This is a genomic window from Dorea sp. AF24-7LB, assembly GCF_003478575.1.
GTDB classification, from domain to species: Bacteria; Bacillota; Clostridia; order Lachnospirales; family Lachnospiraceae; genus Dorea_D; species Dorea_D hominis.
In genome coordinates this window covers 1-57,671 of the sequence record NZ_QUFR01000009.1, presented here as the reverse complement: position 1 = coordinate 57,671, position 57,671 = coordinate 1, and the positions used below count along the sequence as shown (strand labels likewise).

Annotated in this window: 45 protein-coding genes, 1 pseudogene and 1 riboswitch (1 of these 47 running past the window's edge); of the genes and pseudogenes, 41 read left to right on the top strand and 5 right to left on the bottom strand. The window is 39.2% G+C overall.

Annotated features, from left to right (window positions below; translation table 11 throughout):
- The 7 genes from DWY31_RS09860 to DWY31_RS09820 all read left to right on the top strand — a co-directional run.
- Positions 1-1,539 carry the 3' portion of a fibronectin type III domain-containing protein gene (locus DWY31_RS09860; RefSeq protein ID WP_118520339.1) on the top strand. The gene continues 204 nt to the left of window position 1, outside the view, so 1,539 of the gene's 1,743 nt are visible here — the last part of the coding sequence; its start codon lies off the left edge, out of view; its stop codon occupies positions 1,537-1,539.
- A gap of 279 nt (positions 1,540-1,818) precedes the next feature.
- Entirely contained in the window at positions 1,819-3,609 is a 1,791-nt protein-coding gene (locus tag DWY31_RS09855; protein ID WP_117538041.1) for a hypothetical protein, read from the top strand.
- A gap of 991 nt (positions 3,610-4,600) precedes the next feature.
- Positions 4,601-6,202 carry a response regulator gene (locus DWY31_RS09840; RefSeq protein ID WP_118520335.1) on the top strand — a complete coding sequence of 534 codons (1,602 nt, stop codon included), beginning with the start codon at positions 4,601-4,603 and terminating at the stop codon, positions 6,200-6,202.
- An 87-nt stretch (positions 6,203-6,289) separates the two neighbouring features.
- Positions 6,290-8,065: a cache domain-containing sensor histidine kinase gene (locus DWY31_RS09835; protein WP_117538087.1), complete on the top strand. Its 1,776-nt coding sequence runs from the start codon at positions 6,290-6,292 to the stop codon at positions 8,063-8,065.
- Positions 8,052-9,065 (top strand): sugar ABC transporter substrate-binding protein, encoded by a 1,014-nt coding sequence (locus tag DWY31_RS09830; RefSeq protein ID WP_021860340.1) that lies wholly within the window; start codon positions 8,052-8,054, stop codon positions 9,063-9,065. Before DWY31_RS09835 ends, DWY31_RS09830 begins: the two co-directional genes overlap by 14 nt.
- Positions 9,058-10,107 carry a galactose ABC transporter substrate-binding protein gene (locus DWY31_RS09825; RefSeq protein WP_021860341.1) on the top strand — a complete coding sequence of 350 codons (1,050 nt, stop codon included), beginning with the start codon at positions 9,058-9,060 and terminating at the stop codon, positions 10,105-10,107. The genes DWY31_RS09830 and DWY31_RS09825 overlap by 8 nt, the downstream gene beginning before the upstream one ends.
- A gap of 74 nt (positions 10,108-10,181) precedes the next feature.
- Positions 10,182-10,772, top strand: a complete 591-nt coding sequence (locus DWY31_RS09820) for a DUF6553 family protein (RefSeq protein ID WP_118520333.1) — start codon at positions 10,182-10,184, stop codon at positions 10,770-10,772.
- 202 nt (positions 10,773-10,974) lie between these two features.
- On the opposite strand, the gene DWY31_RS09815 is transcribed toward DWY31_RS09820, so the two are convergent.
- From DWY31_RS09815 to DWY31_RS09805, 3 genes are all read right to left on the bottom strand, one after another.
- Entirely contained in the window at positions 10,975-12,627 is a 1,653-nt protein-coding gene (locus DWY31_RS09815) for a galactose/methyl galactoside ABC transporter permease MglC (RefSeq protein ID WP_117538046.1), read from the bottom strand.
- A gap of 18 nt (positions 12,628-12,645) precedes the next feature.
- Positions 12,646-14,154, bottom strand: a complete 1,509-nt coding sequence (locus DWY31_RS09810) for a sugar ABC transporter ATP-binding protein (protein ID WP_117538047.1) — start codon at positions 14,152-14,154, stop codon at positions 12,646-12,648.
- An 88-nt stretch (positions 14,155-14,242) separates the two neighbouring features.
- Positions 14,243-15,514, bottom strand: coding sequence for a substrate-binding domain-containing protein (locus DWY31_RS09805; protein WP_117538048.1), 1,272 nt, complete (start codon positions 15,512-15,514; stop codon positions 14,243-14,245).
- A gap of 223 nt (positions 15,515-15,737) precedes the next feature.
- Between DWY31_RS09805 and DWY31_RS09800 the strand changes: the two genes are divergently transcribed.
- The 32 genes and pseudogenes from DWY31_RS09800 to DWY31_RS09645 all read left to right on the top strand — a co-directional run bounded on the left by DWY31_RS09800 (position 15,738) and on the right by DWY31_RS09645 (position 53,072).
- A complete protein-coding gene (locus DWY31_RS09800) occupies positions 15,738-16,175 on the top strand; it encodes a hypothetical protein (RefSeq protein WP_118520331.1) in 438 nt (145 codons plus the stop codon).
- Positions 16,176-16,231: 56 nt separating this feature from the next.
- Positions 16,232-16,714 carry an ATP-binding protein gene (locus DWY31_RS09795; protein WP_117538050.1) on the top strand — a complete coding sequence of 161 codons (483 nt, stop codon included), beginning with the start codon at positions 16,232-16,234 and terminating at the stop codon, positions 16,712-16,714.
- Between the two features lie 367 nt (positions 16,715-17,081).
- Complete coding sequence (locus tag DWY31_RS09785) at positions 17,082-18,143, top strand: LacI family DNA-binding transcriptional regulator (protein WP_118520326.1); 1,062 nt, start codon at positions 17,082-17,084, stop codon at positions 18,141-18,143.
- 344 nt (positions 18,144-18,487) lie between these two features.
- Complete coding sequence (locus tag DWY31_RS09780; RefSeq protein WP_118520324.1) at positions 18,488-20,443, top strand: beta-galactosidase; 1,956 nt, start codon at positions 18,488-18,490, stop codon at positions 20,441-20,443.
- Between the two features lie 472 nt (positions 20,444-20,915).
- Complete coding sequence (locus DWY31_RS13945) at positions 20,916-21,086, top strand: hypothetical protein (protein WP_158575508.1); 171 nt, start codon at positions 20,916-20,918, stop codon at positions 21,084-21,086.
- A complete protein-coding gene (locus DWY31_RS14280; RefSeq protein WP_264291361.1) occupies positions 21,083-21,211 on the top strand; it encodes a hypothetical protein in 129 nt (42 codons plus the stop codon). The genes DWY31_RS13945 and DWY31_RS14280 overlap by 4 nt, the downstream gene beginning before the upstream one ends.
- Before the next feature lie 18 nt (positions 21,212-21,229).
- Positions 21,230-21,760, top strand: a complete 531-nt coding sequence (locus DWY31_RS09775) for an AAA family ATPase (protein ID WP_118520323.1) — start codon at positions 21,230-21,232, stop codon at positions 21,758-21,760.
- A 264-nt stretch (positions 21,761-22,024) separates the two neighbouring features.
- Positions 22,025-23,560: an ATP-grasp domain-containing protein gene (locus DWY31_RS09770; protein WP_243060530.1), complete on the top strand. Its 1,536-nt coding sequence runs from the start codon at positions 22,025-22,027 to the stop codon at positions 23,558-23,560.
- Between the two features lie 449 nt (positions 23,561-24,009).
- Positions 24,010-24,891 (top strand): LysR family transcriptional regulator, encoded by an 882-nt coding sequence (locus DWY31_RS09765; protein ID WP_118520321.1) that lies wholly within the window; start codon positions 24,010-24,012, stop codon positions 24,889-24,891.
- 125 nt (positions 24,892-25,016) lie between these two features.
- Complete coding sequence (locus DWY31_RS09760; protein ID WP_118520319.1) at positions 25,017-25,487, top strand: flavodoxin; 471 nt, start codon at positions 25,017-25,019, stop codon at positions 25,485-25,487.
- A 28-nt stretch (positions 25,488-25,515) separates the two neighbouring features.
- The gene (locus DWY31_RS09755; protein ID WP_118520317.1) at positions 25,516-26,283 is read left to right on the top strand and encodes a carboxymuconolactone decarboxylase family protein; all 768 of its coding nucleotides are present in this window, start codon (positions 25,516-25,518) and stop codon (positions 26,281-26,283) included.
- Positions 26,284-26,347: 64 nt separating this feature from the next.
- On the top strand, positions 26,348-27,346 hold the full coding sequence (locus DWY31_RS09750) for an alpha/beta hydrolase (protein WP_118520315.1): 999 nt from the start codon (positions 26,348-26,350) through the stop codon (positions 27,344-27,346).
- A gap of 2 nt (positions 27,347-27,348) precedes the next feature.
- Positions 27,349-27,891, top strand: a complete 543-nt coding sequence (locus DWY31_RS09745; RefSeq protein ID WP_117538063.1) for a flavodoxin family protein — start codon at positions 27,349-27,351, stop codon at positions 27,889-27,891.
- 171 nt (positions 27,892-28,062) lie between these two features.
- Entirely contained in the window at positions 28,063-28,449 is a 387-nt protein-coding gene (locus DWY31_RS09740; RefSeq protein ID WP_279220077.1) for an LPD25 domain-containing protein, read from the top strand.
- 42 nt (positions 28,450-28,491) lie between these two features.
- Positions 28,492-28,582, top strand: a riboswitch (cyclic di-GMP riboswitch).
- A 227-nt stretch (positions 28,583-28,809) separates the two neighbouring features.
- Positions 28,810-32,016 carry a hybrid sensor histidine kinase/response regulator gene (locus tag DWY31_RS09735; RefSeq protein ID WP_118520313.1) on the top strand — a complete coding sequence of 1,069 codons (3,207 nt, stop codon included), beginning with the start codon at positions 28,810-28,812 and terminating at the stop codon, positions 32,014-32,016.
- Positions 31,991-32,218 carry a hypothetical protein gene (locus DWY31_RS09730; RefSeq protein WP_118520311.1) on the top strand — a complete coding sequence of 76 codons (228 nt, stop codon included), beginning with the start codon at positions 31,991-31,993 and terminating at the stop codon, positions 32,216-32,218. The genes DWY31_RS09735 and DWY31_RS09730 overlap by 26 nt, the downstream gene beginning before the upstream one ends.
- Positions 32,219-32,418: 200 nt before the next feature.
- On the top strand, positions 32,419-33,594 hold the full coding sequence (locus tag DWY31_RS09725; RefSeq protein WP_279220076.1) for an ATP-binding protein: 1,176 nt from the start codon (positions 32,419-32,421) through the stop codon (positions 33,592-33,594).
- A 317-nt stretch (positions 33,595-33,911) separates the two neighbouring features.
- Complete coding sequence (gene glsA, locus DWY31_RS09720; RefSeq protein WP_028087161.1) at positions 33,912-34,862, top strand: glutaminase A; 951 nt, start codon at positions 33,912-33,914, stop codon at positions 34,860-34,862.
- 318 nt (positions 34,863-35,180) lie between these two features.
- A complete protein-coding gene (locus tag DWY31_RS09715; RefSeq protein WP_118520309.1) occupies positions 35,181-36,866 on the top strand; it encodes an ATP-dependent nuclease in 1,686 nt (561 codons plus the stop codon).
- Positions 36,866-38,398, top strand: a complete 1,533-nt coding sequence (locus DWY31_RS09710) for an ATP-dependent helicase (RefSeq protein WP_118520307.1) — start codon at positions 36,866-36,868, stop codon at positions 38,396-38,398. Before DWY31_RS09715 ends, DWY31_RS09710 begins: the two co-directional genes overlap by 1 nt.
- 269 nt (positions 38,399-38,667) lie before the next feature.
- Positions 38,668-39,558: a Fic family protein gene (locus DWY31_RS09705; protein WP_118520305.1), complete on the top strand. Its 891-nt coding sequence runs from the start codon at positions 38,668-38,670 to the stop codon at positions 39,556-39,558.
- Between the two features lie 20 nt (positions 39,559-39,578).
- Positions 39,579-40,661: a Fic family protein gene (locus tag DWY31_RS09700; RefSeq protein WP_118520303.1), complete on the top strand. Its 1,083-nt coding sequence runs from the start codon at positions 39,579-39,581 to the stop codon at positions 40,659-40,661.
- Positions 40,662-40,686: 25 nt separating this feature from the next.
- Entirely contained in the window at positions 40,687-42,441 is a 1,755-nt protein-coding gene (locus tag DWY31_RS09695) for a type I restriction-modification system subunit M (protein ID WP_118520301.1), read from the top strand.
- Positions 42,438-43,661, top strand: coding sequence for a restriction endonuclease subunit S (locus DWY31_RS09690; RefSeq protein ID WP_118520299.1), 1,224 nt, complete (start codon positions 42,438-42,440; stop codon positions 43,659-43,661). The genes DWY31_RS09695 and DWY31_RS09690 overlap by 4 nt, the downstream gene beginning before the upstream one ends.
- Before the next feature lie 2 nt (positions 43,662-43,663).
- A complete protein-coding gene (locus DWY31_RS09685; protein WP_118520297.1) occupies positions 43,664-45,286 on the top strand; it encodes a DUF4435 domain-containing protein in 1,623 nt (540 codons plus the stop codon).
- Positions 45,287-45,304: 18 nt separating this feature from the next.
- Positions 45,305-48,487, top strand: coding sequence for a type I restriction endonuclease subunit R (locus DWY31_RS09680; RefSeq protein WP_118520295.1), 3,183 nt, complete (start codon positions 45,305-45,307; stop codon positions 48,485-48,487).
- Between the two features lie 153 nt (positions 48,488-48,640).
- Positions 48,641-48,802, top strand: a pseudogene (locus DWY31_RS14605) (helix-turn-helix domain-containing protein); the annotation flags it as partial.
- A 748-nt stretch (positions 48,803-49,550) separates the two neighbouring features.
- Positions 49,551-50,078, top strand: coding sequence for a replication initiator protein A (locus DWY31_RS09665; RefSeq protein ID WP_118520291.1), 528 nt, complete (start codon positions 49,551-49,553; stop codon positions 50,076-50,078).
- A complete protein-coding gene (locus DWY31_RS09660; RefSeq protein ID WP_118520289.1) occupies positions 50,078-50,893 on the top strand; it encodes an ATP-binding protein in 816 nt (271 codons plus the stop codon). Before DWY31_RS09665 ends, DWY31_RS09660 begins: the two co-directional genes overlap by 1 nt.
- A complete protein-coding gene (locus DWY31_RS09655) occupies positions 50,890-51,099 on the top strand; it encodes a MerR family transcriptional regulator (protein WP_004844954.1) in 210 nt (69 codons plus the stop codon). Before DWY31_RS09660 ends, DWY31_RS09655 begins: the two co-directional genes overlap by 4 nt.
- 135 nt (positions 51,100-51,234) lie before the next feature.
- Positions 51,235-52,434: a tyrosine-type recombinase/integrase gene (locus tag DWY31_RS09650; protein WP_118520287.1), complete on the top strand. Its 1,200-nt coding sequence runs from the start codon at positions 51,235-51,237 to the stop codon at positions 52,432-52,434.
- A 179-nt stretch (positions 52,435-52,613) separates the two neighbouring features.
- A complete protein-coding gene (locus DWY31_RS09645) occupies positions 52,614-53,072 on the top strand; it encodes a low molecular weight protein-tyrosine-phosphatase (RefSeq protein ID WP_118520419.1) in 459 nt (152 codons plus the stop codon).
- Positions 53,073-53,206: 134 nt separating this feature from the next.
- On the opposite strand, the gene DWY31_RS09640 is transcribed toward DWY31_RS09645, so the two are convergent.
- Positions 53,207-53,551, bottom strand: coding sequence for a hypothetical protein (locus tag DWY31_RS09640; protein WP_117538076.1), 345 nt, complete (start codon positions 53,549-53,551; stop codon positions 53,207-53,209).
- A 183-nt stretch (positions 53,552-53,734) separates the two neighbouring features.
- On the opposite strand from DWY31_RS09640, the gene DWY31_RS09635 reads away from it, so the two are divergent.
- Both DWY31_RS09635 and dtd read left to right on the top strand, forming a co-directional pair.
- The gene (locus tag DWY31_RS09635) at positions 53,735-54,631 is read left to right on the top strand and encodes a DMT family transporter (RefSeq protein ID WP_118520285.1); all 897 of its coding nucleotides are present in this window, start codon (positions 53,735-53,737) and stop codon (positions 54,629-54,631) included.
- Between the two features lie 63 nt (positions 54,632-54,694).
- Positions 54,695-55,141, top strand: coding sequence for a D-aminoacyl-tRNA deacylase (gene dtd / locus DWY31_RS09630; RefSeq protein WP_117538078.1), 447 nt, complete (start codon positions 54,695-54,697; stop codon positions 55,139-55,141).
- 179 nt (positions 55,142-55,320) lie between these two features.
- Here dtd and DWY31_RS09625 read toward each other — a convergent pair whose 3' ends face one another.
- The gene (locus tag DWY31_RS09625) at positions 55,321-57,450 is read right to left on the bottom strand and encodes a SulP family inorganic anion transporter (protein ID WP_118520283.1); all 2,130 of its coding nucleotides are present in this window, start codon (positions 57,448-57,450) and stop codon (positions 55,321-55,323) included.
- Positions 57,451-57,671: the final 221 nt, after the last annotated feature.

Sequence of the window (57,671 nt, the reverse complement as noted above, 5' to 3'; positions counted from 1 at the left end):
AATAATACACAGAGGCCGATGAAAGTAACATTTTCGCACAATGTTCCTATACGGAATTACCATACGGAATTAAGGATAGGCGGTCATGAAGTTGCCAGCCGTATGGCTACAGCAGTAAAGGATGCAAATGTACTATATTTATATCCGTGCCAGTGGGTAGAAAAGGCCTGTGAAGTGAAATTTACAACATCTGCACCAGCTTATACGGATATTACTATCAGCGCAGAATACATTGATCAAAAAATCGGATTCAAAGAAGACGAGATTGGTCTTACAAAAGATACAGCATATGAGATCCCGTTATCCGGACATCCGTACAGTCTTTATGAAGGTCTGACAGGAACGGGAACAGATGAACGCTGGTACAAGTTTAATGTTGCAGACAGGGCAGTAATTGATCCAAGCTTCCATCTTGTTAACAAAGAAAGAGCAACTTATTTTGGACAGAATCGTACTTTCATTCGTGTCTATGACTCTAATAATAATCAAATCTATAGCGAAGGATCCTCACAATACAATGGCAAAGAGGCGTGGGAGCCTGGAGCAAAGGTGTTAACGCGTGGAACATATTATGTATGTATATCAACAAGTAATGGTGCTTATTACCCGGCAATTTTTGATTTTAATCTGAATGGACATGACTATATTTCGGCTGAGAAGATTAAATGCTCTCATAAAGAAGTGAAAAAATCACAGTTAGGAAATATAAAGATTGTTGCTGAGACGGTACCTGCAAATTCCGATGACAAGATTGTAGAAGTATATGATCATATTTCCGGAAAGTCATGGAAGCACAACAGCAATAAAGTTACGCATAGTGAAGTTCCGGTATACAATATTAAAGCTGGTAGACAGAGCTGGCTTACATTCAAGACAAAGAATGGAAAAACCTATACAACGAATCTCTACGTACCGGCAGAGAAATTTAAAAAACCGAAAGTAATAGCTTACCATAATTATGCAAAAGTAACTGTAGGATCAGCAAAGATGATGGGTACAAATGCCAGAATTCAGATTTATAAAGGTGGCAAATGGACAACAGTAAAAACGGTAAACTATATGTACTGCCCAGATGCGATGAAAATAAAGAATTTGAAGCCGTTGACAACCTATAAGTTCCGCACACAGGCTTATGCGAATGGAACAACCGGTACACCGTCTGATGTAGTGACAGTAAAGACTGGATCTGCTGTGAAACCAGCTGTGAAGTCTATTAAGATCGTACAGAAGAAAAAGATAAAAGTAAATGGCTGGACATCTCCGGGACACTGGAGTGGAGGTTACTGGTATCCGCCGATTTATCACAAACCGTACACATGGACAAAATACAAAGTAAAAGTTACTTTGAAGAAGAAAGTTCCGAAAATCGGTGGTATGTGGATTGGTGATACATGGACAAAAGGCAATAAGACAAGCTACACTGTATGGCTGCCAAAGGGAGCACAGACAGGTAAGAAGCTGAACATTTATATGAATACAGGATTAAGCAAGAGCAATGGTCAGGGACCGCAGATTAAAAAAGTGATCAAAGCGAAGTAACGCTTCCTAAAAACACCTGAAAAACAACAAAACCGCAAGTGGCGTAAGCTGCTTGCGGTTTTGTTGTTTTGTGACTTTTGGCTCCATTGCTACAATGAATAATTTCCTGCGAAATTGATTATATACTGTCCTTTAGGACGGGGTGAAAAAGAAATATATATGTTATACTTTATTTACAAATAATATATTGTGCTTGAATTATCAGACAAAATGGATGATTGTCTTCTGATGAGTGGAAAATCATCCTGAAAAGTATTATGCAAAGGAGGCGTAGATGATATGAAAACAAAAAGACAAGGACAGAGTAAATTATTTGTAGTGCTTGCAACACTTCTGGCGATTGTATTTTTTTCATTTGCCGGGGAGACAAATGTAAAAGCTGCTGAGACGTACACACAAAATTATACACCGACGAGAAAGTCTCCGTTGAAAAAGATTGAATATATCAATCGTGGGGATAATACATTTGATATTAATGTAACGGTAGATTTGTCGGTATATTATCCAAATGATGTTTTGGGTATTCAAGAGTATGATTTAACTGCGTGGACGAATGGTACAAGCGGGAAAGAGTATGTTGCTTCACAATGTGGCAATATAGACGTAGGAAAATATGTGCATACTCATCAGATTAGGGGCGAACATCGGAAACATGTAAAACCAGGAGAAAAATTCTGGATTAAATATGAACTTTGCAAGGATGTTCAACTTGAGGAGTATGGTCCATATCGTGATTTTGAAGCAAGGGAATTGACAGCACCGACTATTAAAGAGCCGGAACAGGCTGAGAATTTATTTAGCAAAGTAAACAGGTACACATGGAATGTCAAGTCTTCAAATGGAAAAGAATATTCAGAAATCAATGCAGAGATGGAAGCAACAAAAGCACCTGGTCAGGGTGAATCCTTATGGGCATATAATAAGGATGACGGCATGATATATGGTAGGTCTTTTACCAACAAGATTAAAGCACTTGTATATCGTGATTTGGAGTCAAAAGAAATTGATATAACTGGTGATAAGACAGGAATGGTTCTTGTAATTGCAAAAGATGCGGCATCAGCAAAAAAAGCAGGAGATGCAATTACATTAAAGGATAGTGATAAGGTTATATTTGATCAGGCTGCATATACTAAATCAGTAGCGGCGAAGGACTACAAGGTTCAAATGAGTTCTGATCGATATGATCAGCTTATCGGTTACATTGATGCGTCAAGTTATAGTTATGCTACGGCACATATCGTAGAAGTCTATAATTACTCAACAAAAAATGGAGAAGGATCACTTTTTAAAAGATATGTGATTAAAGGAAGTAATAATTATCGGAGAAGTTTTAAACTTACAGGATTAAAACCTGGCACGGCCAAGCATTATACAGTGCATCTTATACGAACAGATTCAAGTGGAACTGAATATGAATATATAGATAACCAATATTGGACATTGAAATCAGCAAGCTTTAAAACACCATCTGTTTCAGGTGTTAAATTTGCACCTAAAAAAGCAAAACTTATAATAAATGTACCGTCTACACAGGCGGGTAAAGGTCTTTCCACTATGCATGTATACAAAGGAAATAAGAAGATTAAAACAATTAAGAGTAATGGAAAAACAAGAATTACCTTTGTATATAGTGGAAGTAAAGCAAGTACTTCTTCTTATAAAGTAAAAGCGGTTTGCGCAAAGAATACAAAGATTACAAAGACCAGTAAGGCAAAGAAACCGGTTGCTAGTAAGTATAAGAGGCAAGGATGGATCAATCCGAATATAAATGCGATTACGCCATATGCAACAGCAACGTTTGTACCGTGGGAAATGAGTTATTACAATGGCAAGGTAACAGTTACAGGATATGTTGTAAACAATCGTATTTTTAAGCTTAAAACTTATAAAGTGAAGGTTGGAGTTGGAGTCGATAATAAGATTTACGCATCAACAACAAAGACTTATAAGAATGTAAAAGACAGTACAATTAAAAAGGTTAAATTTTCATTTAAGTCAAAGAAAGCACTTGATTTCGTTAATAACTCCCCAACATGGAGTGTGAGAACACTGAAATCGGTATGGTAATGCATTTAGAAACACGATCAATAATAATCGTATGATAAGGGGCTAGAGAAGGCATTAAAGTCAATTGGATTTTATCGTTTGAGGCTTTCGGCGGAGTGTTACGATAAGCACTTCGCCATTTTTATTTTGATTAAGAACAGTCACCTTTTTACATATAATCGCACAGCATCTTTATGTGAAAAACGTGATATCAGTAAATACAGATTATATTCTAGTACCAAAGTATTCACATTATTTTATTCGTTATGCTTTTTCTTGTCGGTGGTTTTATAGATATTTCAACAATCCATGCAGAAGCAGGAAGCAGAACAGGAAGCATTCAAATTATTTACAAGGAGAGAAATAGTTCGGATAAAGAAGTGACTCTTTCCGGAGCAAAGTTCTCGATATTTCCAATTCAATACATGAAAAATGATGAGCTGGTCTGGGAAAATGGTTTTAAAGATTCATAGTAGCATGGTTTTTAATAGCGATTGTTAGTCTTGGTTTGATTGTAGGATTATATAAAAAGAGAAAAATGAAGTAGCCATTATTTAAAGAGAACTGATCCATGCGGTGGAATCAGTTTTCTTTCTTATCATGCACAAAAACATACAGAACAAGGCTTGTGGACAGATTATATTTTTTCACCAGAGCATTGTAGATTTTATTCAAAACATTACGCTCGCCCAGACTGCCGACATCCTGGTCACGGGTATCTTCCAAAAGGCAATGCGACTACAAAGAAATCAATACTGCAGAATTGCAAAAACAGAGCCGACAGTTGACCTCGGAAAAGATGAAACTCTATGATGATTGAGTGTAACCGTATGGTTGGTTCAGGTAGTGCAGCTTCCTTTTTTGTGTGTGCGTAGAGGGCTGATTGGTGTTGTCTTGGGGGCCAGCGCCTCCCCCGGGCAAAATTATCATTAACTATAAAAACTATGTTGCACGAGGGCATATTCTGCTATAATAAAAGGCAGAATGACCAAAGGAAGTAAAGGGGATTAGTATGGAGCGTTATAAAGTACTTCTGGTAGATGATGAAGTGGAAGTTATTGATATTATGGAGCAAAAGATTCATTGGAATGATCTTGGATTCAAGGTTGTGGGCAGTGCAACGAACGGCGTGAAAGCATTAGAGCTTGTGGAGAAGCTCCAGCCGGACGTTGTGCTTACGGACATTAAGATGCCTTACATGAACGGGTTGCAGCTTGCGAGAAGACTGAACGAGGATTATCCGAATATTTACATTATGATTTGTACCGGTTTCGATGAATTTGAGTATGCAAAGGAAGCGGTGCATTTAGAAATCAAAGAATATATGTTGAAGCCGATCAACTCGACAGAACTGTCTGCAAGTCTTAAGGACTTGAAAGAGACACTGGATCGAGAGCGAGAAGAAAAATTGAATGTAAAGAAATTAAATAATTACTTTCAGGAGGCACTGCCGAAGCTGCAGTCGAATTTTCTTATTTCGCTTATCGAAGGAAGAGTTGGTGAAGAGGATTATGACCGGTTTTTACAGGCGTATCAGCTTGATATGAAAGGACCGCATTTTTGCTGTGTGATCTTTCATACTTCTGCAAATCATGTGCCGGATGGAATGGATCCGTTGCTTCTTTCCATGTCCGTAGAGCGCGAGATCAAAGACCGGCTCGTAGAAGAGTGGGAATGCAAGGAATTTATTTACATGGGCAATACGCTTCTTATTTTGGAACTTGATTCAAAGGAGAAGATGGCACAGGTGACAGATGCCTGCGACAGATTCTGCCGTTGGGCTTATCGAATTATGGGAGCAGTCGTTACGGCAGGAATCGGAACGGTGTGTGACAGCCTTCGTGACATCAGCATTTCTTATGAAGGGGCGAGAGATGCCATTTCTTATCGTGTGCTGTATGGTACAAAGCGCGCCATCAACATCGGAGAGATTGTCCCAAAAGAGCAGAAGCAGACAGCGCAGCCGGAAGAGATCAGCATGCAGGAGCTTCTTCGCGCGATCCGTATCGGTGATCCGGAAGAGATTAAGGAGATGGCACACAAGGAAATTGAGAAAATTTATAAAAATACAGAGACAATCAGCCAGCATAATCTGGCAACATTAGAGATTGTCAGCAGATTTGTTCGCTTCTGTACAAATAACTCGCTTGATTTCAATGAGATTTCCGGATATTCGCAAAATATTTACGAAAAAGTATCACAGATGGATGAAAGCTTGCTTACAAACTGGACGGTCAATATGTCTATGGCAATCAGCGACTGTCTTATGAATGCCAGAAATAATACATCGAAAAGACTGATCGTAGACGCCCAGAACATTGTGAAAGACCGATATATGGAGGCCGACATTTCGCTCGATGAAGTGTGTGCACAGCTTGGTGTGTCGAACTCTTACTTTTCATCTATTTTCAAAAAAGAAGTAGGAAAGTCTTTTATTTCTTATCTGACAGATTACCGAATGGATATCGCAGAGGACCTGGTTCTTAACACAGATGAGAAGAGTTACACGATCGCAGAGAAGGTAGGGTATCTGGATGCGAACTATTTCAGTTACGTATTTAAGAAGAAATTTGGTGTTTCACCTTCCAAATACCGGGCATCTGCGAAAAAATAATGCACGTGAAGGGAATAGAATAGCGTGAAAAACAGATTGAGAAAATTTTCAAAAGAAAATATAACATTCAACATCCAGTCGATCATCATGTCGGTGCTTATGGCGATCACTGTTGTGACAATCGTTGTTATGGGATTTTTGCTCTATCACCGTTTCAAGCTCGCCATTGATCGAATGGCGGTTGCGAATACAGAATCGAACGTAGAGAGTATGGTGGACCGTGTAAATGCGGATCTTTTGGATATGCGTCAGATTTTCAATGCGGCGAACTACAATATCGTTCAGGAATTTGACATTTCCAGCCGTGAATTTACCGAGCAGTTCAGTCTTCTGTACGAAACGAATTCGGACAAGGTGCAGAGCGTGGCGCTGTATGGAAGTGATGGGAAACTTATCAGTTCTGAGCCGGTATCGGTGGAGAAGAAAATAGACGTAACAAGGCAGGACTGGTACCGGAATGCGGAGGACGCAATTGAAAATATCCATTTCTCCGTTCCGCATATCCAAAATCTTTTTGCGGATGGTTCTTACCGTTTCCATCGAGTTGTTTCGCTGAGCCGCTATGTGGATGTCAACGACGGCGATAAGCCGCGAAGTGGTGTCCTCTTAGTGGATATGAAATATTCGGTTATTGAGGATGTGTTAAAACAGATCAATGACTCTTCGGAAGGCATTTACTATTATCTTATCAGCCGCGATGGAGAAATTATTTACCATCCGAGAAGAGCAGAGATGGACCGAGGGCTTTTTAACGAAAAGAGTGTCGGAACAGCCAAATACGAAGATGGAACGTATTCCATCAATGCGGATGGCCATAGGGAAAGCATTGTTGTCGGAAGTATTGCATATACCGGATGGAAACTTGTCGGTGTTGTGCCGGAGAGTGTGCAGACTGCAAGCATCAATCGATTCCGTTACTATGTATTTACGACGATCACAATTCTTCTGATGATGCTCCTTTATGGAAATAGATTAGTTTCCCGAAAGATTTCCAAACCGATCCGCCAGCTAGAAGAGTCCGTAAAAGACCATGAGGCCGGTGGAAAACCGGACATTTACATTGGAGGTTCTACGGAGATCCGACATTTGGGATATTCCGTTCAGAAGTCTTACGAGCAGATTGAGACTTTGATGGAAGAGATCATCCGCCAGCAGAATGAGCGAAGAAAGAGCGAGCTGGATGCATTGCAGAGCCAGATCAATCCACATTTTCTTTATAATACGCTGGAGTCGATCACGTGGATGATCGAGGCATACAAAAATGAAGGTGCTGTCGTTATGATTTCAGAGCTTGCGAAACTTTTGCGTGTCAGTTTGTCCCGGGGAAAGACAATTATTTCTATCAAGGATGAATTGCAGCACAGCCGAAGTTATATGAATATACAGCTTGTGCGCTATAAAGAGCGTTTTAAGATGGAATTTCAGATTGATGAAGAGATTGAAAAATATTGCATTGTAAAATTAGTCATTCAGCCGATCTTGGAAAATGCAATTTACTATGGCGTTGGAAATATGGATGAGGACGATGACGGCAAGATCATCGTGCGCGGTGAGAAGAAAGGCGATGACATTTACATTTCCATTGAGGATAATGGAATGGGCATGCGCGAAGAAGTGTTGGAAAATATTTTGACAAATAATAATAAAGTTCCAAAGCACGGTTCCGGCGTAGGTGTTATTAACGTACATTCGAGAATCAAGCTTATGTTCGGTGAGCAGTATGGACTGGAAGTGTACAGCGAACCGGATGAGGGAACGAAAGTTGTAATCCACATTCCGGCGATTTTGCATACGCCTGAGAATGCGGAAATGCTGGAAATGCAAAAATACACGCAGGGGAGGAATTTAGATGAAAAAAAATAAAATAACCTTCCTCGTGCTGGAGACGATTTTGCTTGTGCTGGCATTGTTTTTCGTGTTGAAGATTTTCGATAAAAATGTGCCGGAGAAGCGAGTGGCAGTCATTCTCTCCGAATCGGGTGACAACCGCTGGGATTCGCTTATAAAAGGCCTGAAGCAGGCGGCGGATATCAATGGTCTTCATATGATCATCTGCAATACGGATAAGATTGACAGTACGGAGACGGAAAAAGAAATCATAAATGAACAGAAAAATAATGATATCGATGCATTTATCATTTGCCCGGCGCCGGGTGCGGACACCGAAAAAATGATCAAAAAGCAGTGCTCCGGCATCCCGTATATTCTTATTATGGATGAATTTTATAACGGAACGCAGTTGATTAATGGGCAATCTTCAGACAGGGCGTCTCAGAATAAAGCGACTTCGGAATCGGCGAAAAAATCGCTTGGTGCAGTGATCGGGCCGGATTATTATAAAATCGGTACAACATTAGGAAAGCAGATTGGCAAAAAGAAGAAGACGGTAGGAATTGTAGCCGACTGGCGAGAGTCTGCGGCAAATCGTCAGATGATCAAAGGTTTGAAAGACGTGCTTAAAGATACCGAAAATGAAATCAGCTGGTGCTATTACCGTCAAAAAGGACAGGACATCTGTGAAAGTGTAGCCCAGAAAAGTGATGTGGACGCCCTAGTCGTGCTGGATTCGAAAGCGTTGGAAGAGCTTGGCGAGAAATCGGAGCAAGGCACATACAGCAAGGCAGAAATATATGGAATTGGCAGCAGTGAAAAGGCAATCGTCTTGCTTGATGACGGAGTGCTCAACGGCCTTATCGTTCCGGATACCTATTCCGTCGGCTACAAGAGCGTAGAAGAGATTGCGCAGAAACTGAACCGCAGATTTTATCGAATCAAAGGTCATGAGACAGATATAAAGATATTTAGCAAACCAATATTTTCTTTAGATGACAATATGGAAAGGTTCATGTATTCCTATGAGTAAAAGAAATGAAAGAAACAGAAAGTATAAACGTGTGATCGCAGTTACATTAATGCTCACCCTTCTCGCATCTGGATGTGGAAAGGAAAAGCCGAAGTCCAATAATATTCTTCGAGTTGGTGTCGTAACGTACACCCAGGATGATCCATTTATCAATGCTATGACAGATAAATTGAAAGAGAATTTCAAGGAAATGGAATCCGAAGATTTTAAGATTATCGTGTCTGTGAAAAATGGAGATGATAACCAGCAGGATCAAAATGAGATCGTAGAAGAAATGATCGACGCTGGATGTGACGTGCTTTGTGTAAATCTCGTTGACAGAACAGCGCCATCCCGCATTATAAGGATGGCGAAACAAGAAAGTATACCGATCATTTTCTTTAACCGTGAGCCGGTAAAAGAAGACATTATGCAGTGGGAGAAACTATATTATGTCGGATGTGACGCAGAGCAGTCTGGCGTAATGCAAGGTGAAATTGTTGCAAACTACCTTAAAAATCATCCGGAGGTGGATGTGAACAAAGATGGCAAGATACAGTATGTTCTTTTAGAAGGTGAGGCCGGTCACCAGGATGCCATTAGCCGAACGGACTATGCAGTAAAGACACTGATCGAACACGATGTGAAATTAGAAAAATTAAGCTATCAGTTTGCAGACTGGAACCGTGGGCAGGCGGAAAATCGAATGACCCGTCTCATCCAGCAATATGGCAAAGAAATCGAACTTGTTATTTCAAATAACGACGAGATGGCATTGGGCGCTGTGGAGGCTTGCAGAAAGGCCGGATACAGAGGAAATGATTGGCCGGTGATTTTCGGAATTGACGGGCTGGAGGATGCTCTGAATGCGATCAAGAACGGCCAGATGCAAGGAACTGTCTACAACGACAACGAAGACCAGGCAAGTGAGCTTGCGAAGTTGTCTGTGGAAGTATTTCGCGGGGACAACAAGTATCGAAGCCAGCTGACGGACGGCAGATATTATGTCTCTGAATACCGTCAGGTAGATGAGGAGAATGTAGATGAGTTCTTGGAAAAATAGTCCGGAGAAGTTATTAGGAAAAATAAGTATAGATAGCGTGAGATAGCGTGAGAAGAGAGCGAAAGGATAGAAAAATGGACAATACATGGGTAGCACAGTTTTATGAGGAAACCGATCCGGTGAAGCGAATGGAAATGCTGGAGGCGCATGGAGAAGATGCAGCCGGTGAGGAGGCGAGTGAGGAAGCGAAAAGAAATGCATGCAGGAAAGAATTGTGGGTTGTGCGCTATGGAAAACGCAGACCAAGAAAAGATGAATTTGTCGGAGGCTTTGTGGAATTAAAAGGCATGGCAGAGGCAACGACAATCGATATCGGTGGCATGCGCAGAAAGCAGGCTGCAAAAATCCTTTCCACATTGGGGTTATCCGCAGTAAGACTACAGGATGAACTGTACAAAGAAGTACTTCTGGCGGAACTTCAGAATGCATTCAAGCGTTACTTTGAAGTGAGCCGCGGAGGCAGAGGATTTACTTCTCTCGTATTTGGAATGGGACAGCTTTCAGACGAAGGCGTTGCAAAGAAGCTTGCAGAGCAGGTCAGTATTATTGCTTTTAAGGCACCGCGGATGCTTCGTATGGAGAAAGAATTCGCACTGCTTAAGGAAGCGGCACTTCTTGCTTTTAGAGAGGAATATCCGAATAGAGAGCATTTTTTGAATAAGTAGAATATATTTCGGGCAAGAAAAACCCCGGCCGGTGCGGTCGGGGTTTTTGGATGTGTGATTGTGGGTTGTTACTGGTGTCCGCAAGACAACACCAATCAGCCCTCTACGCACACAAAAAAAAGGAAGCTGCCGCCCCGCGATTAAGAAATCGCGGGGCGGCAGCTTCCTTTATGTACATCCACTTAATGGAAGGACAATTTAATTATTTCTTCTGGACATATTTCAGACAGTCAAGTGTTACGGCTGCGAGGATGATAATACCTTCGAAGATGAACTGAAGGTTTGTATCAATACCAAGGATTGTCAGAGAGTATGTAAGAGATGTGAAGATAAGTACACCAGTTACAACTCCGGAAATCTTACCGATACCACCAGTAAATGATACACCACCAACTACGCAGGCTGCAATGGCATCCATATCCCATCCTTGTCCGTAAGCTGCACTACCTGAACCAACCATACGGTTACACTCAAGCCATGAACCAAATCCATAAAGGATACCAGCAAGGATAAATGCTCCCATTGTTACTTTGAATACGGAAATACCAGAAACTGCTGCTGCTTCCGGGTTTCCACCTACAGCGTAGAGGTTTTTACCAAATGTTGTTTTGTTCCAGATGAACCATACGATTGCAACTGCAGCTACAGCCCAAAGTACGATTGTCGGGAATCTTCCAGCCTGTGGAATGAACATTTTCGGAATCTCTGAATCAATCGCACCGAAGGAAACACCTTTTGTTGCGTATGTTACAAGACCGAAGATGATAAGCATGTTCGCCATTGTAGAAATGAACGGATGCATCTTAAATCTTGCCATGAAGAATCCAGCGATCATAGAGAATACAGTTGTCAGGATTACACAAACGCCTAATGCTAATAAAGCTTTCGGTACCGGAGCCATCTTTGAGAAGTCAAATACATGTCCGAATACTGTACCTGTGTTGATTCCGTTATGCATGATGATTGTAGATGTTACCATACCCATACCAACCATACGTCCTACGGAAAGGTCTGTACCTGTTAAGAGGATCAGTCCTGCAACACCAAGTGCTAAGAACATACGAGGTGAAGCCTGCTGTAAAATATTCAAAATGTTAGTTGCTGTAAATAACTGTGTATTCTTTACGATTGGTGTAATGATACACAGAGCGATGAAGATTAAAATGATTACAATGTAAAGACCATTCTTGTATAAGAACTGTGCTACATTGAAAGAATATTTATAGTTTTCAATCTTCTGTGCATACTGCTGAGAAAGTGTAAATTCAGACATTCTCAGAAGGTCGATCAAATGGAATTTGTGCATATATGCATCATGTTTTCTGTCTTTGATTTCCTGTACTCTTGACTCGTGAGTCATTTCCGCATCAAAGAGGTGATTCTTTAATACATATTTCTCAGCTTTAATCTCTTCAGAGTCTTTCAGAGCTGCAACTTTTTTCTTGTGCTCTTCCTGAAGTTTCATTTTAACCTTAGCGTATCTGCTCTCTTCGTCCTTCATCTCAGTTTCGCAGCTCTTAGCTACGATATTATAATAGTCGTTATTATAATGTTTAGCGAGATATCCTTCAGCGTCAGCAATCAGCTTGTTGATCGTTGCTTTGTTTTTATTTTCAACAGCAACTGCTTTTTCAAGCTCTTTCTTGCTGTTAGCAATAATCTTAGAACTCTCTTCTTTGCTTAAGTTTTTATCTTCTTTTGCGATTGCGATCTGGTTCTTTAAAGTATTCACTTTATCTGTACCTTCGATACGCAATTCGTCAATCTGTTTCTGAATCTTACCTACATATTCATCAATCGGTTGGAGAAGTTTCGCTTCTTCTTCAGCCGAGATAATAAAGCTCTTTTCTGCCATTTCTAATACTCCTCTCTGTTACAAATACTTCGCACTGAGTCTCAATAATTCTTCCTGATCTGTTTCCTTTGTATTAACAATACCTGCGAGACGTCCGTTGGACATAACTCCGATACGGTTTGTAATACCAAGGATCTCCGGCATCTCTGAGGAAACAACGATAATCGTCTTTCCCTGTTTTGCCATGTTAATGATCAGTTCGTAAATTTCATATTTTGCACCAACGTCGATACCTCTGGTCGGGTCATCCATCATGAATACCTGTGGTGAACGTTCTAGCCATTTTCCGAAGATCGCTTTCTGCTGGTTTCCTCCGGAAAGGTTTGAGATCATATCATCCGGTCCCATACATTTTGTATGCATAACCTTGATTTCCTCAGCAGTTGCACGTACCATTCTGTCATGTGATAATGCAATACCTTTTTTGTAATGATTCATGTTCGCGATCGTAGTGTTAAATGTAATATCGCCTTTCAGGAACAATCCGTTGGCCTTTCTTTCCTCTGTGATCAGAGCAAATCCGTGGTCCATTGCATCCTTAGGTGATGTAAAGTTCATAACTTTACCGTTGTATAATACATTTCCTTCTGCTCTTGTACGTATTCCGAAAATAGTTTCCAGAAGTTCTGTACGTCCGGCTCCAACCAGACCATAGAATCCAAAGATTTCTCCTTTTTTGATATCAAAGGAAATATTCTGAAGTTTTGGTGCATACTTTGTTGAAAGATTTTGTACAGAGAAAATGGTTTCTCCCGGTTCATTGTCAACAGGCGGGAATCTGTTATCCAGAGAACGACCAACCATGGCTGCAATCAATTCGTTCATATCTGTGTCCTTACTCTCTTTTGTCATAACAAGGCTACCATCTCGCAGTACGGAGATCTCATCACAGATATTGAAAATTTCGTCCATCTTATGTGAAATATAGATCAGGGAAATTCCCTGTGCTTTCAGCTGACGCATCATTTTGAAAAGTTTTTCAACCTCTGGTGCTGTCAGGGATGATGTAGGCTCATCCAAAACGATTACCTTAGAATTATAAGAAATTGCTTTTGCAATCTCACACATCTGTCTCTGAGATACAGACATCTTCTTCATAGGCTGTGTCAGGTTTGCTGTGATTCCAAGCTTTCTGAACAACTGTGCTGTTTCTTTTTTCATTCTTCCCTCGTCGATAACTCCAAGTGAATTCTTTGGATATCGACCAAGGAACATATTGTCAATAACGCTTCTTTCAAGACACTGGTTCAACTCCTGATGTACCATCGCTACACCGTTCTCCAGTGCATCCTTCGGTCCTGAGAAGTTTACTTCTTTGCCATCTAATATTATTGTCCCCTCATCTTTCTGATAAGTTCCAAAGAGACATTTCATCATCGTCGATTTTCCGGCACCGTTTTCACCCATAAGTCCCATAATGGTTCCAGGTTTCACATTCATGTTGATACCCTTCAGTACTTTATTTCTACCGAATGATTTACTCATGCCATTAATCGATAAGATGTATTTATTCTTATCTTCTGTCATAGCTCTGCTTCCTTTTCTTATTGAAAGAGAGGTATCATCACTGACACCCCTCTATTGTTTCATTCATTTACCAGTTTACGAACTTTAATTATTTGAGAAGTTCTGTGTATGAAGATGCATTGTCTGTTTTAACCATGTTAATTGCAAATGCGTCATACTCGTCTGGGTTTCCAAGACGGTTTGTGATGTTAGACTCTGTCTGTCCATCTCCACCGATGTAGTCAACTTTCAGATTGAGAAGGTCATCGTAGTTCTCAAGAAGCGGCTGATATGTTGAGCTTAAGAAGTTATCTGAAGCATTGTAGATGTTAAGCCATACTTTCTTTTCTGGGCTCTTCTTAGCATCAAGCTGGTTAGCAACTTTTTTGTATACTACTGTTGAATCTGTAAAGTCTTTATAGTTATCAGCTGTTACAGCAATGTTTAATGCGTAGTAAGATCTCTCTTCTTCGCTATATCTGTAATCTTCGCCTTCTTTCAGACAGTTACCAGCATCATCTTTTGTTCCGATACCTGTGTTAATGTCTACTCCGTCAAGAGCGTTACGAAGAACTCTCAGTGTCAGGTACGCCTGAACGTCTGCATGCTGAGAAATTGTTCCGCCGTATCCTTCTGCGATAGCTGCTACAGCGTCACTGTTTGCATCGTATCCGAATGTAGGTACTTTGTTTTTCTTAGCCCATGCGTTGAACATTGACATTCCCATACCATCGTTGTTAGAAACAACTACGTCGATCTTATCTCCGAAAGAAGCTTTCCATGTTCCGATAGCGTTACCTGCTGTAGCGGCATCCCATGTAGCTCCTGCTGCATTCTTCATTTCCTGAGAAGCAAGCTCACGAACTGTGTATTTCTTTCCATTAACTTCAAGTGTTGCGTCTTTAACAATTTTAGATTTTCCATCTACGTTTGTTCCAGCTGGTTTAGAGTTGATTTCTTTCTTCTCTTCAATACCTGTTCCGAGTGCTTTACGAACTCCACGTGTACGAGCGATTGAATCGTTGTGTCCGATATCACCGATTGCAAGAACATATCCGATAACTCCGTCACCGTTTCTATCGATCTTGTCGATGTTAGCTTTGATGTAATCAAGAACCATCTGTCCCTGAAGTTCAGCTCCCTGGTTAGCATCGAAACCTACATAGTAAGTATTTTTGTTGAAGCTAAGAGCATCTTTGTCAAGCTCTCCTGTTGAGCTGTTAGATGGCTGACGGTTAAACCAGCAAAGTGGTTTGTCCTTGTTCGCTACCTTAGTGTCAGATGAGTCTGAAGATCCTGAAGATCCTGAAGATCCACATCCTGCCAATGATAATGCGAGTATTACTGCCATCATTGATGCAACTACTTTTCTTTTTTTCATTGTTGTTTTCCTCCCGTTTTGTGAAATTTGTTTTAAAACATGTCTTTCTTAATGACTGACCTTAGTATAATCACCAAAGGAGGAAAATAAAATAGAATATTTTTGGATTAAGTATTAATTTTCTCTGATTTTCAATAAAAAATTTATGCATGTTGTTTATTCGTTTTTTTCATTTATTATAGAAAGTTTACGTCTACAGCTCGCTGTATATCGTAGCGCAAAAGTGGAAGAACAGTATCCGAATATTTTGTTCGCAAAAGATGGAGAAATATATAATTTTCATGGAAAGAAAGTGATGCCAATCGGTGGTGCATACAGCGTTGACAAATATTATAGGATACGAAACGGATTACCATGGTTTGAATCAGAACAGCCGGATGAAGTGATAAAAGAATATGTGGAACAGCAGTTAGATAAAGCCAAGTGGAATGTGGATATCGTACTCTCGCATACAGTACCGATTGAAGCGGAACCAGTGTGGGCGTTTATTCCAGGGCTTGATCAATCAGCAGTGGACAAGACAACGGAAAAATGGCTACAGAAGATTTATGACAGGTTAGATTTTACAGAGTGGTATGCGGGACATTACCATGTAGAAAGTGAGGAGTGTGGAATACGAATTATGTATGAAGATTATGATGAAATTTGTGCTGAAGGGTAAAAGAATGGTTTGCTGATTTGAAAAATATAAGTTTATAGATGAAGGGGGATTTTTTAATGATATATCTCAGCAGTTTTAAATTAAGTGACAGAAGCATTAAAAATCCTAATATATATCCATATAATGTGTTTCATCGAAAAGACATAGATCCGTTCATATTTGCACCAATCACCGTGTTATATGGGAATAATGGTTCTGGAAAATCTATTATTTTGAATATCATAGCAAATAAACTCATGCTAACAGGGAAAGAGTATGCGATCAGTAATTCTTTTGGAATTGTGGACTATTGCGGAAAATTTTCATCAGAGTGCCAGTTTAGTTATGGAGAGGATGAATTTGGCAATGCATTTAGGAGATTCCCTGAAAACAGCAGATTTATCAAGAGTGAGGATATCCTGTATGAAATTAAAAAAATACAGCAAAGACAGATTCTTTCTGATGGTATGGAATATGATTATATAAAAAATGGACATTCACAAAAAAGAAGCCGCTTTCTTGTTGCTTTTCAGTCAACTGATATGCTCCCTTCTAAGTAGACAAGAGAAAAAATAAAATCTTGTTTATTTAGAAGGGAGCATATCAATTTATGGAGCAATAGCTCCATTTAGTACTATATAAGTGTAAGCCGTCTTTTAGATCAGATCGGTACCGGTTTACAGTTGTGATGCCAAATTTGAATTACAATGTCTCTCAGGATGTCCCTCGGAATGTCCCTCAGAATGTCCCTCAGAAAAAAGAGAGAAATCCGTCGGAAATTCAAATATTGAATATGATAAAAAGGATAATAAAATATGATCACAAACAGCAACATCGGTGTAGCAGGCAGTTTGTAAAAATATCTTTTGGAAACCCTGAAAGTGTGATATTATTTAAGTAAATATTTTAGTCAAAGGGGTAAATGATGTGGCTACATTAAAAGATATCGCTGAAAAGGTAAAGGTTTCTCAAAGCACGGTTTCGAGAGTTCTGAATGGTGATCCGAACTTAAATGTGTCAGATGAGACCAGAGAAAATATAGTTACCGTGGCATGTGAGCTTGGATATAAGACGGTAAGTCAGAGATACAGTAAGCGTCAGAGAGATACAGGAAAAAAGGCATCAGTAGAAGCGATGACAGAAAGCCAGAACCTTCCGGAGCGCAGAATCGGGATTGCGCAGATGTTCGAGATGCAGGAGCAGATGGAAGATATCTATTATATTATGCTGAAGAACCGTTTGGATGAAGCATGTTTTGAAAAGAAATGGACGACTGTCATGCTTTACCGGGATGAGAAGAAAAGATTTACCAAGAATGATGACCGTCCGATTGACGGACTGATTGCAATCGGAAGATTCAGTCCGGAGGAGATTCAGGATTTCCATCAATATACGGACAACATCGTATTTTTGGATTCTTCACCGGATGATATGAAGTATTACAGTATTGTGCCGAATTATCACCTGGCAATCCGTGAAGTACTGCAATGCTTTGAGGCAAAAGGCAAAGAGCGGATTGCATATCTTGGAAGTGTGGATACCCTTGGCGACGACAAGAAGCTGACGATGGACCCACGTTATTACTATTATAAAAATACACTGAATAATCAGAATCGGTTTGATGAGAGTCTGGTCATAGACTGCGAGATGAATTCGAGAAGCAGCTGCCAGAAAGTGCTGGAGTATCTGGACAGCCACACGCCGGAGGAGTATCCGGACGCGATTTTTGCATCGAGTGATGCGGTAGCGCCGGGACTTGTAAAGGCGTTGCATGAAAGGGAGATTCTGCTTCCAGGACAAATAGGTGTCATTACATTTAACAACACCAGCTTCTCGGAGTTTTCCAATCCGCCGCTTTCTTCGGTCGAAGTATATATGAGAGAAAGCGTGGAGTCGACAGTGATGTGTATGGAACTTCTGTGGAAGAAGAATTCACTTCCGAAGAAGATTATTGTTCCGTGCAGTTTGGTGGACAGAGGAAGCGTATAAAATGGATAGAGATGTCGCTGGTATTCCACAATGCACTTGAAGTGAGAATGTGTCAGGCTACATTTTCTATGCGGCAATTTCCACAAAAACGACAAGCCAATTTAGTAAACATTTCATGAAAATAGTTTTCTTTAAGTAAAAGTTTGCGTAAAAATATTGACTAAATATTTTTACAATGATATATTCATTTCACAAGATACGAAAAATAAACGCAATAAAACAAAAGAAAATGCATAAAAACGTATGGAAAAGCGAAAGCAAAACTTTACTAAATAAGGAGTAGAGGGATGGAGAAACTTATAAAATGATTTGTGACGAACTTCGTAAGAGAAAGGAACAGTAATATGTGGCGTGGAGTTGATTATTATCCGGAACAGTGGGAAGAGGTTTTTTTAGAAGAAGATCTGGAAAATATCTGTGAGCTTGGATGCAATGTGATCCGTATCGCAGAGTTCGCATGGCATCTGATGGAAAAAACAGAAGGAAATTATGATTTTTCCTTTTTTGACCGTGTAATTGAAAAGGCAAAAGAAAAAGGTCTGAAGGTGATCATGGGAACTCCGACAGCGACCATTCCGGCATGGCTTGTGAAAAAGCATCCGGATATCCTGTCAGAGTTTGAAGACGGAACCGTCCGCACTTTTGGTGGACGCCATGTATATTGCTTTAACAGCGATGTGATGTATGAGTACTCAGAGAAGATCATCCGAGCACAGGCTGAGCATTATAAAAATGAAGATGCGATCGTGGCATGGCAGATTGACAATGAGCTGGGACATGAAGACAGTGACATCTGCTACTGTCCGAAATGCCGCTGCGCATTTCAGGGATTCCTTGAGCAGAAATTCGAGGGAAATATTGATAAGTTGAACGAAATTTACGGAACCACATTCTGGTCACAGGAATACAATGGATTTGATGAGATTCCACTTCCATCCAAGACCATTACCACACACAATCCGGCACTTCGTCTGGACTGGGAAAGATTCCGCAGCGAAAGCATTGTAAAATTTGCAAACTTCCAGACAGCGCTTCTTAAGGGAATCATTCCAGATGCGGTTGTGATGCATGACTTCCCGGGCGGAGGACTTGGAAAGCACGTAGATTATTCAGAAGTTGCAAAGAATCTGGATGTGGTAGCTTACAACAATTACCCGGTATGGGGCGGGCAGAAAGAGCCGCTTCCTGCAAATGAAATTGCATTTGGACTGGATTATATCCGTGGGCTCAAACGGGAAAATTTCTGGATCACAGAAGCGATCATGGGAGCACAGGGACATGATGTAACTGGATTTGCTCCACGCCCGAATCAGGCAAAGCTCTGGTCTTATCAGAGTATGGCGAGAGGTTGCGAATCGCTGATGTATTTCCGATACAGAGGTGCAACAAAAGGGGCAGAGCAGTTCTGTTATGGAATCTTGGATGCAGATAATGTTAAACGTAGAAAGTTTCACGAAGTACAGGGATTCTTTAATGAGATTAAGAATTACGAAAAAGAACTGAGCGCACCGGTTAAAAGTGAAGTTGCAATCGTATATGATTATGATTCGCTTGCAGCATTCCGTATCCAGAGACAAAGTTTCCTTCTCGACTGCGAAGCAGAGATGAAGAAGTTCCATAAAGTATTCTTTGATGCAAATGTTCCGGTGGATGTGATTTCGGCGGGAAGTACTCTTTCTGGTTATAAGATCGTGATTCTTCCACAGATGATCATTGCGAAACCGGATTTCCAGAAGCAGGTGAAAGAATTTACCGAGAACGGCGGAACGCTGGTTCTGACTTTCCGTGATTTTGTAAAAGATGAAAATAACAATCTGTTGTTTAAAAAGGTACTTCCAGTTGACTTTGATGAGTTTGCAGGAATCTATGTGACAGAGACTGAAAGTCTTCAGGAAGGACAGGAATTCCCGCTTGCAGGCGAAGAAGATTTCAGTTGTACACAGGGAGAGGGAGGAATTTTCCGTGACCTGCTCAGTGTGACAGATGCAGAAGTGCTGTTCCACTACAATGATGTATTCTTCAAGGACTACGCAGCAGTGACAAAGAAGAAGCAGAAAGATGGATATGTATATTACCTTGGATGTGGATTGGATGAAACTATTTTAAAACAGCTTCTCAAGAAAATGGCAGACGAACAGGGAATCGTATCTGAGCATTCAACTGATGGCGTTGAGATCGTATACCGAGAGAGCGAAGACAGAAAGATTAAGATCACCATGAACCACAATGCATGCGAGGTACAAAATGCAGGTGTGACACTGGCGCCGTTTGAATGCAAGGTGGAAGAAGTTCGGAAATAAGTAGGATTTTTTGACAGAGAACAGTGGATTTGGTATTGTTTAAAAGATGAAAAATCTGACAGACGAGAAAATGAATCGGTAATATAGAAATAAAATAATGAGAAGTGGGTTGTGTCTGGTAATCCGCTTCTTTTCCCACGCATATTTGCGTAAGTAACGACAGCATACATCATGATTAAGGGATGGGAAAAAAGCCTTGATTTTAATGGGTTTCTTGGATGAAAACGTAAAATTTACACCTTATTTACACCTTTGGAAGATCGGATCGGTAGTCAAGACATGTGGAGACTGAAAGAGATATGTTCTGAAAATTTGGAATTGATGAATGCTGGCATAATTTTAAGGAACAATGGGAAGTTGCCGATTTTTTACAAAAGAAATCTTGACAGTAATATTGAATGCTGTACAATAATGTTAACAGAACCCACCACGCCTCTGATTTTTATGCGCAACCCGGTGGGACTTTTTATTTGTGGATTATTTTATGTATCAGTATCCAAAACAATCATTAACAATAGAACAACAAATGCAACCAATTTTTGATAAAATATTATCATTATCAAAAGAAATACTTATATCTGAACAAGCTCGTGACCGTATACTGTCTAAATTGATGAGTGGAGAATTGGAGGTTTTAGAATGAAGAAAGATTTAACTAATTCAAGGCTAGATAGACAAAATATTCTAAATAATGAAATGGCAATTGAAGAGATACAAAATAAATCTGGTGTAGAAGGTATAGTATCAATAGAAGGCTGTATTGATTAGTAAAACAAGGAGATTTTTATGATTAAAGTTATTATGATGTGTGGAATATGCGGTTCCGGGAAAACAACTTATGCAAAGCAGAAAGAAAAAGAAGGCTATGTTCGCTTGTCCATTGATGAGGAAATGTGGAAAACTTACGGGAGAAAGGGGATTGATTATCCAAACGAACAGTATGAGAAACTTTCAGAAATAGTGGAAATGGCACTCCAGAAGGAACTCCTGTCTCTCATTCAACAAGGAAAACATGTAGTCCTTGATTTCAGCTTTTGGAATAAGGCAAACAGAGCGTATTATAAAAGGCTTATAGAAAAAGCTGGCGGTACACCAGAACTTGTTTATATGAAGGCTAGTAAAGGAACCTTACAAAAAAGATTGTATAAAAGGAATCAGTCTTTGAATGCTAATTCTCCATTCATAATAACAAATGAGATACTAGAGCATCATTATAACGATTTTCAAGAACCATGTGGCGAAGGAGAAAAAGTAATTTTACAGGAAGAAGATTGTGTTAGGACAGCCATTGATAGCCCCGACCACCTTTGGTGGTAGGCAATACGAGGGGGAACCGCAAGGAATGTTGCTACCCCGTACTGTTATTCCGAGAGGGGGAATTTCCGTTACCGAAGATGAAGACTAAACTTAGAAATGATGATGAAATAGCAGCGACATTGTTTAGACTTCATGGAGCTGATTCATGGGCATGGCATCATATGAGCAAGCGTCTAAAGAAAAAATACAAGATAGAAGAAATGTAGAGGTGTGGTAAATGTGAAAGATTAGCTTTATGCTAATCGGATAAGCATTTTATATATTATGGGTGATGTATTAAGAATAATAGATCGATTTAAAATAACAGGCCATGGCGTTATTTATACAGTAAAAATCAGTAAAGGTGCAAATGTTCGCATGGGAGATCTTCTGTCTGATCTTAGGGGAAATAGATTTGAAGTTAGTGGAATCGAAATGTTTAGAAGAAAGATACCGGAAGGAAAGACTTTTGAAGATATGCCTCTTGGATTAATGCTTAAGCAAATAGACGGCGTGGATCCCTTTGGAAATATACTTGTTAAAAATCTGAAGGAGATTAATTTCATTTTTTGTAATCATCCGCTGTATCAAAGAAAAGTTGATGAAGACTATGAAGATGAGTATCAAGAGGCTGGGTTACATCACTCTTGTGCATTATTCAGCTATGAAGACATGGAAAGCGGTAAGCTGTCATTGTTTGGAGAAGAGATATCTGGTCTTACAATTTATCGTGGTTGGATGATGAAGCCGGAAATGTATTCGGATTTCTATAAGTTACTGGAACAGAAAGGAATTTATCTGATTAATACTCCAGAGGAATATGAGAGGTATCACACGTTACCTGGATGGCATGATGACTTTGTAGAAGAAACTGCGCAGTCAGTATGGGAGACTGAGGGAAATATTGAAAATATATTGTTGAAGGCTAAACAATTAAATGGTCCTTATATTGTAAAAGACTATGTTAAGAGCAGAAAACATGAATGGTATGATGCATGTTTTATAAAAAATATTTCGGATATTGCGAATACAACAAGAGTAATAAGAAATTTTGTAGAACGTCAAGGTGATTCATTGGTAGGCGGAATCGTTCTACGAAAATTTATGGGCTTACATCAAATTGGATTTCATGAAAGAAGTGGAATGCCTATATCAGAAGAATATAGAATATTCGTTTACGCTGGAAAAATTCTGATAATGGATAACTACTGGACGGAAAAAGAGGATGTAAGATTATCCGACGTTGAAATTAGTTGGATAGAATGCATCGCAAAAAAAGTTAGAAGCAACTTTGTAACAATTGATATAGCACGGAAAGATGACGGAGAGCTGATGATCATGGAATTTGGTGATGGTCAAGTTTCTGGATTGCAGCAAATCGAAGCAAAAGATTTTTATCAATCATTTGAACAAGAAGAACGTATTTCGGCTAAAGAGTTTTTTACAGACGGAACTGCAATATTGATTGAAGATCCAATGCCAGATAAGTCAGTTGAGCAAATGCAATTAGATATTGCAAGTATCAGTAGTACTCAAGAACTGGTTGATGTTTATGTACAGGTACACAATAAGTTCTGGTATATTGAAGATGCTCTGTATGATTATGAAGAAGAATCCGAAGAGTATATCAGAGTAAAAGAAATTGTGGAAGCTTGGGGTGAAATGATGGATTTGCTCGACAAAAAGATTATGGTTGCAGCAAAGGAAGAGGGACTTCTTGCAGAACGTCAGCCCAATTCTGGAACTGTCAAACAGCTTGAAAGCTTTATGAAGAAGTATGGCTATAAAGATGGAGGCGGATGGTGGATTAAGTTAGAATAAATAATGTGGCTGTAAGATAGTGCTTTTGTATGTGTTAGAACAGAGATAAAGTGTCCAAGTATTAGCAAATCAGAATCTACACAGCCTTCTATAAAACCAATTTTCCGATAAAAACATACACTTTATTTTACACCTTTTGCGGACGATATTATGCAAAAATAAACCAGGTTACACTAGAAAGTAAACATTTACAAAGGTTTACAAAGCCCGAAAAACCAAGAAAAACTAAGAAATGCGAGGTTATGCAACAATGATAAAAGTACTTTTCATCTGCCACGGCACTCTTTGAAAGCTTCGCCAAAAAGCCAGTAAAATCACGGTCCGGAAGGCATAGGCGGTTAGAAAATAACCCACGGTATTTTGTGCAGATATTACATGTAAATATAGATGATATTGGGGATGCAATATGATAGAATGGTTACAAGAAAAATTTGTAGGAATATAAAGATATGGAATTAAGATTATTACGCTATTTTTTGACAGTAGCAAAAGAACAGAACTTTACAAAAGCAGCAGAACAATTGCATATTACCCAGCCAACGCTATCCAGACAAATGGCGGCATTTGAAGAGGACCTTGGAATAACATTATTTATTCGAAACGGGAAGAAAATATCGCTCACCGATGAAGGAATTTTATTAAAAAGGCGTGCCTTGGAGATTCTTAATCTTGAGGAAAGGACGCTTGAGGAACTGAAAGGAAAAGAAGAGGTTGTAGAGGGCACGATAACCATTGGATGCGGTGAATTTGCAGCAGTGGAGACATTGGCGAAGATATGTAAAACATATAAAGAAAAATATCCGCTGGTTCAGATTGTATTGCATACTGCAACAGCAGATGCAGTGTATGAGATGATGAACAAAGGACTTGTAGATATTGCATTATTCATGGAGCCGGTGGACACCGAAGGGCTGGATTATATCCGGATCACAGATTGCGATCACTGGTGTGTCGGAATGCGGCCGGATGATCCGCTGGCAGAAAAAGAGTTTATAAAAAAAGAAGATCTTATTGGAAAGCCCTTGATCCTGCCGGAAAGAATGAACGTTCAAAGTGAACTTGCCAACTGGTTTGGGAAAGACTTTTCAAAATTACAGATTGCTTTTACGAGTAATCTCGGAACGAATGCCGGAATTATGGCGGCAAATGGACTTGGGTATCCAATTTCAATTGAGGGTGCTGCAACAAAGTATTGGCGAGAGGATATTCTTGTACAGCGAAGAATTTCTCCTGAAATCACGACCAGTACGGTGATTGCCTGGCGACGGAATATCCCATATTCTTTGGCAGTCCGTAAAATGATCGAGGAGATTAATGCTTTTCAGGCATAAAACAAAATTCAATATAAGCATTAGACATAATGAAGCGATAGAGCTTAAAATAGATGTGTAAGATGAATGTAAATCTTATACATCTATTTTTTGTGAAAAATACGTATAGAAAGGGGCTTTTTATTATGAGTAAAAAATTAGTGGCATTTTTCAGTGCAAGCGGAACAACAAAAAAAGTAGCACAGATGGTCGCAGAGGAAGTAAAAGCGGATTTGTTTGAGATTGAGCCGAAAGTTCCATATACAAAGCCTGATCTTGACTGGATGAATAAAAAATCCAGAAGCAGTGTGGAAATGAGTGATAAAAAATATAGACCGGCGATTATGAAAAAAGAGATGGATATGAGTTCTTATGACGAGATCCTTCTGGGATTCCCAATCTGGTGGTATGTGGCTCCGACAATCATCAATACATTTTTAGAAGCTTACGATTTCAGTGGTAAAAAGATTGTGCTTTTTGCAACATCCGGAGGAAGTGGATTCGGGAACACTGTGAAAGAATTGCAGACATCTGCACCGGACGCAGTTATTACAGAAGGCAGACTGTTAAATCGTGGAACGAAACAGGAAATCAGTGAATGGGTAAACTCTTTATAAATAACAGCGTTATGGAGGGATACAGAATATGGGAAAAATAGAACAGACAGCAGGAAGAAATACACTTGGTGAATTCGCACCGGAATTTGCACATTTTAACGATGATGTACTTTTCGGCGAAAACTGGAATAACCAGGACATCGACGTAAAAACAAGAAGCATTATCACAGTGGTTGCTCTGATGGCTTCCGGAATTACGGATTCTTCTTTAAAATATCATCTTCAAAATGCAAAAAATCATGGTGTGACACAAAAAGAGATTGCGGCAGTGATCACACATGCCGCATTCTATGCAGGTTGGCCAAAAGCATGGGCTGTTTTCAATCTTGCAAAGGAAGTGTGGAAAACAGGCGAAGGAGATTTGCCATACGAAGAGGAAGCAATGCGGGCACATGCAAAAGAGATGCTATTTCCAATCGGTGCACCAAACGATGGCTTTGCACAGTATTTTTCCGGCAGAAGTTTTCTTGCACCGATTTCCACTTCTCAGGTTGGAATTTTTAATGTGACATTTGAACCTGGATGCAGAAATAACTGGCACATCCATCATGCAAAAAGTGGAGGCGGGCAGATCCTGATATGTGTTGCCGGAAGAGGATATTATCAGGAAGAAGGCAAAGAAGCTGTAGAAATGAAGCCAGGTGACTGCATCAATATTCCGGCAGAAGTGAAACACTGGCATGGCGCAGCACCGGACGAATGGTTTTCCCATCTGGCAATAGAAGTTCCGGGCGAAAATAGTTCCAATGAATGGCTTGAACCGGTAAGTGATGAAGAATATAGAAAACTAAAATAGGAAGGTTGAAAAAAGCCGAGGCATTCTTGAATTATAAGACAATTTGCATATGGAGGTTATATTTATGTTGAAAAAAGAAGAATTAAAACTAGTATCTGAATGGGATAAAACTTTTCCAAAAAGTGAAAAAGTAGATCATGAGAAAGTGACATTTGTAAATCGTTATGGAATCACACTTGCTGCAGATTTGTATAAGCCGAAAAATGCATTTGGGAAATATCCAGCGATTGCTGTAAGTGGACCATTTGGTGCAGTCAAAGAACAGTGTTCCGGACTGTATGCGCAGACGATGGCTGAAAGAGGATATTTAACGATTGCATTTGATCCTTCTTTTACGGGAGAAAGTGGAGGCAATCCAAGATACATGGCTTCTCCGGATATTAATACAGAAGATTTCATGGCTGCTGTTGATTTCCTTTCTGTTCGGGAAGAGGTAGATCAAGATAGAATAGGAATCATTGGAATCTGCGGCTGGGGTGGGATGGCTCTTAACGCAGCTGCACTCGATACGAGAATAAAAGCAACGGTTGCATCTACCATGTATGATATGACGAGGGTAAATGCGAATGGGTACTTTGATTCTGAGGACAGTGAAGAAGCACGTTATGCGAAGAAGCAGTCGCTGAATACCCTCAGAACACAAGAATACTGTAAAGGCGAATATTCCAGAGCTGGTGGTTGTGTTTCTCTTCCGGTTCCAGAGGATGCCCCTTTCTTTGTAAAAGATTACAGTGAGTATTATAAAGGCAGATGTTATCATAAAAGAAGCCTGAATTCCAATGATGGCTGGAACAGTATTGGATGTATGTCATTTATGAATCAGCCAATATTAAAGTACAGTAATGAAATCAGAAGTGCAGTCCTCATTGTTCACGGAGAAAAAGCACACAGCTATTATTTTGGAAAAGATGCTTATGAAAATATGATTAAGGACAGCAAGTACACATCCAATAAAGAGCTGCTAACAATTCCAGGGGCTGTTCATACAGATCTTTACGATAATCTGGATGTAATCCCATTTGATAAAATCCAGAAATTTTTTGAAGAAAACGGAGTTGGTTAATTATGGCAAAAAAAGTATTGATCATATCGACAAGTCTTCGAGGAGGGAGCAATTCTGATATACTTGCAAATGAGTGTGCAAAGGGAGCAAAAGAAGCGGGGCATGATGTGGAACTTCTTTCTTTGAAAGGAAAAGATATAAAATATTGTATCGGTTGTCTATCCTGCCAGAGGACTGGGATGTGTGTACAGAAGGATGATATTGCAGATATTATGGCAAAGGTAAAGAATGCAGAAGTTATTGTCTATGCAACCCCAATTTATTATTATGAGATGTGCGGTCAGATGAAAACACTTCTTGATAGATTGAATCCTTTATATTCGGCAGATTATTTATTCAGAGATATTTATATGATTGCAACTGCGGCAGAGAATGAGGAAAGTGCATTTGAGAAAGCCTATAATGGGCTGCAAGGCTGGGTAGATTGTTTTGAAAAGGCTTCCTTAAAAGGCATGGTCGGTGGCGGTGGAATTGATGCAGCAAATACAGCTGAGGATCATGTGGATATAATGAAGAAGGCATATGAACTTGGAAAAAATTTATAAGTTGATAAAATAATTCTAATTATTAAAACTAATAGTAACTCAATATTATCAATAGCAAAGCTATAAGATTTCAAAAAATGGAGTCTTATAGCTATTTTTTTGCATTTGCCCACTGTATTTTACCCGCTGAGCGTTTCGTTATATGAGGGCGTAAAAAAGCTTCCAAAAGATATGGAGCCGATGGTGTATGTGAAGTATTGTGAGAAAAGTGAGTTGGGGAATCCAAGATGCCAGAAGTTATCTGATTTGGATTCCAAAACAGTAGAACAGGACAAAGCCTGGTATGCTGACCGGGATCAAAACACCAACGAACCAAAAACGACAGCGCAGATGTTTTTTACAGTATATTATGCTGAGAAGGGTGATAAGATGCTGCATTATTTTCAAGGTAAGATAGACATTGGTAGCGGAAATGGCGGCATCATCAGTCAATTAAAGATGCAGAATGAAATGAAGTTGACGGATGAAAGCTGGATCAGTTATCAGCAAGGAAAAGGAAATTTTGTTTTTGAACGTAAAAATGGTAATGTTTTTCTTGTGTACAGCAGAGCACTATAGTATAATAAATCCGGTTTTATTGCATAAGTTTAAAGGCTATAATAAGGAAAACGGCAAACCAGATGAAAGTCTGGGACGCAAAGCCAGAAGAGGCTAAAGGCAGAAAGTTTGACCAGGTCTGCCGGTTGCAACTGTTTCTATATCATATATGGAAAAGATGTGAAAGCGGAAGAAATCTCGATAACTTATATACTATATCGATGAGTGATTCTAAAGAAATGTAGTAGGGATACGGGCATATTTGGGCAAGTATCCTTTTTATATGCCAAAATGGGTACGAAAACTGGCAGGGATAGGTTCTCTGTATACAGATAAAAGCAGGATGAAGAAGGCATAAGACGAAGAGAGGACTTTTATAAAATGAAAAATTATGAAGACAAAATATATTCATTAGGTGAGACTGTAACGGGACAGACACAGGCTGTGTCACAGGCCGTACAGAAAACACTGGAAAATAATGGCGGGGTAGGTATAATGACAGGATCTTATGACCAAAACCTGTCTATTTTGTCTGTGGATAATCTGCTGTTGCATAGTACAGGATATACATTCGATACTTTCATGGAACATACAAAAGGCTCATTGAAAAACTTCTTTTATGACGAGGAAGATAAACTGGAGCGAGACCGTTTTTTGCAGCTTCACGGAACAGGGGAAGCACAGATCCTTGCAGCAGACGGTATAGTGAATAATGTACGGCTTTGTAAAGAGGATGCGACAGATGAGGCGGGCAGACAGATCTGGGTTATGTCCGTACAGGTCAACTGGGATCATGTAAATTTGGCACTGCTCAATGAGGCTATCTATTCCGGCTTCTGGTATTTTGACTGTGACGAAAACAGTGAGATTGTGAATACAAACTGGAGTCATGAATTCCGAAAAATGCTTGGCTATCATGACACTCTGGACTTTCCGAATAAACTGGAATCCTGGTCAGATCTTCTGCATCCACAGGATAAAGAAAGAGTAATGGTGCAGCTTCAGGCGGCAATTAAGGATAAGACGAACCAGATAAAATACCAGGTAGAGTATCGTATGAGAATGAAGGATAATCAATACCAGTGGTTTCGGGCATCTGCAGAAGTAATACGCCGTCTGGATGGTTCTGCCAGCAGGATTGCCGGGATTTTTATTAACATTGATAGGGAGAAAAAAGAAACCATGCAGGCACAAAAATCTGCTGCTTTCCACCGGGCTTTTACGAAAACAGATCTGTGCGAGTATTATGTAAATCTGGAAGCGAATACTTTTGATACCTTTAAGGTTGAACCGTCCCTGATGACAGTTTTTGAACAGAGTCGTACATGGGATGAACTGATCCGGCATTTTGTGGATTCCTATGTTGTGGAAACAGATAAGAAAGCGGTAGCTGCTTTTTATGACCGTGGTTATATTGCAGAAAAACTGAAAGGTCTGGAAACAGAATTATCTTTAGAGTGCCGAATCACTCTGGATGGAGAAGAACGATGGGTACGCAATGTGATTATACGTGGCGAGATAGAGGATTCAGAATATGCCATGATCTTTCTGCGTGATATCACGGAAGCTAAGGTAGAGAGCGCACGGCATCTGCAGATGGCAGCGGACAATGCTTCCATGGAGCAGCTGATCCAGAGCATTGTGCGTCTGGTTGACCGTTTTGTTGTCTGTGATCTGGAAAATGACAGATATGAATTCTACAACCTGAATGGACAGATGATATATAAACCTCTGGGATTTTATCATGATTTTCAGATGCAGGTTCTTGAAAAATATAAGACACTGGAACCATTAGAAGCTATAGATATCCTAATAGCCCCGGATAATATCCGGAAAAAACTGAAAAGTGAAAATGATATTTATAAGTTTGAGTATTGCAGCCTGGATGAAAAGACTTATAAAATCGCTTCTTATATTCCCTTGGAATGGAAGAATGGAAAGCTGGAAAAGGTATTGCTGGCATCCATGGATGTGACACAGGAAAAGAAAGCAGAGATTGAATCCCGTCAGGCACTGATAGAAGCTTACCGGTCCGCAGAAAATGCAAATCGTGCGAAAACAGAATTCCTTTCCAATATGTCCCATGATATCCGGACACCAATGAATGCGATTGTGGGTCTGACGGCAATCGCAGGAGCAAATGTTGAGAGCCAGGACAGAGTCATTGAATGCCTCGGCAAGATCACAGAATCAAGCCGCCATCTGCTGGGGCTGATCAATGAAGTATTGGATATGGCACGTATTGAAAGTGGAAAAATGACACTGGCACAGGAAGATTTCAATCTGTCAGAGCTGGTAGATAATCTTATTACACTTACGAAACCGGTGCTTGATGAACATAAACATAATTTTGATATACACATCAATCATATTGAACATGAGGCTGTCTGTGGTGACAGCTTGAGGATTCAGCAGGTATTTGTGAATCTGATGAGTAATGCGATCAAGTATACAACGGATGGTGGAAATATTATTTTTTCCATAGAGGAAAAGCCAAATGGATTTTCAGAACTTGGATGCTATGAATTTACGATTGAGGATAATGGGATCGGTATGTCACCGGAATTCCAGAAAATCATGTTTGATCCTTTCAGCCGCGCGGATGACCAACGTACAACCAGAGTCCAGGGAACTGGTCTGGGAATGGCAATCAGCAGAAATATTGTGAACCTGATGAATGGCACTATTAAAGTGGACAGTACCTTGCACAAGGGAACTAAAATCACAGTAACCATTTATCTGGAGCTTCAGGAAAAAGAAAAAGAACAGGACAAAAATCTGATGAATCTGCCGGTTCTGGTAGTGGATGATGATAAGACATGCTGTGAAAGTACAGTTGCCACACTGAAGGAAATCGGTATTATGGGTGAATGGGTTCTCTCTGGCAGGGAAGCGGTTGAGCGCTGTTATGCACGGCATGAGTTGAAAGATGATTACTTTGCTGTTATTTTAGACTGGAAGATGCCGGAGATGGATGGTATAGAAACTGCCAGACAGATCCGGAAACGGATCGGGAAAGAGATTACCATCATTGTATTGACATCCTATGAATTCAGCGAAATTGAAGAAGAAGCAAAGGCTGCAGGTGTAGATGCTTTTATTGCAAAACCGCTGTTCCGTTCCCGGCTGACGGCAACACTGCGGCAGTTTACTTCAGAAAGAAAAGAAAAAACAGCGAGAAATTATCTGGAGAAGCTGTCAGAAGCAGACTACACAGGAAAAAGGATTCTGCTGGTTGAGGATAATGAGTTGAACAGAGAAATTGCTGGTGAAATTTTGCAGATGACAGGGGCAGAAGTGGAAACAGCAGAAAATGGAAAAATCGCAGTTGAAAAAGTGGAAGCTTATCCGGAAGGATTGTATGATCTTGTTTTTATGGATATCCAAATGCCTGTCATGAATGGTTATGAGGCAACTGCAGCAATCAGGAGCCTTCCGGGTGAAAAGGGAAAACTGCCTATTGTTGCCATGACTGCCAATGCTTTTGCAGAAGATGTACAGTTAGCCAAAAATACAGGCATGAATGGACATATCGCGAAACCGCTGGATATGAATAAGTTGAATGATGTTCTGGAAAACTGGCTGTAATTGCCTTTCAGATGCATGGGAAAAGCAGACAGGAAATATAGAGAGAGGATTTTGTTATGACAGAAATATTCCTATTTGTAAAGGTGGAAAAGGTAGTGTAGTAATAGAGAAAAAGCTAGAGTTAGAACAATACATAGAAATTGTTTTTAGTTATAACACAGAAACAAGTTTAGAAGAATTTATGTTAGATTATAAAAAATAGAGATGTTAATCACGATTGGCTCAGGTATAATTCCGTACAGAAGAAAAACTTGTTTTTATGATAGAAACAAATAATTTACATCTTATTTATACCTTTGGAAGACCGAATCGGAATAATTAAAAAAGTTGTCATAATTTAGTTGGTCAAAAAATAATACTACACTCAAAATCAATTAAAAAATCACTCGTAAAAAAATACGATTGATTTTTTGCACATTTCTTTTTGGGGTTGATGATAATGGAAATGTGAAAGGATTGCTAGATGTAAAACAGGCCTGTCTGGATATCGAAAATAAAATCAATGACAGTATATCACCTCAACCAAACTATACACTTGAAATACAGAATAATGACCAGACGATAAAACTTACTGTAAAAAGTGGTCTTCAAAAACCGTATTTATATAAATCAAAAGCATACAAACGAAATGATACAGCAACGATAGAGGTAGATACATTGGAATTTTCAAGGCTTGTATTAGATGGAAAAAATATTAGCTTCGAAGAATTACCTTGTAAAGATCAGGAGCTATCTTTTAAAATTTTACAGTGTAAACTGAAAGAAAATATTTACATTGAAACTTTCAATCAAGATATTTTAAAGACATTGAACCTGTATGACAATATAAATGGTTATAATAATGCAGCGGGACTTTTGGCAGATAAAAATCATTTTTCAGGAATTGATATTGTTAAGTTCGGTGAGAATATCAGTATTATTCAAAAAAGAGTAATGTTTGAATATATATCGGTTTTAGAAATATATGAAAAAGCACTTGCTGTATTTAGAGATTATTACCAATATGAAGTAATACAGGGAGCTGACAGAAAGATGGTAGAGAAAATACCGGAAGCAGCTTTCAGAGAAGCAATTGCAAATGCTTTGATTCATAGGGTATGGGATATTAATTCACACATCAGAGTTTCTATGTTTGATGATAGAATAGAAGTAGTGTTTCCTGGTGGATTGCCGGCTGGAATAACGGCAGAAGAATATTTATCAGGTAAACTACCTATTTTAAGAAATAGAAATCTTGCAAATGTATTTTACAGACTGGGATTAGTAGAGATATTTGGAACAGAAATTACACGAATCAAACAACTGTATGCAGAGAGTTTGATAAAACCAGAATTTGAAGTGTCAGAAAATGCTATAAAAATTGTACTACCGATATTTGAAACGAATGTCAATTTAACCGAAGACGAAAAAGTGATTTACAAATTTTTAAGTAAGACGATGCTGAAACCAATAAGCGAAATTGCACCATATGTCCCATTTGGCAAATCAAAAACAACACAATTACTGAAAGCTATGGAGAAAAAGGGTGTGATTGCAGTTGAAGGAAAAGGCAGAGGAACAAAATATATCATTAAGTGATTGAGAACAGATCACCGTCAGCATCGGACGGACCATTGCTCCCATGGCCGTCACAAAGCGTCCGAAGCGAAGCATAAGACATAGTTTTCTTTTCTAAGACCTTTGTATTGTGAAATTAGATTCATGATACGTTTTCCCCTTTGCATATTCCCCAGTTTCATACTACTAATAATATATAATGCGGGCACTTTTTTGTCTATCTTATTCCGTCGGGTTTCAGCAAAAGATGGTGGTTGATTGAAGCCGGAAAATGATGTATCTTAGTACTTAGAAAATAGCAGTTGTAAGGGGATTATGACTGAGCAAAAAAGGAGAATATGATGAAATCAGAAGAGGTTATGAGAATACTGGAAAATGCCATCCGTATCGGAAAAGGTGTGATCCGGTATGGAAGTGTTGCATCGTATATTCCGGAGCTTGCCAAGGCAGATAAGAATAAACTGGGAATCTGCCTTTACACAATAGACGGCAATCAATTTGAGACCGGAAATACAGAAGATAGATTTACGATACAGTCCATTTCCAAAGTAATGGCACTGTGTCTGGCACTGGAAACATTTGGAGCAGAGTTTGTGTTTAATCATGTTGGTGTGGAGCCGTCAGGGGAGGCTTTTAACTCACTGGTAGAACTGGATAACCGAAGTAACCGGCCCTTTAATCCGATGATCAATTCTGGAGCAATCACGGTTGCGAGCCTGCTTGTAAACCACTATTCCATCGAAGATATGCAGAAGTATATGCAGGACGTATGTGAAGATCCGGAGATTGCAGTAGACGAAGCTGTATTTCAGTCTGAGATGGCGACTTGCGCAAGAAATAAGGCGATTGCCTATCTTTTAAAAAGTAAGGAGATCATTGATACCGATGTAGAAGATAGTGTTACCTTTTATACAAAGATGTGTTCCATGTCGGTAAATGCAAGAGATCTGGCAATGTTCGGTCTTTTGCTTGCAAATGACGGAGTGCAATTATCTACCGGAAAACGTCTGATCTCATCTCAGACTGTACGGATGGTACAGACCATTATGCTCACCTGCGGGATGTATGACGGATCAGGTGAATTTGCGTTAAGAACAGGAATTCCGACTAAGAGCGGAGTCGGCGGCGGCCTGCTTAGCGTATCGAAAAAGAAAATGGGAATCGGGATCTACGGACCGTCTCTTGATAAAAAAGGAAACTGTATCGCAGGCTGCGAATTGTTGGGATATATTTCAGAAGCACTGCATCTTCACATCTTTGATACCAGAGAGTGGAAGGTAGAAGAATAAAAAAAGACGATACTGCAGAAATAGGGCATTCTGGGACAAATCAAGGAGAAACAAAACTATGATTAAAGTACTTTTCATCTGTCACGGCAGTGTTTAAGGGACGTGACAAAAGCCTTGATTTTATTGGGTTTCTTGGATAGAAACGTAAAATTTACACCTTATTTACACCTTTGGAAGATCGGATCGGTATAGTTAGAACAGGAAAGGCGTGAGATGAATCTTACGTCTTTTTTCTTAGATTTTATGTAGGCGGTTTCCTTGGTAATATCAGCAATACATGGTATAATTTATTCAGAAGAACTCTCGAGGTGGAATATTATGAAATTTGATGCGGTAACAATAAAGAATTTCAGAAATTTTGAAAATATAACAATTGACCTTACGAACAAAAATGTTCTTTTTGGAATGAATGATGTTGGAAAGACCAACTTTCTGTATGCCTTAAGGTTTTTGTTCGATAAAGATGTAAGAAGACAGAATTTCATTGATACAGATTATTACAAAAAGAACACCAATACGCCGATAGAAATCCTTGTCTCAATAGATATCGGAGATACTGAAGATGGCGATAGCCAGAAGCTTCGTGCTAAATTGAAGGGCGCTATTCTTTCAGGACAAGACAAGGTCTATATCAAGGTAAAAGCTACTTATGACGAGAAAGAATTGGTTGGTATACCTGTTTTGTATTGGGGCGGAGATGCCGAAGATCTTGAAGAAATGAAAGTTCATGGAACATTCTTCGACATTGATTATGTTTTTAATGTATTCTACATTGATGCATATGTTGATCTCTATACTTTATTTAAGAAAAATGCCAATACACTGCTTGTAAATGACAAAGAACAGGATAAAGAAATTTTAGAAAACATACAGAAAGCCTGTGACGATCTAAACACCCAGATTTCTGGTCTGTCTGGTATTAAAACATTTGAGGAGAGAATTGCACCTGAATACAAAAAATACAGACACGAAGATGTCTCCGTATCTGTCAAATCAGAAATTGCAGTGAAGGGCTTATACTCTAATATTGTGCCTTATATTAAGCAGGATTCTGATAATTCGTTATACCCAACTTCTGGTGAAGGTCGAAAAAAGTTACTGGTATATGCTATTTTTGACTTATTGTCAAAAGAGGAGGAAGAAAAGAAGATCAATCTTTTTCTGATTGAAGAGCCAGAAAATCATTTGCACAGATCTATGCAAATTGCACTGTCGCATATTCTCTTCCACGATGAAAAATATCAGTATTTGTTTATGACAACCCATTCCCCTTATGTGTTGGCAGAAATGGATCGTGTAAATCTGATTCGTATATATAATGCTGATAAGATTGTGAGCAAAAGTGCTCTCTATAATGTACCAGAAGAATTTAAGACCCAGAAAAAAATGCTGAATCGTGGATTGGTAGAAGCAGTGTTCGCAGATAAGGTATTACTTGTTGAAGGGCCTTCTGAAAATGTATTGTTCGGTAAGATTTTGTCAGAACTAAACCCATTTTTTGAAGCAGACGGTATTTATATACTTCCGGTTGGTGGCTTTGGGTTTAGACCATATTTTGAAATATTAGATGCATTAGAGATTGATAATATTATTAAGACTGACAATGATTTAAGAAAAAATACGGGTAAGGAAAAATATAGTGTGCTGGGGTTCTCCAGACTAAACAACTATATCGGTGAAAACCTTCTTCCTACGGAGCCTATTGACGAAAGTGGCGTGGAATCAAAACGAAAGCTATATGACAGCAACAGAGAAACTCTGGATCAAATTAGGAAAGAACATGCGTTATATTTGTCGAGATGCAGTTTGGAAGAAGATTTGGATGAAGTTCTTCATGATAAAATGGTTGAATATCTTCCACAAGCAGGCGGAGATGTAATTGGATACTTGCAAGATGCCAAAAATAATCATATGGTAGAACTTGTCGAAAAGCTTACTCCAGAGGACTGTACCCGTATTTTTGAACACTATAATTTTGCTTGTTTGAAGGAGGTAACACTGTAATGCTGTCTCCCATACAAAAAGAAATCGTAGAGTTACCGGGAAACCTAATAGTAAGAGCGAGTGCCGGTACCGGAAAGACTCATACTATGGTATCTAAAATTGAATATGATATAGCTCATTGTCACACGCATAAAGCAGTTGCTGCAATTACATTTACAATTAAGGCGGCTGCTGAAATCAAAGATAGATTAACCATTGATACGAGCAATCATTTCATTGGAACAAATAATAGTTTTGCAATTGAAGAAATCATTAAGCCTTTCATGAAAGATGTGTTTGGAAGAGCTTATAAGTTGGATATGAGTACAGATTATTCTGTAAAAGTAAAAACATTTGCAGAAGGCTTGGTAAAAATAAAGGATGAACAAATCCTTTGCTCATATGCAAATAGCAAGGAGAACTTCATATTTCAACTTGCATTAGAGATTTTACAGAAGTCAAAGGCGTGTCAATTGTATTTAAAGGCTAAGTATTTTAAAATCTATGTAGACGAATATCAAGACTGCGATAAGGATATGCATGCATTGTTCATGTATATCTGTGAAAGTCTAAATATAGATACTTTTGTAGTAGGTGATGAAAAGCAATCAATCTATATGTGGCGTGGTGCATATCCAAAAGCTTTTATGAGCATTTGGGACAGAGAAGATTTTTCAAAGAAGTTTATGAGAGATAATTTCCGATCCTGTCAACAGATACAGAATTATTCGAATCTACTCTGTGATGAAACGAGGGATCTCTATAAGACTGTCGATGATCTATCTTCCGTAATTGTGATATGCACGACACGGTCAAATTGGGTTGCTTCCGTAACACAATATTTGGACACTAATAAGAAATGTGCATTGTTGCGATATAGCAAAGCTAACGCAGAAGCGGGCGCTAAGGCATTACGTGATGGAGACATGGAGTTTACCTATATTCCACAGACACCCATTTCAGAAATAACTACAGATGCAGCATGGCTTTACAATGCGATTGCTAAGTATTTCATTCTTCCAAAGTATTCAGCTTATGATTTTAGAGATGAAATTCCTAATGAGGTGGTTGGAAATAAGAAAATTTTGAATTATATAAAAAAATCTCTTAGCCTTTTGGATGAGTGCATAAAGCAAGAGGATATATCTGCTTTCGTAAAGCGGGTTGAAGTGATTGCAGATTATTTGGGTTACGATACCAAAGAAGAACATTGCAAAAAAGTATATGAAACAATTTGTGACCCTAAGTTTCATCCTGCGTTTAATATGGATGAATTGAAACGAATTGCGATTACCTTTCACTCTTCGAAAGGACTGGAGTTTGAACAAGTAGTTTTGTTTGTGTCTGACTATAAACTGTCAAGTGAAGAAGATGTTTATAACCATTATGTTGCAGCCACAAGAGCTAAAACCAAGCTAATTTTGGTATATGTCAATGGTGATTGGAGTGCAGGCCAATTTGCAAAGAATATAAATAATATATTGGGGAAGTCTGGCTTAAAAATGAAGGATGTAGCAACTATAGTTAACTGTACCGAATGCATCAGTGATTAGGAAAAAAGGTCTCTCAACACCAAGTACGCATGGTATTGGGAGATCTTTTTCTTATAGGTGTACACGCAAAGCGTTAGTTGACGCAATCCTAATCATGCTTTTATGTAAATCAGTGTATTTTACGGAATATCGAAAACCTAAGTATCCTGTGACGGCAAAAATGTAACAACCAAACTCGGGAAATGTTGATGTTTTTGCCGATGATGTGATATAATATGTAATAGATTAACGTAGTTTTTTTGGATAGATTTTATGGCGGAGGATTATAGATGCGATATCTTTCAGTTGCTGAAATAGCGAAAAAGTGGGATGTGTCCCAACGTAGTGTTAGAAATTACTGCGCCCAGGGACGTGTGAACGGTGCGTTTCTTACCGGCAAGACATGGAATATTCCGGAAAACGCAGAAAAACCGGAGCGTACCAACAAAAGAAAAGAAGGACCAATTACTCTGTTGGATATTCTGAAAGAGCAGAAGGTAAGTAAATATTCCGGTGGGATCTACCATAAAACACAGATTGATTTGACATATAATTCCAACCATATGGAAGGAAGCCGCCTGACCCACGATCAAACCAGATATATATTTGAAACCAACACCATCGGCGTAGAAAAAGAAGTGCTGAATGTGGATGACGTGATCGAAACAGCAAATCACTTCCGCTGCATTGACATGATTATTGATCATGCAAAAGCAGCTCTGACGGAGAAGTTCATCAAAGAACTTCACTTGGTTTTGAAGAACGGCACCAGTGATTCCAGAAAAGATTGGTTTGCTGTTGGCGAGTATAAGAAACTCCCGAATGAAGTCGGCGGCAGGGATACAGCTTTTCCGGAAGAAGTTGCCGATAAAATGAAGGCCTTGCTGATGGAATATAACGCCAAGGGAGCAAAGACCTTTGAAGATATTCTGGACTTCCATGTGAAGTTTGAGCGGATTCATCCGTTCCAGGACGGTAACGGTCGTGTGGGCAGATTGATTATGTTTAAGGAGTGCCTGAAATATAATATCGTTCCGTTCATCATTGAAGACAATCTGAAGATGTTCTATTACCGTGGACTAAAGGAATGGGACAACGAAAAAGGCTATCTGACAGATACCTGCCTGACCGCACAGGACAAGTATAAAGCGTATTTGGATTATTTTAGGATTGCATATTAAGCAAGAAGCGAGGTGCAGCTATGTCAGCAGAAAAAAACTGGCAATTTGAACTTGAAGAATATATCAAACAAGGTGAGCCTGGTCAAATTGAAAAGATTGAAGCGTGGCAGACTGCAATTGGCTTGCAGGCGGTAGATGGTTTGAAGACCTCTGCGTATCTATTAGATACTGCCAAGGAACATATCGAAGGAAAAATCAGTATTGATGAAGCGCAGAAACGTATTCAGAGCTATTACGAGCAACGTACTGATCGTACGGAAGTTGAAAACGATACTAAGGAGGCAGATATTGTATCTGCAAGAATTGCGAAACTATTAGGCGAGAAAGCATTTCAGTTTTCACCGGCTGAATGGCTGACAATTCACCGCAGATTGTTTGATGGTGTATTTTCCCATGCCGGGCAGATTCGTCAGTATAACATTACAAAAAGAGAATGGGTACTGAAAGGAGATACTGTTACTTACGCAGCGTGGAACAGTATCAAATACACTCTTGATTATGATTTTGCTACGGAGAAACAGTATTCTTATGCAGGCTTGTCTGTAGAACAATGCGTGAAACATCTTGCTAAGTTTGCTTCGGATATTTGGCAGATTCATCCGTTCTGTGAAGGTAACACCAGAGCAACGGCTGTTTTTATGATCAAATACATGAAGACATTCGGGTTCAAAGTAAACAATGATGCTTTTGAGAAGAACTCTTGGTATTTCCGCAACGCTTTGGTAAGAGCTAATTATAACGATCTGCAAAATGGTATTCATGCTACAACAAAGTTCTTGGAAATGTTCTTCAGCAATTTAATTTTGGGAACGGAATATGAGCTGAAAAACAGATATATGCACGTAGATTATGTGGATGATAATTTTCAAAGTGTCATCCCTAAAGTTCCAAAGTCTCAATTTGACACTTTGGAATGCACTTTAGAAGAACTGGCAGTTTTGAAATTGATTTACAAGAATCCGTCCATTAAGCAAAAAGAGCTTGTGGCAGAGACAGGAAAATCTCTTAGCACCGTAAAACGAATTATGGAGTCCTTACAAAAAAAGGATTATATCCGTAGAGTCGACGGAAAGAGATATGGAAAATGGGAAGTACTGATTTGAAAACACCTCAATATGGAGAAGAGATATGACTAACAAACAGTTGAAAAATTTAAAAGATACATTGTGGACGACTGCCGATCAGCTACGTGCTAATTCTGGCTTGAAGTCCACGGAATACGCCGAGCCTATTCTCGGCTTGATTTTCCTGCGATTTGCAGATGTAAAATATAGCAAGTTCGAGCCTGAGATCAAGGCAGAGTTTAATTCTACCAAAGGTACTCGTATGGAGCGCCCTATCCACGAAATTGCTATTGAAAAATGCGGTTTTTATTTGCCGGAAGAAGCCAGATATGATTGGCTGTTGAATTTGCCGGAAAGTGAAGATCTTGCCAAGAAGGTTAAAGAAGCTATGGAAGCGGTTGAAAAATACACCGCTGAATTGGAAGATACTCTTCCAAAGGATATTTATTACAGCGTTAACAGCGAAGATGATCCGCTCGTATTGGCAAAGCTCTTGAAGAACTTTAAGGATATTCCTGCGGATGTAGAGCTTGACATCTTCGGTGAGATTTATGAATACTTTCTGGGCGAATTTGCGCTGGCTGAGGGTCAGGGCGGCGGTGAATTCTTCACCCCAGCATCTGTTGTCCGTTATATGGTTGAAGTCCTTGCGCCTACTGAGGGTAGGATTCTCGACCCAGCCTGCGGTAGTGGCGGTATGTTCGTTCAGACCGCTCATTATATCGAAAAGCATAAAGCTCAGGGCAGGCAGATGAACCTGCGTGCTTATGGCGTAGAAAAGACGGGCGCAACCGTTCGACTGGCAAAGATGAACCTTGTCCTTAACAATGTCCGTGGCACCATTACCCACGCAAACTCCTATTATCGTGATCCTTATGATAGCTTTGGTAATTTTGACTATGTTATGGCAAATCCGCCTTTCAATGTGGATGGCGTAGAATTGGATCAGGTTAAGGATCAGCCTCGTTTTAATACCTACGGCGTGCCTCAGAATAAAACCAAAAACAAAAAGAAAGATGCCAAGGAAACCGTTCCTAACGGCAACTACCTATGGATCAATCAGTTTGCAACTGCGCTGAATGATACCGGTCGTGCTGCTCTGGTTATGGCAAACTCTGCATCGGATGCAGGTAACAGTGAAAAGGATATTCGTATAAAGCTGATTGAAAGCGGTATTATCAGCCAGATGGTAACTCTGCCGTCCAATATGTTTACCTCTGTTACGCTGCCTGCTACCTTGTGGTTCTTCGATAAGGCGAAGGTAAAGAAGGATGAAATTCTGTTTATTGATGCCAGAAATATTTTCACTCAAATTGATCGTGCGCACCGTAAATTTTCCGATGAGCAGATTCGGAACCTTGGTATTATCACAAGACTTTATGAGGGCAAGACGGAAGAATTCGAAGCCCTGCTGGCTGATTATCGTGCAAAACTGGCAGATGCACCGGAACTCTCTGACGATGAAGATATTATGCCTAAGAGCTACTGGCAATCCAATATTGACTGGCTGACAGAACGCTTCCCGGAAGGGAAATACAGAGATGTTGTCGGCCTGTGCAAGGCAGCAACAATCGGCAAGATTTATGATGACAAAGGAAAAGTTGTTGGCTATAAGGATGACAGTATCGGTGATCAGGACTTTTCTTTGAACCCTGGCCGTTATGTTGGCGTTGTGATCGAGGATGACGGCTTAACGCAGGAAGAGTTCAAGGAGCGAATGATGGCATATTACACAGTGCTTTCTGAACTAAATGCAGATGCTCGCAATTTAGAAAAAAGCATAGCACAGAATTTACAGGAGTTGTTTGAGAAGAAATGAGAGAAAAACTGAAATTACACTGTGATGTAATATCTGGATATGCCTTTTCTTCTTCAGACTGGAAAGAAGAAGGCATCCCAGTAATTAAAATTGGCAACATAAGTAATGGTAGTGATATTGACTGCGATGAGTTGCAATATGTGGACGAATTCTTTTGGGATAAGTTAGATCCTAAATATCACATATCTAATGGTGATATACTGGTATCATTAACGGGGAGCCATATAAATCAACCCAACTCTATGGTTGGAAGAAGTTGTCGCAGTTTGACTGAGAAAAAATATTTACTTAATCAGCGAGCTGGTAAAGTTATTCCATTTGATAATACGGATAAAAATTACTTGTACTATTTGTTATCTACAAAGGCCATAAAATATGATATTGCTAATAGAGCCTATGGCGGAGCAAATCAGGTTAACGTTAGTCCTTCGGATATTAAGAATATCAAATGGAAATTCCCTTTGATAGAAAAACAGAAAAAAATATCTGGAATCTTATTAAAATATGATGAACTAATTCAAAATAATAACAAACGAATTATACAACTCGAAGACATAGCCCAAGAACTATATCGAGAATGGTTTGTTCGTTTTCGCTTCCCTGGGTATGAAAATGCCAAGTTTGAAGACGGAATCCCAGAGGGATGGAAAATTAAAAGGATGAATGAATTCTGCTATGTTACAGATGGAACTCATGACACACCTAAACCGGTAGATGTAGGTGTTCCTTTCGTCACAGGCAGATGTATTTCTTCAGGATTTGTTGATTTCGATGCTGCTTATAACATCAGTGAAGCAGATCATGAAGGAATTAAAAAGCGTAGTGGATTAAAGTCTGGAGATATACTCTTTAGTAACATCGGTACGGTAGGCAACTGTTGCATTGTTGACTATAACCGTGAGTTCAGTGTAAAGAATGTAATCATTTTCAAGCCAGAAACAATGAGAGATACAGCATATCTTTATTACTGGATGACCAGTTCGATAATGCAAGAAATCTTTAGTGCTCAAACAAATGGTGCTTCTCAGCAGTTTGTTGGTCTAACATTTATGCGTAGATATAAACTGTTAGTTCCTAAAGATGATATTCTGGAAGCTTTTGCAGACAAAGTTTTACCTATTGTGGAACAAAAGCGACTGTTACATCAGAAAAATCTAAATCTGGATGCACAGCGTGATATGCTGTTGCCTCGCCTGATGAGTGGCAAATTGGAGGTGTAAGTATGGGAACACTAAAGATAAAATTTCCTCACAGTGAGGAGTATGAATTTGAAGCAGGAAAACCAGTTGTATTATTAGGAGCTAATGGTGCAGGAAAAACAAGGTTTAGCATTAAAATTGAAGAATTGAACGATCTAACATTTAATAATTGGAATGCCCAAGAGTCTGTGCTGATACATAGAATTTCTGCCCAAAAATCATTATCTATCCAAGAAAGTATTTCAATTTTAGATCATGAGAGTTCTGTGCGCAGTTTCTTTATAGGGGGTGCTAATCAATATGCTACTAAATCTGGAAATCGTTTTGGTTCAAATCCCGCTACATTTCTGTTAGATGATTTCAACAAAGCATTATCACTTCTGTTTTCTGAGGAAAATAAAGAATTACAGTTAGCACATCAACGAGATAAGCAGGCAATAAAAGAAAACTCAACACGTCCTGAGCCAATTACAACGGTAGTTGAAAAAGCAACAGAGATTTGGAATGAGTTACTTCCGCATAGAAAAATTGATTTGACTGGAAATGGTGTTCATGTAAACTATGAGAGCCAAAGATACCACGGTAAAGAAATGAGTGATGGTGAACGTGTCATGTTATACATGATTTGCCAAGTTTTGGTGCAACGTCCAAACACATTACTTATTGTCGATGAACCTGAACTTCATATCCATAAATCTATTGTCGATAAATTATGGACACGGTTGGAATCCGAGCGAAGTGATTGTATATTTATGTACATCACTCATGACCTGAATTTTGCTTTGTCCAGAAATGAAGCCAAAATTCTTTGGGTTAAGAGTTACAGTGGATCTGACTGGGAATATGAGTTCTTGGATAGTGCTGACTACGAGGATATTCCAGAAGCTTTGCTGTATGAAATAATTGGTACTCGTCAAAAAGTGCTTTTTGTGGAGGGTACCAAGAACAGTTACGATCACTACCTTTATCAAGAAATTTACAAAGACAAAGGATATCATGTTATTCCGTGCGGTGGTTGCCAAGAAGTAATTCGATTGGTAAAAGCAAAACGCACATATGAAAAATTAAATGCAATAAATGTATACGGAATTGTAGACCGAGATTTTAGAACTGAAGGCGAAATATCTGCGTTGCAAGGTGATGGAATTTATTGTCTTGACGTTGCTGAAGTAGAGAATTTGTTCGTGGTGCCAGAACTGCTTGATATTATGGAGACCGCATTGGCGTGTGATTCTGGAGCAGCACAACAAGCTAAAGATTTTATTGGCAATCTGTTCTCCCAAAATAAAGATAATCAAGTTACACTTGCTTTGGCACAAGAAATGAAACATCAGTTGTCATTGTTTGAATTGGGAAAACAGAAACTGACTCCTAAAGAAATTAAGGATAAGATTGACCTGAAATATTCGGAGCAGAATATTTCGACATTCCTTACTGAAAAACAGGCGATTTTTGATGGGGCAGATACAACTGAAAAGATTCTTGCTGTGTTCAATTTTAAGGATATGTCAAAGAAGGTTGGAGAAAAATTTGGCATCAAAGGCCGTGACTATCCACAAAGGGTATTAAATCTGCTACGCAGTAAGCGTAGTGAAAAAGAAGCTATTTTGGAAGCTTTAGGTAAATATACACCTGAGCTTCCCTAAAAAACTGGAGGTGATTCTATGCCGAAAATCATAACAGAAGATATGATTGAGCAAGCCGCCATTAAGGCTTTGCAGGAGCGGCATGATTGTAATGTTCTGAACTGTATGACAGAAGAACCGGACACACTTCCTGACGGAACCGGACGTAAGGATAAGAAACAGGTTGTTCTGCCAGATGTGATGTTAGAGAGCCTGTGTAGGATCAATCCAGATATTCCGGAACAGACTGTTCGCACGGTGGTGGACGAGCTGTGCCACACTCCTGTTTCTGGAGATCTAATGTTAACCAATTACCAGAACTATCAGAAGATCCGTAACGGTATCACTGTAGAGTACAACGAAAACGGCAAGAAAACCTCCAATATCCTCCGTCTGCTGTCTTATAATGATGTTTTGAGCAATATATTTACGGTTGCTTCTCAGATGTGGATCAAGGGCGAAACTCATTGGCGCAGACCGGATCTGATTATCTTCATCAATGGATTCCCGATGGTTTTCATTGAATTGAAGAACAGCAATATCCCGGTGAAGAATGCCTATGACATCAATTTGAAAAATTATCTGAAGGATATACCGTATCTGTTCAACTACAACCAGATTTGCGTTTTGTCTAATGGTATGGAAACTCGCTTAGGCAGCTTTGCCGCAGGGTATGAGTTTTTCTTTGAATGGCTGAAGGTGGAGAACGAAAAAGAAAACCCGGATAGAAAAGCCATCCGAGAGAACTTCACTAGTTTAGAGTATTTTATTGCCGGTCTTTGTGAGCCAAAAAATTTGCTGGATTACATAGAAAACTTCATTCTTTACGATCGACGCAGAACAAAGATTATTGCAAAGAATCATCAGTTCTTTGGCGTGAACAATGCCTACAATGCTTTCCTATGCCGTGAGGAGTTGAAAGGTAAGCTGGGTGTATTCTGGCATACCCAAGGTAGCGGCAAGAGCTATTCCATGGTTATGCTTGCACGTAAGATCAAGCATAAATGTACCGGCAATTTTACTTTTCTTGTCGTTACAGACCGTGAAGATTTGGATACGCAGATCTATAAGAATTTTCTGCGTACAGAATTTATTACGGATAAGGATAAGGTGCAGCCTGCGAATAGTAAGCAGTTGCGTGAAGAACTGAAAACTAATAAGTCTATTCTGTTTACGCTGATTCATAAGTTTAGATATGACAAGGGCAAGAAATATCCTGTTTTGTCTGAGCGTGATGATATTATCGTTATCGTTGACGAAGCTCATCGCACTCAGTACAAAGATTTGGCGGAGAATATGCGCACAGGTTTACCGAATGCTCAGTTCTTGGCTTTTACAGGCACACCGTTACTTGGTGCAAAGCGCCTGACCAATGCGTGGTTCGGTGATTATGTCAGCGAATATAATTTTGCAGAATCCATCAAAGATAATGCTACGGTGCCTCTGTACTATGTGAAGCGTGTACCGGAAGTAGAATTGCAAAATGATTTTCTTGATTCTGATTTTGCAGAAATTCTGGAAGAAGAAAACCTGACTGATGCAGAGCAGCGTCGATTGGAAAATCACTATGCAAAGGAATTGGAAGTCATTAAGCGTGATGACAGACTGGATGCCATTGCTCAGCACATTGTTTACCATTTCCCTCGTCGTGGTTTCCGAGGAAAGGGTATGGTTATTTCTGTGGACAAGTTTACTGCTGTGAAGATGTACGATAAAGTAAGCTACTACTGGAAAGAAGAAATTAAAAAGTTAAATGCGCAGATCACCAAAACCAAGGATGCTGCTGAGAAACTCCGTCTGAAAGATCTTGTGGACTATATGCGCAAAGTGGAAATGGCTGTTGTCATCAGTGAAGATGCCGACGAAGAAGCTAAATTTGCAGCAGAAGGATTGTCGATAAAACCGCATCGTGATCGTATGAACAAAGTTGATGAAAACGGTTTTGATATTGAGGATAATTTTAAAGACCCCAACAATCCGCTGCAACTGGTATTCGTTTGCGCAATGTGGCTGACCGGTTTTGATGCGCCGTCTGTTTCCACCTTGTATTTGGATAAGCCGATGAAAGGTCATACGTTGATGCAGACCATTGCCCGTGCCAACCGTGTCTATAACGGCAAGGAATGCGGTCTGATTATTGACTATCTGGATGTGTTTAAATATTTGAAACGAGCATTGGCTGATTATGCATCCGATGATGGCGGACTAATGCCGGTAAAGGATGTAGAAAAACTTCTGGAGCAGTTATACGAAGCGATTGATCTTACAAGAGTATTCTGCATGAGTCATAATGTGGATCTTGGAAAAGTCGTTGAAGATGGTGATACCTTCAAGAATCTATCGATCTTTGAGGATTACGCCAATATTATTGTAGGTAACGATGATGTGAAGAATGAGTTTTCTGTGTTGGCAAATACTGTCGATGGCCTGTACGAGTCGCTTAGACCAGATATTTTCAAGATGGATTTCGAGCCAGCTTACAAAGATGCCATTCTTTATCTAAAGGGAATCATCGATGGCAAAATTCGTCCTGAAAAAATTGAAGCGGCACAAGCCAGAATTAATGAACTGCTGGACCAGAGTGTTATTACCGCAGCAGATGCGAGAAAATACACTATCACAGAAGCAGGCAAAGAGATTGATTTATCCAAACTGGATATTGATGAACTCCGATCTCAATTCAAAAAGCTGAAGAATAAGAATCTTGAAATTGCAAATCTTCGTAAATACATCGAAGAAAAACTTCAGAAAATGCTGCGGCGCAACATAACTCGCACAAAATTTGCGGAGCGTTTTAGAAACATCATTGACGAGTACAACGCTGGTGGCTCTCAAAACGATGATTTTTATGAGAAACTTCTGAAGTTGATGGAAGAACTTCGTGCCGAAGAAGAACGTCATATTAAGGAAGAATTGTCGGAGACGGAATTGGAGTTGTTTGACCTTCTTAGAAAAGAACAGCTTACTGTCGATGAAGAAAAGCGTGTAAAGCTGACAGCAAAAGAACTCTACAACACACTTACAGAAAAACGCAATGAGTTGTTCATTGTCGGATGGCAAAATGATCCGCAGCCAAAGGAGCGAGTAAAAGGCGAGATTGTCTATATCCTAAATAAGTTCTTGCCAGAAAGCTACGACAGAGAAGTTTTCTTGAGAAAAAGTACACTTGTATTCGATCATATCGTTGATCAGGCAATGACTGGCTATAACTGGGTAGCTTAAAAATGACTGATACTCAGCTTTGATAAAGGAGTTTAAGTTTAATGTAACTATTAAAAGTAAGAGGTATCCCCTATGAAGATGAATCCTAATGAGACAGGAAAAAGAATTTAACTTCTTCGCTAGCAAAGGGGCTTGTCGTAAGAAGAACTTGCAGACAAACTTAATGTCAGTTCCAATACTGTAGCAAAGATTGAATGTGGCTTGCGTAGGCCATCAGTAGATTTTGTTGTCAATCTCGTTAATTTCCTTGATACAATAGTCGATTATATTATTCTGGGAGAAGAAATCAAAAAAGAAAGAAATTATGATTATTGATCCGAGAAATTGACGATAAGGTTGAACAGCTTTTGGAACTTAAGGAAAATTGCTTTGTTAAAAAAACTGATGAAGTAAGCGTAACTTGCAAAACGTTAGGAATAGCATAGTGTCAAAGTATTAGCAAAGAAAAAACCACTTTAGCTTCCACAAAATTAATTCTACGATAAAAACATACCGTCTAGACAGCTACTTTTTAATCTATTATCCAAAAGACATATAATATATAGGCTCGAATGGTGAAAGTGTCCATTTGAGCCTATTATTGTATGAATTCATACGTTACAACCAGAGCAAGATCCACCCGTGTATTACAGTATTGTCATTTTGACAATTTTGTATTACTTACGAGTAGCAGACCTTGATGGGGATTACGTCCCCATACCCACGTGAAAATATAATTGCTGGCAATTACATTTTAGCAGATACGCAAGCATATCTGAGTAAGCGTCACGGACAACAAAATAAGGAAATTTTGATAAGGCATTCACCTGGAATAGGTGGGTGTTTTTTTGTTTTTAAGTATTCAATTAATCGAAAAAATAAAAAAGTTTTCATCAGGGGGCTGTAAAAATGCCTCTCAACGTTTCGTATTAATGAAAGGGTATTTTTTGCAGGAAAAATAAAAAATTTTCATCAAGAGCCTATATTTATGCCCTTCATCTTTTGAATATATGTAAGGACATTTTTTGGCCGGCATAAAAATGATTTTTACAACAGTTAGAAACAGAAACGAGGCGAGAAAAGAATGAAATATGAATACATGAAGGAGTCAGAGCAGATGCTTCAGTACTTCCAGTTTCCGAAGTTTTTGCTCAAACTGAGCATTTCCCAAACTGCAAAATTTCTTTATATGATTTTGTATGACCGGGCGCGGATATCAAGAAAGAATAGCTGGATAGACAAGTATGGAAATGTTTATTTGATATTTCCGATAGAGGAATTGTCTGTTCAAATCGACAAATGCAAATCTTCTGTAAAAACAGCATTGAAGGAATTAGATGATGTGGGACTATTGGTTCGCAGATCCGGTGGTTTTTCAAAACCCAATCATTCATATGTAAAAATTCCATCTGATGAGATAGTTTTACAGCCGATTGACAATAAAGCGGTTGAAAAGATGGCTGTAATAGAGTCGGAAAAGCACCCATCATCTGGTCGTAAAAATGGCTGTGCAGGAGTCGGAAATGTGGCACCTAGTAAAGTAACTGAGAAATATAAAAGTAATAAATATCATGAAGTAAATTATTGCTATGGGGAAGGAGAGAGTTTGTGATGAGAGAAGAAGATACCGTATGTGTAGGCAGTGATGGTTTGCAATACTGCAAAGTCTGTGGGGAAGCGAAAGAAGCTTTTTTCCCTGAGGGTGGATTTATGGGGATGAAAAAACATTCCAGGCAATGTGCCTGTGACAGTAAAGCATATGAAGAGGAACAAAAATATTTTAAAGACAAAGAGCACCGGGAATTAGTCAGCAGAAATACGAGCATCTGTTTTGACGAGAGCAGAATGGAAGAGTGGACATTTGAGAATGCAGATATGTCAGATGCGGTAATGCATAAGGCAAAAAATTATGTTGATAACTGGGATGAAATGAAAAGAAACCATATAGGCTGTTTGTTCTGGGGACCAGTTGGGACCGGGAAAAGTTATGCTGCCGGGTGCATAGCCAACGATCTTCTTAAACGAGAAGTAACGGTAAAGATGACCAACTTCAATACCATTATCGATGATATATTTCCACTGGCAGACAAAACGGAATATATCAATGCATTGGCTTCGTATCAGCTTTTGATTATTGATGATCTTGGAGTGGAACGAAATTCAGAATATGCGTTAGGAATTATTTTTAGTGTCATAGACCGAAGGATCCGTTCGGGACGACCTTTGATCATCACGACCAATCTTCCACTGAAAGAAATAAAAAGCGAGACCATGTTAGATAAAAGACGTATCTATGATCGTATTTTGGAAATGTGTACACCAATGTATGTTGGAGGCACAAGCAAACGAGAAGCGATTGCAAGTATGAAAATGGAGAAAGCGAAAATCTTGTTGAATACCAACAGAGGGGAGGAGAAATGCGAATGAATCATACAGAAAAAACAATACCTGTTTGGAAGAAATATTCTTTAAATGTTTCCGAAGCAGCTGAATATTACGGAATCGGAGAAAAGAGATTAAGACAGATCGCAGGTGAAAATGAAGGAGCAGATTTTATTTTGGAAGTTGGTTCGCACATCCGATTCAAAAGAAAATTATTTGAAGATTATCTGGATACAGCCAGCACAGTTTAAGTGACAGAATAGAAAAAATAGTAATGAAAATAATGTTCATTTTATCTTAGCGAAGGGAAGGTCTTGTGGTATAATGAATAAACCGAGACGGTCTTCCAAGTTAAATGAACATTTGATGAAGGAGACTAAAATATTATGAGTGAAAAAAGGAGAGATCATAGAGGACGTATATTACACAATGGAGAAATACAGTTATCTGATGGCAGATATCGATTTAAGTATGTCGATGAGATGGGAAAGGAGCGCTGCGTATATAGCTGGCGCTTAGACCATAACGATGCAACTCCGAAAGGAAAGCGCCGGGCTTTATCGCTTCGGGAGATGGAGAAGAAAATCCAGGCGGACCATTTTGAACAGATTGCAACAAATGGCGGAAATATGACGGTACTGGAACTGGTTGAAAAATATACATCAACAAAAACCGGTGTCAGACCTACTACAGTTGCAGGATACGGAACAGTTATCAATTTATTGAAGAAAGATCCATTTGGAAAAAGAAGGATTGATACGGTTCGGATTTCGGATGCAAAATGTTGGCTGATACATCTTCAGCAGGTAGAAAAGAAAAGCTATAGTTCCATCCATTCAATCCGAGGAGTTCTTCGTCCGGCATTTCAGTTGGCAGTGGATGATGACCTGATCAGGAAAAATCCATTTCAGTTTCAGCTAATGGAAGTGATCGTGAATGACAGTGTGACAAGAGAGGCAATCAGCAGAGCGGAGGAACGTAAGTTTCTACGATTTGTGAAGGAAGATCCTCATTTTTGCAGGTATTATGAGGGAATTTACATATTATTTAAAACAGGCCTTCGCATCTCGGAATTTTGTGGTTTGACGATTTCTGATATTGATTTCAAGGAGCGTACGATCAACATCGATCATCAATTGCAGAAAAAATCAAAAATCGGATATTATATTCAAGAGACTAAAACAACCAGCGGAACGAGAAAGATACCTATGACTGCAGATGTAGAGGAATGTTTTCGGAAAATTATAGAAAAACGAAACCCGCCAAAAGCAGAACCTATGGTAGATGGAAAAAGTGGTTTTTTATACTTTGATAAAAATGAGAGTATCTGTTATTCCCTGCACTGGGAGCATTATTTTCAACACATCATTCAGAAGTATAATAATACTTACAAAGTACAGATGCCTGTCATCACCCCACATGTATGCCGGCATACCTATTGCTCAAATATGGCAAAATCCGGAATGAATCCAAAAGCATTGCAATATTTGATGGGGCACTCAGACATCAGCGTAACGCTGAATACATATACGCATGTAAATCTTGAGGATGCCAGGGAAGAAGTTGCCCGGATTCAGGTTGTGTAATTACGATTTTTAATTAAAAATAGCAAGGTGTAAAATAGAAAAATATACACCTTATTTTACACCTTTTTCGGACAATATTATGCGAAAATAAACCAGGTTATGCCAGAAAACAAAAATTTATAAAGGCTTACAAAGCCCGAAATACTAAGAAAAACTAAGAAATGCGAGGTTATGCAACAATGATAAAAGTACTATTCATCTGCCACGGCAATATCTGCCGTTCAACCATGGCAGAATACGTTATGAAATATTTAGTAGAGCAGGCAGAGCTTTCTGCCGACTTCTACATTGATTCTGCGGCGACCAGCCGGGAGGAGATTGGTAATGGTGTACACCGTGGTACAAGAAAGAAATTAAAAGAAGTTGGCATCCCTTGCGGGGATCACCGTGCACGCCAGATGACAAGAAGAGATTACGATGAATTTGATTATCTGATAGGAATGGAAAGCTGGAATATCCGCAACATGTTACGAATTGTCGGAGATGATCCGGAACAGAAAATTTATAAATTACTGGATTTTACAGACCGGAAGGGTGAGGAGATTGCCGATCCATGGTACACAGGAAATTTTGATGCGACTTATCGTGATGTGAGAGAAGGATGCGAAGCTCTTCTTGCAGGGCTTGTGAATCGATAAGGGTGCTTGAAAAAGCAGTGCTTTCGATTGGTGTGATTGACCGGGAAGGTGTATGCTTGAAAACAATAATCGCAGCAGACCCTTGTGTGATATCCTTAAGGAATGCACGGGATCTGCTGCGATAATATTACATATTATTCACAATATTTAGCAAGATCTTTCTTGAATCCGGCGAGCTGTTCAGAAAGAGCGGCAGTGTTTTCATCAGAAAGAGTTTCAAGAATAGCCTGCATGTCAGATTTAATTTTTTCTGGATTATATGGAACTTCCAGAGCGAAGTCGCTATATGCGCGGATTTTCTGGAAATACATGTTTGTTTCTTTTTCTTCTTGCTGGTTCCGGCACATCTGATACATAGATACGCTATCGGTAGCATCTAATTCCGTACATTCTTTACAAATCCATTTTCCAAGAAAATAGTATTTTCCATCGATTTCATATATAAATCCCGGTTGCTGTAAAAATTCTTCTAATAACATAATAGAACCTCCTTTTTAACTGATTATACCGTAACAAATGTAAATGGAAAATGCAATATTCTTTCGAAAAATCAATAATGTATCGCATTTATAGATATGAGCCGATAATACATTTTTATACACTTATGCGAATAAATATGCTATAATAAAAAGTCGCAGAGATTTTTTGAGGGAGGATATAAGATGAGAACGAAAAATGCATGTATGTTGTTGCTGACAGCATTTATATGGGGAACTGCATTTGTTGCACAAAGTGTGGGAATGGACTATTTGGAACCATTTACGTTTAACGGTGTAAGATGCCTGATCGGAGCAATTGCATTGCTACCGTGTATCTGGTTCCTTAATCGTGGAAAAGAAAAAGAGAATAAGGTAAATGATGAAAATGCAAAAAGAGATTTAATTAAGGGCGGAATTGCCTGCGGTATTTTACTGTTTGCAGCAAGCAGTCTGCAACAAATCGGGCTGGTATATACAGCAGCTGGTAAGGCCGGATTTATCACAGCCTTTTATATTGTACTTGTTCCGGTATTTGGCATTTTCCTTCATAAAAATATAGGATGGAAAGTATGGACAGCCGTTGCAATAGCACTGGCAGGACTTTATTTCTTGTGTATTACAGAGGCATTTACCATTGGAGTTGGAGATATTTACGTGTTTTTATGTGCATTGATCTTCTCGGTTCACATATTAGTTGTAGATCATTATTCACCAAAAGTAGATGGAGTAAAATTATCATGTATACAGTTCTTGGTCGCTGGTATTGTATCCATTCCATTTATGTTGATATTAGAAAGCCCAAAGATGGGAAATATGATGACAAGCTGGTTCCCGTTGATTTATGCCGGGGTATTTTCCTGCGGAATTGCATATACTTTGCAGATCCTTGGACAGAAGAATGTTAATCCGGCGGTTGCATCGCTGATTTTAAGCTTGGAATCCTGCTTTTCTGTATTATCTGGCTGGGTAATTTTGGGAGAGCGGTTATCGGCAAGAGAGACAATAGGATGTATTATGATGTTTGCGGCAATCATTCTGGCGCAGATTCCAGACAAAAAGAGCAGTGCAGATACAAACTAAAAATACAGTAACTGGTGCTTTGTAAGAGTATAGAAACTATTTAACATAGAAAGGAAAGAAAACATGAGATTTGTAATTCAGAGAGTATTAGAAAGTGAAGTAAAGGTAGACGGTGAGAGTCTGGGCAAGATTGGAAAAGGATTCATGGTACTGATCGGTGTCAGCGATTCCGATACAAAAGAAGTAGCAGATAAGATGGTGAAAAAAATGCTTGGACTGCGCATTTTTGAGGATGAACAGGGCAAAACGAATCTTTCTCTGGAAAGCGTAGACGGAGAACTCCTTCTGATTTCTCAGTTTACGTTATATGCAAACTGTAAGAGAGGAAACCGTCCAAGCTTCATCGAAGCGGGTGCACCGGATATGGCATCGGATATGTATGAGTACATTGTTGAGAAATGCAAAGAACAGGTACCGGTTGTAGAGCGCGGACAGTTTGGAGCAGATATGAAAGTAAGTCTGGTAAATGACGGACCGTTTACGATAGTTTTGGATTCAGATACACTTTAAGATTCAGGCAAATATAAAAAATAAAGATATCATTAATGGAAAATGAGCGTCTGCAAATGTATAATACTGCAGGCGCTCATTTTGACTGCCATAGTATATGGAAAAAGCTGCCAGTGGCGGGCTCTGCGGGTAACTATGAGAGTAAAAGTTTATTGTATTCTGAGCTTTTGCTGCCGAATCTAAGAGTCTGATTTGTCAAGATGTTTTCTCTGGTGTTCCAGACGTTCTTCCAGCTTTTTACGATGCTTTTCCAGTTTTTCAAAAATTTCCGGATGCTCACGTAATATTTTGTCTTTCAGTATACGTCTTCGCTTTTCAATCAGCTGGTAAATGAGATGTTTATTGTCAGCAAGACTCTTTGGCATTTCATCTACATGCAGTTCAATACGGCGTAAGATTTCGTCTTCATCAAAAGCTCCAAGTGAATGCCAGCTTTCCAGATGATCTTCCAGACCATTTTCAATAATTTCTTCAATATCTTTCAAACCGTGAATATGATTTAAAATATGATGAACCTCATGCTCGATTTCCTTAACAACCTGATCACCGTAAGCCCAGGCAAATTCTTCCAGTGTATTTTCTTCTTCGGCAGGAAGAAAGCTAAGACGACGTGTGACGAATTCACGCTCTTCTTCCGGAACATCCAGTGTATATGGCGGCAGGATTTCTGCATCATGAAGTGCCGCAAGAATTGTCCTTCGTACATGACCTTCACGGATCAGATGTTCTATTCCGAGCTGGCGCATCTGCAGATTCAGTTGTTCTGTATGCTCTGTAATATAGAATTTTATATTTTTCTTTGAAAAACTTGCCGCCAGTTCTTCCAGATGATCGGCAGCAGTGATATCCATGCTGTTAACTGCGCGTGCATCGATAATAATGACTTTCGTGTCTTCTTTAATTGCATTTTCCAGATCTGACTGAAGTACATTAATATTTGCAAAAAAGAGATTTTCGTTGAAACGATACAGAAGAACTCCTTTTATTGGATAGGCATGTATGTTTCTGCTCAGATCATGATAGCCTTCTTTGCCAGGTATAATACCAAGGAAAAAACGGTTTGGATTCGCGGCTTTTGTGATGACAGCGAAGAAGGAAAGCAGTACACCGATCAATACGCCATAAATAGTACCCAGGCATAATACACTGATGCAGGCAGCCATAAATATATGAAATTCCTGTTTGCTTCGGTGAAAGAGCCGAATACATAAATGAATTTCAACGACATCCATTAATGCAGAAATAACAATAGCGGTCAGAATAGGAACAGGAAGAAATCCAATAAATCCTGTAAAAAACAAAAGTAAAAATGTCATTGTTATACCGGCTGTAATAGAAACAACCTGTGAATGTCCACTATATTGTTCGTTCATTGATGTGCGGGAAATACTTCCATTTACAGGGCAGGAGCCAACAATAGCGGAAGCAATATTACCGGCAGCACATGCAAGAATTTCCTGACGGTCTTCCAGCGGATAGCCATTCCGGAAAGCAAAATTATTTTCAGCAAGTAAAGTTTCAGCCATTACGACAAGTGAGATCATGAGTCCACGCCCGGCAGCCTGTGTAAGGTCAATCTGACTGAAATCCGGAAAAGTAAGAGCCGGAAGTCCACGGTTTACGGAGGCGAGTAACTGCACACCATATGTATCAATATGCAGGAAAATAGTACATAAAACTGCGAGAAACATAACCAAAATAGCAATCGGAAATTTCGGAATGAATTTTTTGCAAAGTCTTATGACAAGCAAAGTAATAATTCCTAATAATAAGGAAAGCCAGTGAATGTTTTTTGCAGCGGAATAAATATATTCAGCCAGCTCGATAATTTCACCGGATCCCGCGGAACTTCCCATAAGCTTTGGTATTTGCATTAAAATAATCGTCAAAGCGATACCGCTGATAAATCCACCCATGACAGGCGTAGAGATGAAACCGACCATTCGGTCTGCCCGGATAAAATAAAAAAAGAGCAGCCACAACCCTGTAAATAGTGCCAGTGCCGAAACATAGTTTAGAGCTTCTCTGGAACCCGGAGTGATGCCAAGTGTAAGGAGAGCGCTTCCGGCGAGGGCAGCAGGTGCAGCATCCACACCGAAAATAAACTGGCGTGAAGTGGAAAAAATTGCAAATAATAAAATAGGTAAAACAGAACCGTATAAACCATATACCGCGGGCAGCCCTGAAATCTGTGCATAACCCATAGAAATAGGAATAGATACAGCAGCAATGATAATTCCGGAGAAAATATCCTGTTTTAAATAATTTTTGTCATAATTTCTTAATGTAGATAAAATATGTATTTTCATAATGAAGACCTCCAATAGAAATAATAGTGAAAATATATGTAGGTTTCAATCTTTGCTTTTTGTTTCCATTGAAATTATAACAGTATAAAAAGAAAAGAACAATCAAAAGAAAATTAGAAAAAGTTGTTGACAGGAAAATTTATACTGTGATATATTAAATAGGCTGTCGCAAGAGAGCAGGATAACTCAGAAATGAGTTGCAAAAAAGATTAAAATAATTA

Excerpts from the sequence above, each read along its gene's own strand:
- DWY31_RS09770 (WP_243060530.1), top strand. The coding sequence starts at position 22,025 with ATGGGTGATGTATTAAGAATAATAGATCGATTTAAAATAACAGGCCAT.
- DWY31_RS14280 (WP_264291361.1), top strand. The coding sequence starts at position 21,083 with ATGAAGAAAGATTTAACTAATTCAAGGCTAGATAGACAAAATATTCTA.
- DWY31_RS09825 (WP_021860341.1), top strand. The coding sequence starts at position 9,058 with ATGAGTAAAAGAAATGAAAGAAACAGAAAGTATAAACGTGTGATCGCA.
- DWY31_RS09710 (WP_118520307.1), top strand. The coding sequence starts at position 36,866 with ATGCTGTCTCCCATACAAAAAGAAATCGTAGAGTTACCGGGAAACCTA.
- DWY31_RS09740 (WP_279220077.1), top strand. The coding sequence starts at position 28,063 with ATGGAGCCGATGGTGTATGTGAAGTATTGTGAGAAAAGTGAGTTGGGG.
- DWY31_RS09715 (WP_118520309.1), top strand. The coding sequence starts at position 35,181 with ATGAAATTTGATGCGGTAACAATAAAGAATTTCAGAAATTTTGAAAAT.
- DWY31_RS09810 (WP_117538047.1), bottom strand. The coding sequence starts at position 14,154 with ATGACAGAAGATAAGAATAAATACATCTTATCGATTAATGGCATGAGT.
- DWY31_RS09820 (WP_118520333.1), top strand. The coding sequence starts at position 10,182 with ATGGACAATACATGGGTAGCACAGTTTTATGAGGAAACCGATCCGGTG.
- DWY31_RS09855 (WP_117538041.1), top strand. The coding sequence starts at position 1,819 with ATGAAAACAAAAAGACAAGGACAGAGTAAATTATTTGTAGTGCTTGCA.
- DWY31_RS09805 (WP_117538048.1), bottom strand. The coding sequence starts at position 15,514 with ATGAAAAAAAGAAAAGTAGTTGCATCAATGATGGCAGTAATACTCGCA.
- DWY31_RS09680 (WP_118520295.1), top strand. The coding sequence starts at position 45,305 with ATGCCGAAAATCATAACAGAAGATATGATTGAGCAAGCCGCCATTAAG.
- DWY31_RS09665 (WP_118520291.1), top strand. The coding sequence starts at position 49,551 with ATGAAATATGAATACATGAAGGAGTCAGAGCAGATGCTTCAGTACTTC.
- DWY31_RS09690 (WP_118520299.1), top strand. The coding sequence starts at position 42,438 with ATGAGAGAAAAACTGAAATTACACTGTGATGTAATATCTGGATATGCC.
- DWY31_RS09645 (WP_118520419.1), top strand. The coding sequence starts at position 52,614 with ATGATAAAAGTACTATTCATCTGCCACGGCAATATCTGCCGTTCAACC.
- DWY31_RS09695 (WP_118520301.1), top strand. The coding sequence starts at position 40,687 with ATGACTAACAAACAGTTGAAAAATTTAAAAGATACATTGTGGACGACT.
- DWY31_RS09650 (WP_118520287.1), top strand. The coding sequence starts at position 51,235 with ATGAGTGAAAAAAGGAGAGATCATAGAGGACGTATATTACACAATGGA.
- DWY31_RS09660 (WP_118520289.1), top strand. The coding sequence starts at position 50,078 with ATGAGAGAAGAAGATACCGTATGTGTAGGCAGTGATGGTTTGCAATAC.
- DWY31_RS09685 (WP_118520297.1), top strand. The coding sequence starts at position 43,664 with ATGGGAACACTAAAGATAAAATTTCCTCACAGTGAGGAGTATGAATTT.
- DWY31_RS09640 (WP_117538076.1), bottom strand. The coding sequence starts at position 53,551 with ATGTTATTAGAAGAATTTTTACAGCAACCGGGATTTATATATGAAATC.
- DWY31_RS09625 (WP_118520283.1), bottom strand. The coding sequence starts at position 57,450 with ATGAAAATACATATTTTATCTACATTAAGAAATTATGACAAAAATTAT.
- DWY31_RS09750 (WP_118520315.1), top strand. The coding sequence starts at position 26,348 with ATGTTGAAAAAAGAAGAATTAAAACTAGTATCTGAATGGGATAAAACT.
- DWY31_RS09795 (WP_117538050.1), top strand. The coding sequence starts at position 16,232 with ATGATATATCTCAGCAGTTTTAAATTAAGTGACAGAAGCATTAAAAAT.
- DWY31_RS09705 (WP_118520305.1), top strand. The coding sequence starts at position 38,668 with ATGCGATATCTTTCAGTTGCTGAAATAGCGAAAAAGTGGGATGTGTCC.
- dtd (WP_117538078.1), top strand. The coding sequence starts at position 54,695 with ATGAGATTTGTAATTCAGAGAGTATTAGAAAGTGAAGTAAAGGTAGAC.
- DWY31_RS09775 (WP_118520323.1), top strand. The coding sequence starts at position 21,230 with ATGATTAAAGTTATTATGATGTGTGGAATATGCGGTTCCGGGAAAACA.
- DWY31_RS09730 (WP_118520311.1), top strand. The coding sequence starts at position 31,991 with ATGATGTTCTGGAAAACTGGCTGTAATTGCCTTTCAGATGCATGGGAA.
- DWY31_RS09700 (WP_118520303.1), top strand. The coding sequence starts at position 39,579 with ATGTCAGCAGAAAAAAACTGGCAATTTGAACTTGAAGAATATATCAAA.
- DWY31_RS09745 (WP_117538063.1), top strand. The coding sequence starts at position 27,349 with ATGGCAAAAAAAGTATTGATCATATCGACAAGTCTTCGAGGAGGGAGC.
- DWY31_RS09780 (WP_118520324.1), top strand. The coding sequence starts at position 18,488 with ATGTGGCGTGGAGTTGATTATTATCCGGAACAGTGGGAAGAGGTTTTT.
- DWY31_RS09840 (WP_118520335.1), top strand. The coding sequence starts at position 4,601 with ATGGAGCGTTATAAAGTACTTCTGGTAGATGATGAAGTGGAAGTTATT.
- DWY31_RS09635 (WP_118520285.1), top strand. The coding sequence starts at position 53,735 with ATGAGAACGAAAAATGCATGTATGTTGTTGCTGACAGCATTTATATGG.
- DWY31_RS09760 (WP_118520319.1), top strand. The coding sequence starts at position 25,017 with ATGAGTAAAAAATTAGTGGCATTTTTCAGTGCAAGCGGAACAACAAAA.
- DWY31_RS09830 (WP_021860340.1), top strand. The coding sequence starts at position 8,052 with ATGAAAAAAAATAAAATAACCTTCCTCGTGCTGGAGACGATTTTGCTT.
- DWY31_RS09835 (WP_117538087.1), top strand. The coding sequence starts at position 6,290 with ATGTCGGTGCTTATGGCGATCACTGTTGTGACAATCGTTGTTATGGGA.
- DWY31_RS09655 (WP_004844954.1), top strand. The coding sequence starts at position 50,890 with ATGAATCATACAGAAAAAACAATACCTGTTTGGAAGAAATATTCTTTA.
- DWY31_RS09755 (WP_118520317.1), top strand. The coding sequence starts at position 25,516 with ATGGGAAAAATAGAACAGACAGCAGGAAGAAATACACTTGGTGAATTC.
- DWY31_RS09815 (WP_117538046.1), bottom strand. The coding sequence starts at position 12,627 with ATGGCAGAAAAGAGCTTTATTATCTCGGCTGAAGAAGAAGCGAAACTT.
- glsA (WP_028087161.1), top strand. The coding sequence starts at position 33,912 with ATGATGAAATCAGAAGAGGTTATGAGAATACTGGAAAATGCCATCCGT.
- DWY31_RS09735 (WP_118520313.1), top strand. The coding sequence starts at position 28,810 with ATGAAAAATTATGAAGACAAAATATATTCATTAGGTGAGACTGTAACG.
- DWY31_RS09765 (WP_118520321.1), top strand. The coding sequence starts at position 24,010 with ATGGAATTAAGATTATTACGCTATTTTTTGACAGTAGCAAAAGAACAG.